Annotated in this window: 45 protein-coding genes and 1 tRNA gene (1 of these 46 running past the window's edge); 20 read left to right on the forward strand and 26 right to left on the reverse strand. The window is 47.8% G+C overall.

The window, feature by feature from the left end:
• From H6F56_RS06180 to H6F56_RS26180, 11 genes are all read right to left on the reverse strand, one after another.
• Positions 1 to 3,223: FG-GAP-like repeat-containing protein (locus tag H6F56_RS06180; RefSeq protein WP_190665994.1), on the reverse strand; the 3,223-nt coding region annotated here is incomplete at its 3' end.
• Positions 3,224 to 3,408: 185 nt separating this feature from the next.
• Entirely contained in the window at positions 3,409 to 3,714 is a 306-nt protein-coding gene (locus H6F56_RS06185; protein WP_309236453.1) for a sulfotransferase, read from the reverse strand.
• Between the two features lie 142 nt (positions 3,715 to 3,856).
• Complete coding sequence (locus tag H6F56_RS06190; protein ID WP_190665995.1) at positions 3,857 to 4,018, reverse strand: hypothetical protein; 162 nt, start codon at positions 4,016 to 4,018, stop codon at positions 3,857 to 3,859.
• A 182-nt stretch (positions 4,019 to 4,200) separates the two neighbouring features.
• The gene (locus tag H6F56_RS26755; protein WP_309236457.1) at positions 4,201 to 5,238 is read right to left on the reverse strand and encodes a calcium-binding protein; all 1,038 of its coding nucleotides are present in this window, start codon (positions 5,236 to 5,238) and stop codon (positions 4,201 to 4,203) included.
• Positions 5,183 to 9,637, reverse strand: a complete 4,455-nt coding sequence (locus H6F56_RS27020; RefSeq protein ID WP_305076115.1) for a DUF4347 domain-containing protein — start codon at positions 9,635 to 9,637, stop codon at positions 5,183 to 5,185. Before H6F56_RS27020 ends, H6F56_RS26755 begins: the two co-directional genes overlap by 56 nt.
• Before the next feature lie 189 nt (positions 9,638 to 9,826).
• On the reverse strand, positions 9,827 to 10,384 hold the full coding sequence (locus H6F56_RS26170) for a sulfotransferase (protein ID WP_309236458.1): 558 nt from the start codon (positions 10,382 to 10,384) through the stop codon (positions 9,827 to 9,829).
• Positions 10,385 to 10,418: 34 nt separating this feature from the next.
• Positions 10,419 to 10,685, reverse strand: a complete 267-nt coding sequence (locus H6F56_RS26175; RefSeq protein WP_242031887.1) for a sulfotransferase — start codon at positions 10,683 to 10,685, stop codon at positions 10,419 to 10,421.
• A 632-nt stretch (positions 10,686 to 11,317) separates the two neighbouring features.
• Positions 11,318 to 11,641: a hypothetical protein gene (locus tag H6F56_RS06215; protein ID WP_190665997.1), complete on the reverse strand. Its 324-nt coding sequence runs from the start codon at positions 11,639 to 11,641 to the stop codon at positions 11,318 to 11,320.
• Between the two features lie 251 nt (positions 11,642 to 11,892).
• Positions 11,893 to 15,054, reverse strand: coding sequence for a DUF4347 domain-containing protein (locus tag H6F56_RS06220; protein WP_190665998.1), 3,162 nt, complete (start codon positions 15,052 to 15,054; stop codon positions 11,893 to 11,895).
• Positions 15,055 to 15,377: 323 nt separating this feature from the next.
• Positions 15,378 to 16,448 carry a TIGR03032 family protein gene (locus tag H6F56_RS06225; RefSeq protein WP_190665999.1) on the reverse strand — a complete coding sequence of 357 codons (1,071 nt, stop codon included), beginning with the start codon at positions 16,446 to 16,448 and terminating at the stop codon, positions 15,378 to 15,380.
• 245 nt (positions 16,449 to 16,693) lie between these two features.
• On the reverse strand, positions 16,694 to 22,393 hold the full coding sequence (locus tag H6F56_RS26180; RefSeq protein WP_190666000.1) for a choice-of-anchor I family protein: 5,700 nt from the start codon (positions 22,391 to 22,393) through the stop codon (positions 16,694 to 16,696).
• 442 nt (positions 22,394 to 22,835) lie between these two features.
• Between H6F56_RS26180 and H6F56_RS06235 the strand changes: the two genes are divergently transcribed.
• Complete coding sequence (locus H6F56_RS06235) at positions 22,836 to 23,075, forward strand: hypothetical protein (protein ID WP_190666001.1); 240 nt, start codon at positions 22,836 to 22,838, stop codon at positions 23,073 to 23,075.
• A 172-nt stretch (positions 23,076 to 23,247) separates the two neighbouring features.
• Positions 23,248 to 24,210, forward strand: coding sequence for a protochlorophyllide reductase (locus H6F56_RS06240; protein WP_190666002.1), 963 nt, complete (start codon positions 23,248 to 23,250; stop codon positions 24,208 to 24,210).
• Positions 24,211 to 24,359: 149 nt separating this feature from the next.
• Here the strand turns inward: H6F56_RS06240 and H6F56_RS06245 are convergent, their stop codons facing one another.
• From H6F56_RS06245 to H6F56_RS06260, 4 genes are all read right to left on the reverse strand, one after another.
• On the reverse strand, positions 24,360 to 24,950 hold the full coding sequence (locus tag H6F56_RS06245; protein ID WP_190666003.1) for a hypothetical protein: 591 nt from the start codon (positions 24,948 to 24,950) through the stop codon (positions 24,360 to 24,362).
• A gap of 34 nt (positions 24,951 to 24,984) precedes the next feature.
• Positions 24,985 to 27,957: an L-glutamate gamma-semialdehyde dehydrogenase gene (gene pruA / locus H6F56_RS06250; RefSeq protein ID WP_190666004.1), complete on the reverse strand. Its 2,973-nt coding sequence runs from the start codon at positions 27,955 to 27,957 to the stop codon at positions 24,985 to 24,987.
• Between the two features lie 249 nt (positions 27,958 to 28,206).
• Positions 28,207 to 28,755, reverse strand: coding sequence for a Uma2 family endonuclease (locus H6F56_RS06255; protein ID WP_190666005.1), 549 nt, complete (start codon positions 28,753 to 28,755; stop codon positions 28,207 to 28,209).
• Between the two features lie 311 nt (positions 28,756 to 29,066).
• Positions 29,067 to 29,660, reverse strand: coding sequence for an SH3 domain-containing protein (locus tag H6F56_RS06260; RefSeq protein WP_190666006.1), 594 nt, complete (start codon positions 29,658 to 29,660; stop codon positions 29,067 to 29,069).
• Between the two features lie 218 nt (positions 29,661 to 29,878).
• Between H6F56_RS06260 and H6F56_RS26760 the strand changes: the two genes are divergently transcribed.
• Both H6F56_RS26760 and H6F56_RS06265 read left to right on the forward strand, forming a co-directional pair.
• A complete protein-coding gene (locus tag H6F56_RS26760; protein WP_255513688.1) occupies positions 29,879 to 30,001 on the forward strand; it encodes a hypothetical protein in 123 nt (40 codons plus the stop codon).
• Positions 30,002 to 30,385: 384 nt separating this feature from the next.
• The gene (locus H6F56_RS06265) at positions 30,386 to 30,727 is read left to right on the forward strand and encodes a hypothetical protein (protein WP_190666007.1); all 342 of its coding nucleotides are present in this window, start codon (positions 30,386 to 30,388) and stop codon (positions 30,725 to 30,727) included.
• A gap of 570 nt (positions 30,728 to 31,297) precedes the next feature.
• On the opposite strand, the gene H6F56_RS06270 is transcribed toward H6F56_RS06265, so the two are convergent.
• From H6F56_RS06270 to H6F56_RS06280, 3 genes are all read right to left on the reverse strand, one after another.
• Positions 31,298 to 32,704, reverse strand: coding sequence for an NAD(P)(+) transhydrogenase (Re/Si-specific) subunit beta (locus H6F56_RS06270; protein ID WP_190666008.1), 1,407 nt, complete (start codon positions 32,702 to 32,704; stop codon positions 31,298 to 31,300).
• Entirely contained in the window at positions 32,701 to 32,994 is a 294-nt protein-coding gene (locus H6F56_RS06275) for an NAD(P) transhydrogenase subunit alpha (protein ID WP_190666009.1), read from the reverse strand. The genes H6F56_RS06270 and H6F56_RS06275 overlap by 4 nt, the downstream gene beginning before the upstream one ends.
• 115 nt (positions 32,995 to 33,109) lie before the next feature.
• Entirely contained in the window at positions 33,110 to 34,264 is a 1,155-nt protein-coding gene (locus H6F56_RS06280; RefSeq protein WP_190666010.1) for a Re/Si-specific NAD(P)(+) transhydrogenase subunit alpha, read from the reverse strand.
• A gap of 1,275 nt (positions 34,265 to 35,539) precedes the next feature.
• Between H6F56_RS06280 and H6F56_RS06285 the strand changes: the two genes are divergently transcribed.
• The 11 genes from H6F56_RS06285 to H6F56_RS06335 all read left to right on the forward strand — a co-directional run bounded on the left by H6F56_RS06285 (position 35,540) and on the right by H6F56_RS06335 (position 43,598).
• A complete protein-coding gene (locus tag H6F56_RS06285) occupies positions 35,540 to 36,073 on the forward strand; it encodes a DUF2808 domain-containing protein (protein ID WP_190666011.1) in 534 nt (177 codons plus the stop codon).
• Between the two features lie 115 nt (positions 36,074 to 36,188).
• A complete protein-coding gene (gene rpmH, locus H6F56_RS06290; protein WP_190666012.1) occupies positions 36,189 to 36,326 on the forward strand; it encodes a 50S ribosomal protein L34 in 138 nt (45 codons plus the stop codon).
• A gap of 44 nt (positions 36,327 to 36,370) precedes the next feature.
• Positions 36,371 to 36,799, forward strand: a complete 429-nt coding sequence (gene rnpA / locus H6F56_RS06295; protein WP_190666013.1) for a ribonuclease P protein component — start codon at positions 36,371 to 36,373, stop codon at positions 36,797 to 36,799.
• Positions 36,771 to 37,163 carry a PH domain-containing protein gene (locus tag H6F56_RS06300; protein WP_190666014.1) on the forward strand — a complete coding sequence of 131 codons (393 nt, stop codon included), beginning with the start codon at positions 36,771 to 36,773 and terminating at the stop codon, positions 37,161 to 37,163. The genes rnpA and H6F56_RS06300 overlap by 29 nt, the downstream gene beginning before the upstream one ends.
• 216 nt (positions 37,164 to 37,379) lie before the next feature.
• A complete protein-coding gene (yidC, locus tag H6F56_RS06305) occupies positions 37,380 to 38,528 on the forward strand; it encodes a membrane protein insertase YidC (protein ID WP_190666015.1) in 1,149 nt (382 codons plus the stop codon).
• Positions 38,529 to 38,536: 8 nt separating this feature from the next.
• On the forward strand, positions 38,537 to 39,031 hold the full coding sequence (locus H6F56_RS06310) for a protein jag (RefSeq protein ID WP_190666016.1): 495 nt from the start codon (positions 38,537 to 38,539) through the stop codon (positions 39,029 to 39,031).
• Between the two features lie 165 nt (positions 39,032 to 39,196).
• The gene (locus tag H6F56_RS06315) at positions 39,197 to 39,715 is read left to right on the forward strand and encodes a YceD family protein (protein WP_190666017.1); all 519 of its coding nucleotides are present in this window, start codon (positions 39,197 to 39,199) and stop codon (positions 39,713 to 39,715) included.
• Positions 39,716 to 39,795: 80 nt separating this feature from the next.
• On the forward strand, positions 39,796 to 41,313 hold the full coding sequence (locus H6F56_RS06320) for an AAA family ATPase (protein WP_190666018.1): 1,518 nt from the start codon (positions 39,796 to 39,798) through the stop codon (positions 41,311 to 41,313).
• A 127-nt stretch (positions 41,314 to 41,440) separates the two neighbouring features.
• Positions 41,441 to 41,914 carry an SH3 domain-containing protein gene (locus H6F56_RS06325; protein WP_190666019.1) on the forward strand — a complete coding sequence of 158 codons (474 nt, stop codon included), beginning with the start codon at positions 41,441 to 41,443 and terminating at the stop codon, positions 41,912 to 41,914.
• 180 nt (positions 41,915 to 42,094) lie between these two features.
• On the forward strand, positions 42,095 to 42,271 hold the full coding sequence (locus H6F56_RS06330; protein WP_190666020.1) for a hypothetical protein: 177 nt from the start codon (positions 42,095 to 42,097) through the stop codon (positions 42,269 to 42,271).
• Positions 42,272 to 42,503: 232 nt separating this feature from the next.
• Positions 42,504 to 43,598, forward strand: coding sequence for a peptidoglycan-binding domain-containing protein (locus H6F56_RS06335; protein WP_190666021.1), 1,095 nt, complete (start codon positions 42,504 to 42,506; stop codon positions 43,596 to 43,598).
• A gap of 170 nt (positions 43,599 to 43,768) precedes the next feature.
• Here H6F56_RS06335 and sigC read toward each other — a convergent pair whose 3' ends face one another.
• The 4 genes from sigC to lipA all read right to left on the reverse strand — a co-directional run bounded on the left by sigC (position 43,769) and on the right by lipA (position 47,366).
• Positions 43,769 to 45,019 carry an RNA polymerase sigma factor SigC gene (gene sigC / locus H6F56_RS06340; protein ID WP_190666043.1) on the reverse strand — a complete coding sequence of 417 codons (1,251 nt, stop codon included), beginning with the start codon at positions 45,017 to 45,019 and terminating at the stop codon, positions 43,769 to 43,771.
• Between the two features lie 62 nt (positions 45,020 to 45,081).
• Entirely contained in the window at positions 45,082 to 45,273 is a 192-nt protein-coding gene (locus tag H6F56_RS06345; RefSeq protein ID WP_190666022.1) for a hypothetical protein, read from the reverse strand.
• 262 nt (positions 45,274 to 45,535) lie between these two features.
• Entirely contained in the window at positions 45,536 to 46,471 is a 936-nt protein-coding gene (locus H6F56_RS06350; RefSeq protein ID WP_190666023.1) for an NAD(P)H-dependent glycerol-3-phosphate dehydrogenase, read from the reverse strand.
• Positions 46,472 to 46,493: 22 nt separating this feature from the next.
• Positions 46,494 to 47,366: a lipoyl synthase gene (lipA, locus tag H6F56_RS06355; protein WP_190666024.1), complete on the reverse strand. Its 873-nt coding sequence runs from the start codon at positions 47,364 to 47,366 to the stop codon at positions 46,494 to 46,496.
• 199 nt (positions 47,367 to 47,565) lie between these two features.
• Between lipA and H6F56_RS06360 the strand changes: the two genes are divergently transcribed.
• Positions 47,566 to 47,639 (forward strand) — tRNA-Pro (locus H6F56_RS06360).
• A 129-nt stretch (positions 47,640 to 47,768) separates the two neighbouring features.
• Here the strand turns inward: H6F56_RS06360 and hetR are convergent.
• The 4 genes from hetR to H6F56_RS06380 form a co-directional block, all read right to left on the reverse strand.
• Positions 47,769 to 48,671 (reverse strand): heterocyst differentiation master regulator HetR, encoded by a 903-nt coding sequence (gene hetR / locus H6F56_RS06365; protein WP_190666044.1) that lies wholly within the window; start codon positions 48,669 to 48,671, stop codon positions 47,769 to 47,771.
• 471 nt (positions 48,672 to 49,142) lie between these two features.
• Complete coding sequence (locus tag H6F56_RS06370; RefSeq protein WP_190666025.1) at positions 49,143 to 49,316, reverse strand: hypothetical protein; 174 nt, start codon at positions 49,314 to 49,316, stop codon at positions 49,143 to 49,145.
• A complete protein-coding gene (gene patX, locus H6F56_RS06375; protein WP_190666026.1) occupies positions 49,309 to 49,491 on the reverse strand; it encodes a heterocyst-inhibiting protein PatX in 183 nt (60 codons plus the stop codon). The genes H6F56_RS06370 and patX overlap by 8 nt, the downstream gene beginning before the upstream one ends.
• A gap of 110 nt (positions 49,492 to 49,601) precedes the next feature.
• Entirely contained in the window at positions 49,602 to 51,437 is a 1,836-nt protein-coding gene (locus H6F56_RS06380) for an FAD-dependent oxidoreductase (RefSeq protein WP_190666027.1), read from the reverse strand.
• A gap of 247 nt (positions 51,438 to 51,684) precedes the next feature.
• Here H6F56_RS06380 and H6F56_RS06385 point away from each other — a divergent pair, with 247 nt between their 5' ends.
• The 4 genes from H6F56_RS06385 to H6F56_RS06400 form a co-directional block, all read left to right on the forward strand.
• Complete coding sequence (locus H6F56_RS06385; RefSeq protein ID WP_190666028.1) at positions 51,685 to 53,766, forward strand: right-handed parallel beta-helix repeat-containing protein; 2,082 nt, start codon at positions 51,685 to 51,687, stop codon at positions 53,764 to 53,766.
• A gap of 69 nt (positions 53,767 to 53,835) precedes the next feature.
• Positions 53,836 to 54,882 carry a zinc-dependent dehydrogenase gene (locus H6F56_RS06390; RefSeq protein WP_190666029.1) on the forward strand — a complete coding sequence of 349 codons (1,047 nt, stop codon included), beginning with the start codon at positions 53,836 to 53,838 and terminating at the stop codon, positions 54,880 to 54,882.
• 343 nt (positions 54,883 to 55,225) lie between these two features.
• Positions 55,226 to 56,560, forward strand: coding sequence for a flippase (locus H6F56_RS06395; RefSeq protein WP_190666030.1), 1,335 nt, complete (start codon positions 55,226 to 55,228; stop codon positions 56,558 to 56,560).
• A gap of 223 nt (positions 56,561 to 56,783) precedes the next feature.
• Positions 56,784 to 57,671: the 5' portion of a Gfo/Idh/MocA family protein gene (locus tag H6F56_RS06400; RefSeq protein WP_199312613.1), read on the forward strand. The gene runs 210 nt beyond the window's last position; only the first 888 of its 1,098 coding nucleotides appear in the window; it begins with the start codon at positions 56,784 to 56,786; its stop codon lies off the right edge, out of view.

Below are 57,671 nucleotides of genomic sequence, written 5' to 3' on the forward strand. Positions count from 1 at the left end.
TATTGCCAATCAGGATATCATCGTCTTTGCCACCGTGGAGGGTATCATTCCCATCACCACCATCGAGGAGATCATTGCCCACATTGCCGTTGAGGTAGTCGTTGCCATCACCGGCAACAATAGTATCGTTGCCGAGATCACCCAGCAGCAGATCCGCCCCTAGGTTTCCAATAATGAGATCGTTATCTTTGCCCCCAAAAATGGTGTCATCACCTAAGCCACCATCCAGGGTGTCATTATCGGCATTGCCATTGATATAGTCATTGCCGGCACCGCCAGTAACCGTGTCATTTCCCTGTTCACCAAACAGTAAATCATCTCCATCTTGTCCTAAGACAACATCATTGTCTTTACCGGCAAAGATTACGTCAATATCATTGCCGCCATCGATATAATCAGTGCCGGCATTTCCAAATAAAATATCAATTCCGTCACCGCCAATGAGATTATCATTAGCGCCACTGCCGAATAGCCAATCATCGCCGGCAAAGCCATCAATTACTTCGGCTGCATTTGTGCCGATGATTGTATCATCCTCTTCACCCCCATTCAGAGTAGATTCAACTTGATTGACATTGGGAATGATGGGGATGCCAAGTGCAAGATTTCCTAGATCTGCAATGCCGAGACTTGGTGTTGCTGTAGGTGCCGGCGTTGGGTTAGGAGCGGGTGCCGGCGTTGGTGTTGGTGTTGGATTAGGTATTGGTGTTGGGTTGGGTGTGGGTGCCGGTGTGGGTGCCGGCGTTGGTGTTGGGTTAGGTGTGGGTGCCGGCGTTGGTGTTGGGTTAGGTGTAGGAGTGGGTGTGGTAGCACTCACCGCCAAGTTAAAGCGCTCACTATTACTCGCACCGGCACTATCTTTAGCCGTTACCAAAATATCAAACGTCGCCGCCGTCCCTTCTGGTGGCGTCCCTGAAATCGTGCGTGTTTGTGCCTCGAAACTTAACCATGCCGGTAAGGGACTACCATCCGCTAGCGTCAACGTATAAGTCAGCGCATTGCCATCCGCATCAACAAACGTATTTTCCGCGAAGGTATAGCTAAAGAGCGTTCCCGCCGTTGCCTGAGTATCTGAAATTGGTGTTGATACTGTTGGGACAGTATTTTCCGTTTCGTTAACGGTTAAAGTAAACACATCGCTGACAGAAGCCTCGGCGTCTGATGCGGTTACTTTAATATTAATTGCGCCTAAATTATCCGCTGCCGGTGTTCCTGAAAACGTGCGCGTTGTTGAGTTAAAGGTTAACCAGCTTGGCAAAATTGAGCCATTTTCTAAGCTAGCGCTGTAAGTTAGGTTATCACCATTAGCATCAATGAAAGTATTGTCTGCAACCGTAAAATTAAAGCCAATATTTTGTGTTGCACTTTGGTCATTAATCACCGTTGATAATGTAGGTGAATCGTTAGTGGCTGGGATATCCGCTATGGTGAGTGTGGCGCTACGATTAGGTGCTGCGCCTAGATTATAAGCAGCACCGTCGGTGAGGGTGACGGTAACGGTTTCGTCTGGATCAATAATCCCATCATCAGTGACAACAACATTAATGGTGGCAGTGGTTTCCCCAGCGGCAAAGGTTACAGTTCCTGGTAAAGCAGTATAATCGGTGCCATTGGTCGCTGTACCCCCTACTGTGTAAGCAACTGTGATGCCACCATCCGTTGCCGGTGAGGTGAGGGTGAGGGTAAAGGTGCCGACGGTTCCCGCTTCTGTTGGAGAAGTGCCGGCACTAATGCTGAGGGTGAGGGCGTCGTTTTGGTAGTAGTGAATTATGCCATCCCCTGCCCCAACAAAGGCGTCTAAATCGCCGTCGCCGTCAATATCGGCAAAGGTGGGGGACGCCAAACCCCCCACATCCGTGAGATTGAAGGGGTTGGTTTGGGGGGCGGCAAAGGCTGGGGCGCTGGCGGTGCCAGTATTCTGGTAGTAGTACGTGTTGCCGTCATCTGCCCCAACAAAGGCGTCTAAATCGCCGTCGCCGTCGATATCGGCAAAGGTCGGGGACGCATAACGCCCCACACTGGTGAGGTTGAAGGGGTTGGTTTGGGGGGCGGCAAAGGCTGGGGCACTGGCGGTGCCGATATTCTGGTAGTAGTACGTGTTGCCGTCACCTGCCCCAACAAAGGCGTCTAAATCGCCGTCGCCGTCAATATCAGCTAAGGTGGGGGACGCATTAGACCCCACAGGGGTGAGGTTGAAGGCGTTGGCTTGAGGGTTCGCAAAGGCTGGGGCGCTGGCAGTGCCGGTATTCTGATAGTAGTACGTGTCGCCGTAAAGTGCCCCAACAAAGGCGTCTAAATCGCCGTCGCCGTCAATATCGCCTAAGGTGGGGGACGCATTAGACCCCACATGGGTGAGGTTGAAGGGGTTGGTTTGGGGGGCGGCAAAAGCTGGGGCGCTGGCGGTGCCGGTATTCTGGTAGTAGTACGTGTTGCCGTCATCTGTCCCAACAAAGGCGTCTAAATCGCCGTCGCCGTCAATATCGGCTAAGGTGGGGGCGGCGTAAAACCCCACATCTGTGAGGTTGAAGGGGTTGGTTAGGTGAGCAGCAAAGGCTGGGGCGCTGGCGGTGCCGATATTCTGAGAGTAGTACGTGTTGCCCTCACGTTCCCCAACAAAGGCATCTAAATCGCCGTCGCCGTCAATATCGGCTAAGGTGGGGGACGCATTAGACCCCACATTGGTGAGGTTGAAGGGGTTGATTTGAGGGTTCGCAAAGGCTGGGGCGCTGGCGGTGCCGATATTCTGAGAGTAGTACGTGTTGCCGTAAGCGTCCCCAACAAAGGCGTCTAAATCGCCGTCACCGTCAATATCGCCTAAGGTGGGGGAAGCCCATTGCCCCACATTGGTGAGGTTGAAGGGGTTGATTTGGGGGTTCGCAAAGGCTGGGGCGCTGGCGGTGCCGGTATTCTGGTAGTAGTACGTGTTGCCGTCACTTGCCCCAACAAAGGCGTCTAAATCGTCGTCGCCGTCAATATCGCCTAAGGTGGGGGACCCACAATACCCCTCATTGGTGAGGTTGAAGGGGTTGATTTGGGGGTTCGCAAAGGCTGGGGCGCTGGCGGTGCCGGTATTCTGGTAGTAGTACGTGTTGCCGTCACTTGCCCCAACAAAGGCGTCTAAATCGTCGTCGCCGTCAATATCGCCTAAGGTGGGGGTGCTCCAATACCCCACATCCGTGAGGTTGAAGGGGTTGGTGAAGGTTTGTTGGGTGAAATTTGCCATTTTTAGTTTCTCCTCATTTTGTTATCAGTCATGGGTCAAGTCTGATTGCAGACTTTCTTTGCTAGACCTCGGCTATTTTTCTGTGCCGGCCTCTCTGTGTTTAAACTTACTTAACTGAGTGCCGAGCTTCACTGCAAAAAGTTAAATAAGGCTCGATTCGGCGTTGGGAAAATTTCCGCATTGCTTCATTCTCCCAAGCAATAGAAAATCAGCGCTTGTTTTTGTTCTGGCGAGATAAAAACAGAATATTCATTGTTTTCGCTTATGGCTTCCAGCATCCGCTCAACTAATGCCTCCACAGGAGAAGTCATGCCGGCGTGAAAACGGGGGTTTTGCCGCAATATTGCCGAGAGTAATGTGGAACCCGAACGCGGTAGTCCAGAAATAAAGTGAATTTGATTCAGCATCATATAAAACAAAAATGAGTAACTTGAACAGATGCGAGCCGCCTCAAGAATCGCTACAGTTAAAGCTTTATGAACTTTCCACACCGGCAAAATTAAGTGTGAAGAATAATTAACAATTTGTCACCCCTGCAATCTAGATACTCGTGTTAAGGCGCTCTGCTGTATCAAAAAGCCTTAATAGCTGGGTGAATATCTGCTCAAATGCAGATAAGTATCTGTTTGGGTTTCATCCCAGTAAAAAGAGTCGGTTAGATTGATGGGTGGTGAAGGCTATGCGAATTCCCTGCCTGTGCAACCCGTAAAGAATAAAATGACGCGAACAAGGCTGGAGAAGTTTCTGAGGTTGAGTTGGGTAGCTGTACCACTGAAGAAAATCTCCATAACGCATGACACCATTTTTGACAGGCCAACAGTCTCTACTCTAACTAACAAAAACCTGGCTGCCTATACTTGATTATTTTTAATAACAGTGCATAAATTTATTTTTGCTTCTATTCTTTTGTGGAGTCGGCGCTCAATATAAAAGGGTGCGTGAGTCACGCACCCGACTCCTGTTGATTTTGATGTCAATTAGATTGTGGCGAAATCACTTGCAGTAATTAAGTTAGGTTGCACACTGGCTAGGGTAGCGAGAAGTTCATCACCGGCACTGATTAAAGTGGTGTTATTACCAGCAATAATGGTGAGGTTCTCGAAGGTTAAACCGACAGTTAAACCCAGCAAATCTTCACCATCCGTGAAATCGGCAATCGTATCACTGCCGGCACCGACTTTCAGGACAAAGAGATCACTGCCGGCACCACCGATTAAGCTGTCATTCCCCAAATCCCCACCGAGGATATCATTACCATCGCCGCCGATGAGCGTATCATCATCCTTACCACCATGGAGGGTATCATTCCCATCACCGCCCTCCAAAAGATCTGCACCTGCGTTGCCGTAGAGTGCATCATTGCCGGCATCCCCGCTTAGCGTATCATTGCCGGTATTTCCTAACAGGATATCATCGTCTTTGCCGCCGTGGAGGGTATCATTCCCATCACCACCATCGAGGATGTCATTGCCCACATTGCCGTTGAGATAGTCGTTACCATCACCGCCAACTATCGTATCGTTGCCGAGATCTCCGAGCAGCAGATCCTCGCCTAGGTTTCCAATAATCAGATCATGATCTTTGCCGCCATTGATTGTGTCATTACCATTACCCCCATCCAGGGTGTCATTATCGGCATTACCATTAATATAGTCATTGCCGGCACCGCCAGTAACCGTGTCTTTTCCCTGTTCACCAAACAGGAAATCATCCCCATCTTGTCCTAAGACAACATCATTGTCTTTACCGGCAAGGATCGTGTCAATATCACTGCCGCCATCGATATAATCAGCGCCGGCATTTCCAAATAAAATATCAATTCCGTCACCGCCGATGAGATTGTCATTAGCGCCACTGCCAAAGATCCAATCATCGCCGGCAAAGCCATAAATGACTTCGGCTGCATTTGTGCCGGTGATTGTATCATTCTCTTCGCCGCCATTAAGGCTAGATTCAACTTCATTGATATTGGGAATGATGGGGATGCCAAGTGCAAGATTTCCTAGATCCGCAATGCCGGGTGTTGCTGTGGGTGCCGGTGTGGGTGTTGGGTGCCGGTGTGGGTGTTGGGTTAGGTGTGGGTGTTGGGTTAGGTGTTGGATCACTCACCGCCAAGTTAAAGCGCTCACCGACACTCGCACCGGCAGTATCTTTAGCCGTCACCAAAATATCAAACGTCGATGCCGTCCCTTCTGGGGGTGTCCCGGAGAGAGTGCGTGTTTGCAGATCGAAACTCAACCATGCCGGCAGTGCAGTGCCATCCGGCAGCGTCACCGTAGAAGTCAGCGCATCGCCATCGGCATCAACAAACGTATTGTCCGCGAAGATATAGCTAAAAAGTGTTCCCGCCGTCGCCTGGGTATCTGAAATTGGCGTTGATACTGTAGGCGCAATATTCTCCGTTTCGTTAACGGTTAAAGTAAACACATCGCTGACACTTGCCACTGCGTCAGATGCGGTTACTTTAATATTAATTGCGCCTAAATCATTGGGTACCGGCTTTCCTGAAAATGTGCGCGTTGTTGAGTTAAAGGTTAACCAACTTGGCAAAGCACCGCCATTTTCCAAACTGGCACTGTAAGTAGTGTCGCCATCAACCTCGATGAAAGTATTCTGAGGAACGGTAAAATTAAAGTCGGCATTTTGCACCGCACTTTGGTCGTTAATGACTGTTGATAACGTTGGTGAATCGTTAACGGCTGCGATATTCAAGCTAACCGTGTAACCTGTCGTTGTATAAGCCGATTCATCTGAACCATTCCAGTTAAAGGTAGCAATTCCATTGAAATTGGCATTCGGTGTAAAGAGCAGGTTATTGAGTTCAGCAAACGCAATTTCTTGGTTAATCGTTACCTCATTGCCGGCTAAACTTAGCGTGCCATTTTGAGGCACCGAGGTGAGCTGAATTTTGGCTAAATTCTCCCCATCTATTTCATCAAAGGTGCTGCTGAAGTCAGTGGCAGAAAATTCAAGATTCGTGTCTTCATCGCCTTGTTTAACCACTGTATTAACAGTGATGAGGCCGAAAACGTCCTCATTATCTGCGGCGACGCCAGAGGTTGTGAGGTCGGTGTTGGCGTTGTTGGCAGCATCATTGCCGCTGAAGTTGGGAAGTCCACCTACGACATTGACGGTGGGAAGGCTAGAAGGCATCCCCTGGTTGTTGCCGTTGGGGTTAGTCGTGGAGTGCAGGGCAAAAATGGACCCACCTTTCCCTTGGCCGGGGTTCGCGCCGGTGCCGCCAGTGGCGGTGTTGTTGGTGAAGATTGTGTTGTTAAGGTTTAACGTGCCGGTGCGAATAAAGATCGCTCCCCCGAAGCCGGCACCGCCGCCGCCAAAGCCACCTTCGGTGTAGCCAACCAAAGTAGGCGGCCATTTGGTATACCATCCGTTAGTACCACCCAAGCCGCCGTCGCCGCCGCCAAAACCCCCCAAGCCGCCAAAACCCCCCAAGCCGCCAAACATACCGCCGCTCCAGCCGCCGGCACCACCGCCACCGCCAAAGCCACCAAAACCGCCAAAACCGCCATCTCCATTAGTGCCGAACCCGTTACCAGCAATCAAAGGGTCGACCCAGCTACCGCCGCCAAAGCCGCTACTACTACCATCGCCGCCACCACCACCAAAGCCGCCAAAGCCGCCACTACCGCCATTACCGCCATCACCTGAAAAGCCTAAATAACCGTTAACGCTACCGCCTTTGCCCCCTTCGCCGCCTATCCCGCCGCCAGCAAACAAGCCACCACTGCCACCAGAACTGCCAGGGCTACCATCGCCGGCAGTGCCGCCATGATCGACACTGATGCCATCGCTGCCGGCGGTGCCGTTGCTGCCGCCGCTGCCACCAAAGAACCCGCCACTGCCGCCCCCATTGCCGTCGCCATTGCCAGCAAAGCCGCCGCCGCCATAGTTACCATAGTTTTTGCTCTCACCGCCATTGCCTCCAAGTGCAGAGTTGTTGGAGAAGCTGACATTACTGAGCGTCACCGTTCCGTCATAAATGAAGAGTCCGCCCCCCATACCGGCAGCACCACCACCGCCATTTCCGCCTTGCGCTCGGCCCCCCGTAATACTCATATTGGAGAAACTGACAACCCCCGACTTGACAAAGAAGGGGCGCACATCACCGGCATCATTCATCCCGTTATTATTGATATCCCCACTAGCAGTGCAATGATTGCCAATAATGTTGATATTGCTGTCAATTGCGATTTGCGGATTGGCCGTGAGTCTGACTTTGTCGTACAGAGTAATTGTGTCATCGCCTGCCGTGTTGTTTGCCTGCAAAATCGCCCAGCTTAAGGTGCCGGCTGTGTTGCCGGTTCCGTCGTCAGTCTCAACTGTGACATCAAAGTCCGTTGCTGAGTTAATCACATCAACGGCTAGATTAACTGTTGCGCCGGCAATGGCATAATCCATGCCATCAAACCCATTCCACCCAAAGCTGATAATGCCTGAGAAATCGGCATTGGGTGTGAAGGCAAGGTTCGCTAAATCAGCGGGATCAATTTCTTGATTTGCCATGACAGCTACCCCGTTTAAGGTCAGACTTCCATTACCGGGAACTGAGGTGATTTTAATCTTGCCCAGAGGTTGGTTCTCTAAATCCTCAAAGGCGCTTTCAAAGTCGGTTGCCGAAAAAGTAATGACGGTGCCGGCACTTCCTGTTTTTCTGACTGTACTAACAATCGGCAACTCATTTGTCGCGTTCATCACCCCGTAAACGTCCTTGTTATCTAGCGCGACGCCAGGGATCGTGGGGTTAACGTTAGCAGTGTCAGCCTTGTCGGCAGCGTCATTACCGCTGAAGTTGGGTAGTCCATCGACTGCCGTGACGATAGGGAGGCTAGACGGCATCCCCTGGTTGTTGCCGTTGGTGTTGGTTGTGGACTGCATGGCAAAAATGGCCCCACCTTTACCTTCGCCAGGAGTTGCCCATGTGCCGGCGATGGCAGTGTTGCTGGTGTTGCCTTCACCCCCGATGGCACTGTTGTTGTTGAAGGTTGTGCCTTTGAGGTTTAATGTGCCGGTGCGAATAAAGATCGCTCCCCCCAAGCCGCCTCCACCGCCGCCCGTGCTGGCTGCTGAGTAGGTGTAGTCACCGCTATTGCCGCCGAAACTGCCTCCATAGCCGTCGCCGCCACCGCCGCTACCGCCGCCACCGTAGCCGCCACCGCCGAAGCCGCCACCGCCGAAGCCGCCGCCGCCGAAGCCGCCGTCGCCCCCCAGGGCGTCATCCCCACCACCGCCGCCGCCGAAGCCTCCATAGCCGAGGAAAAAGCCGCCACCGCCGAAGCCGCCGCTGTAGCTGCCGCTGCCGTAGTGGAAAACGGAAATGCCGGCGTAGCCTCCATAGTTGCCACTGCCGCCGTAGCCACCGCTGTAGCTGATTGCGGAGCCAAACAGACCACCGCCGCCCCCCATGTCGGCAGCATTTCCAAACATCCCTCCACCGCCGCCGACGCCACTGCCGCCGTTGCCACCGATAGCCGTGTTACCACTGAAGGTGATGTTGTTCAGGCTGACACTGCCGGCATAGATGAACAAACCGCCCCCCATGCCGGCACCGCCACCATTGCCATTTCCCCCCTGCGCCCGTCCACCAGAAATGGTTAAGTTGGAGAAGTTGACTGTGCCTGACTTGATGAAGAAGGGACGCACGTCACCGGCATCGTTCGTGTTATTGCCGTTAACATCCCCACTGACGGTGAAATTATTGCCAATAATGTCTATATTGCTATTAATCAGCGTCAGGGGAATTGCTGTAAACCGGACGTTGGTTTGCAGGGTAATTGTGTCATCCCCTGCGATGCTATTCGCTTGCTTAATGGCGTAACTCAACGTGCCGGCGGTGTTGCCAATTCCGTCGTCAGTCGCAACCGTGACATCAAAGTTTGCCAGGACATACTCATAATCTTCAATCGCTTCGGCAGAGAAGGGAGTTGCCGTTTCAATGTTGCCAGATGCGATTTCTAAATCCCAATCTGCCCCAAGTGCGCTGCTGCCGGTTTTGTTATCAGATGCAGCAATATCTGCGCCAGTGATTTCGCTCAGACGTGCAATAAAAGACGGGTCAGCCGCTACATCGCACCCGTACAATAAAATGTCGGCAGTTTCACCCAAATTTATTCGCCACTGCTGCAATAAATTTGAATAGCTTTCTAAGTTTTCACGGTTGAGTTGGGTTGCTCCGAGTTTTAAACTGCCCGGACTCCCGTGTGAAATAATATGAACCGCGCTCAGATTGGAAGTGCCGGTGATAATTTCGTTAATTTGCTCGACGCCATCTTGGGTTCCATCAAGGATGACTACTTGTGTACTTGCGGCAATGCCGGCGAGCAGTTGTTGATAATTTTCAACCGTTGGATCGACAATAATGATTTGCGGCTGTCCCAGGTTTGTTTCGGTATTCATAGTATTGGCTCTTTTCCTTAGAGTTAATTGAATTCCTGCGATGCTTTGCTGTATTAAAAATGGTTTAACTCCAGAAGCGTTAAATTGGCTTGTTTCCTAGCTCAAAAACTGTGCCTCTGGTAGTAAAACTCAGGATTTTTATCTACTATACAAAGCTTTGACAAACTTAATCCGTCTGTGGATTGAAGCTTAGGGAGTTTGGGGTGCATTTGCTTTGAGTTTGGCTACCATAAGATTGGCTTTGCTATAGCTTGGTTCTGCCCAAAATGACAGGTTGTTAAATCGCTCAAATAAGTCAGGCGGTAGAATGGTCTGTCTCGGCTGAAATTCAACTTTTTTGCGGATACTGTGCAGCCCTCGTGTTTTGAGTTTGACATCAAATTCTGCTGCCTCATACTCGACGTTTTCATAATAATGTCCAAAATTTTCTTCCCTAATAAATTGATAAATCAAGGCGATTGTTTTATCGGGTCTTTGAGTAAATAGCTCGTAATCAATCAGCAGCAGCCGATGCGAATGTTCGCTATAAAATGCTTCTTTGAGGGCAGTATAAGCAAAACCTACCAATCTGCCACCTTGAGTTAAGGCTTCAGTTCTGCTATAAACGGTTGCCCGTTCTGTCGCGTTGCAAAATAACCCAGAAACATCAAAAGCATTTTGGCGAATTAATCGCTCAATGCTGTCCATCACCCAAGCGATATTTCTGACGCAGCAAATAATTTTAGCATCAGGAAATAATTCCGCAATTAAGCTTAATTTCGCGCACTAAAGTCGGTTGGTATCAAATGGTATCAAAAATAACGCCTTGCTCTGCTTGGGGTTGGTAGTAAGCTGAAAAAATGCTTAATATTAAGGCTTGTTTTTGTTCTGGCGAGATAAAAACAGAATATTCATTATTTTCACTCATGGCTTCCAGCATCCGTTCAACTAATCCCCCAACGGGAGAAGTCATACCGGCGTGAAACCGGGGATTTTGTCGCAGAATTGCAGAGAGTAATGTGGAACCCGAACGCGGTAGTCCAGAAATAAAGTGAATTTTATTAAGCATAGTATAAAATACGAAAGAGCAACTTAAACACGGCCTTAACAATCGCCAGAGTTAAAGCTTTGTAAACTTTAATCACCAGCAAAATTAAGTGTTAAGAATGAGCAACAATTGCCCACATACGATCTAGGTGATCAGCTTAAGGCGTTCTGCTAGGGCAAAAAGCCTTAATAGCCAGGTGAATATCCGCTCAAATGCAGATAACTATCCGTTTGATTTCATCAAGTAAAAATAGCCCGGCGGATTGATAAGTAGTGAAGGAAGGCTAATTTTCTGGCAACGCAACCCGTCTTGAAAATGACGGAAACAAGTAATTTTCAAGGCTGGAGAGGATTATGAAGCTGAGTTCGGTTCTGTAGCATTGAAAGAATTTCCAGAAGATGTGGCACGATTTTGACACGCCTACAATTTCTACTGTAACTAATAAAAATCTGTCTGTGTAGAGGTAATTATTATTATTAAATAAAATAAATATAAGTTAAAGTTTGTGCTTTTCGTTCTGTTGTAAAGCCGGCACTCAATATTATAGGGTGCGTGAGCCACGCACCCTACTCCACTTGTAGCAGCAAACTTCTCAAGCCCAACCGTCTTATACCTTTTGCCTTACATCTGAGCAAGGCAGAGGAAATGTGCAACTACACTTGAACAAAATCATTGACAGTGATCAAGCTGGGTTGCACGCCGATTAGTGTGACTAAAAGTTCATCACCGGCAAGAATTAAAGTGGCATTATTACCTGCAGTAATCGTGAGATTCTCAAACGTTAAACCGGCACTTAAACCCAGCAAATCTTCCCCATCCGTAAAATCGGCAATAGTATCACTGCCGGCACAAGTGGATATTGTCAGAGATGGGCTAAACGAACTTACCGAGAAATTGAGAGCGGGTGGCCAAAGCGCGTAAATATTTAAAGAGAGCAGCCTGCCGTTAAGCAGACCACTCTCCCACACAAAGGACAAAATAATGACCGACCAAGATCACCTTAAGCCTACCCGAAGCCTAACACCGCGCTCTGCCGGCTGTAAAGACGCTACGCTTCCATTAAAAACGGGGTGCCGGCGAACACCCCGAAATCGCTGAAATGATAGTTTTGAAAATTGCTTTTTGCCCTTCAAAGCTATGCACATAAAAAGCTATGGCATGACTAAAAAATCGCTTTTGAGTATTGGGGAAGGAGCTTAATTACTTTTTGAGCAAAAGGCTAGCGATTCTATGCAATAACCTGGAAGTCGCTGCTAGTTAAGGCTAAGCCTGTTGAGAGGCTGGCAATTTGTACCTGCGCGGCTGCTCCTGTACCATCTGAATCAAAGAAGAGCGCGCCGTTTGATGAGTTGTAGATGACGCGATGATTGGAATTAGTTGCCCCAACGCCAATGACAAGCTGAGAAGAGAGCAGAGATCCAGGTGTGACTCCTGTTGTGGTGGTTAAGCTGCCGCCAAAACCGCTGTCTGAAAGTACAATTCTATCTAGTTGTGCCCGATTAAAGTCGGTAATGGTATCACTACCTTCAGTGGCAGAGTTGAAGGTAAAGTAGTCTGCATCGGCACCTCCAATAAGCGAATCGCTGCCGACACCTCCAGCAAGGGTATCATTTCCTACAGCTCCAGTGAGGGTGTCATTTCCTAATAAACCCGAGAGGTAGTTATTGCCGCTATTACCCCATATTCTGTTATTCAGTGCATTGCCATAGCCATAGTAAGCACTGCCTTGAAGATAGAGATTTTCCACATTAGGGCTTAAGGTGTAGCTGGCAGAAGAGTAGATAATATCTACCCCAGCATTCAGTCCTTCAATAACCACATCAGTGGTACCGTTTACATCGTATCTGTCACTACCTAAGCCGCCTTCCATTGTATCGACGCCAGCAGCTCCCCAGAGGTAGTTATTGCCGCTATTACCCCATATTCGGTTATTCAGTGCATTGCCAAAGCCATAGTAAGCACTGCCTTGGAGATAGAGATTTTCCACATTAGGGCTTAAGGTGTAGCTGGCAGAAGAGTAGATAATATCTGTGCCAGCATTCAGTCCTTCAATAACCACTTCACTGGTGCTGTCTACATCGTATCTGTCACTACCTAAGCCGCCCTCCATTGTATCAATGCCGACAGCTCCCCAGAGGTAGTTATTGCCGCCATTACCCCATATTCTGTTATTCAGTGCATTGCCAAAGCCAGAGTAAGCACTGCCTTGAAGTTGAAGGTTTTCTACATTAGGGCTTAAGGTGTAATTAGCAGAAGAGTAGATAATATCTGTGCCAGCATTCAGTCCTTCAATAACCACTTCACTGGTGCTGTCTACAACATAAGTGTCGTTTCCACCACCACCAATGAGTGTGTCACTACCTGCACCACCGTTGAGTATATTGGCTACAGCATTACCTGTGATAGTGTTATTCAGGGTATTGCCCGTACCGTTGATGGCTGCTATTCCGGTTAAAGTTAGATTCTCTAGGTTATTTGCCAGTGTCCAAGTTATTGAGGATTGAACTGTGTCTGTCCCTTCACTCAGCGCCTCGGTAGTGATGTCGCCAGCGTTGTCTACCACATAAATATCATTGCCCAGTCCCCCAATCATGGTGTCTGCACCAATACCCCCATTGAGGGTGTCATTACCTGCGGTACCGGCGAGTATATTGTTGGCATCAATCGTTGTCGTATTAAGCAGAACAGAGACGGTATTGCCTACCCGGTTTGCCGTCGCCAAGTCGGGCCGGCCATCTCCGTTGAAGTCCCCTGAGATAACGGTTTGAGGATTACCCCCCACCGCAAAACTCGTTCCAGGTGTAAAGTTACCCGCGCCATCTCCCAATAACAAAGAGACGCTACTTGAGTCATAAGCTGACACTGCCAAGTCTAGGTTGCCATCATCGTTAAAGTCTTCCGCAGTGACGGAACGGAGATTGCTCCACGCTCCTGTCAGGGTGCTAACGCTAAAGTTGCCGGTGCCATCCCCCAAGAGGATCGAGACAGTGCTGCTATTAACAAGACCATTAAGGTTGCGGTTCGCTGTTGCCATGTCCAGGTTGTTGTCGCCGTTAAAGTCCGCCACGGCAACAGAATAGGGACGAGAGCCGACGGTAATATTGGGGGCAGCGGTAAAGTTGTTGCCGGTTCCATTGCCTAAACGAACCATGACATTGTTGGTGATTGCGTTGCCAACGCTAATGTCGGGGTTGCCATCGCCGTTGAAGTCCGCTACCGCAACTGGACGGGGACGGGGTTCAACCATTCCCGGAAGGGGAATGGTTGCGGAAGTGGTGAAATTGCCGGTGCCATTTCCTAAAAGCACGGAAAGGTTGTTGCCGACATTATTGCTGCTGACGATATCGAGATTGCCATCGCGGTTTAAATCCCCAACTGCGAGGTTGCGAGGACTATCCCCAACACCTAGGGGGGTGGGGGTGAGGGTGAAGTTGCCGGTGCCATCTCCCAACAGGATAGACAGGTTGTCAGAGGTGCGGTTCGCCGTGGCGATATCGAGGTTGTCGTCGTTGTTGAAATCAGCAACGATAATAGCCGTGGGATTCGCCCCCACAGGCAGGGCGACAGTAGAGAACGTCGTAAAGCTGCCGGTGCCATCCCCCAAAAGTACGGAAACGTTGTTTGAGGCATCATTTGCCACAGTGATGTCTAAGTTGCCGTCGCCGTTGAAGTCTCCTTTGGCGAGGTAGTAGGGTGTTGTCCCCACTGCAAAGTTAGTCGCAGGGCCGAAATTAAACACGCCTGGGTATGTTTGCAGGACTTGTGGTGTAAATGCCAGAGAAGAAGTAATTTTGCCGATTGCAAAGTCTAGTTTCCAGTCACCCCCTTTTGCTGCGCTGCCGGTTGGGTTGGTGGAGGCGGCGATTTTTGCACCTGTTAGCTGGTGCAGCCGGCACAGAAGAGAGGCTGAGGGGGTGAATTTTTTAGAGCGGCTAGATTTCTCGCCGGCTGCCACGTTGCAACCGTAAATCAGGATTTCAGCGTTATCAGTTAAGGCGGTTTTCCACTGCTGCAACAAGCCGGTGTAATTATTAAGCGTTTCCAGGTTTAATTCACTGTTGCCTAAATAAAGGCAGCCGGTAGAACCGTGAGAGACAATATGAAGATGGGAAATGAGTGAGCCTGTGAGCGCTTCAGTGATTTGCTGGATGCCATCACGGAAGGGGTCAAGAATGAGAACCTCGGCCCCTTTCTGAATGCCGGCTGCTAACAGTTCCCAAGCTTCTACTGTGGTATCAATCGCTACCAGCATCCCCCTTGCTAAGATTGCGAAGTTGCTATCGGAGTTTTTCTGAGCTATTTGGATTTCTGTGCCTGGATTGGCTTGATTTTGGCTGCAATTGGGGGTGATGTTACTGTAGCGGTTAACGGTGGCAGTTTCCATTGTCATTATTGCTTTGTTATCAATTGTTAGCGTTGGTTTGTTAGCAGTTAGTCGTAAAGTATTGATTTACCACTTACCTTCGCTAACTCATTTCTTATACAGATATAAAGACGCCTATCCCTGTACAGCTATAAAAACTCAATTCGAGCCGATTATGTTGCCAAATTGGCAGGTTTTTACACAAAAATATGCTGGCTGCTTATCGAATAATTAGTTATGACCAAAATAAAATTCTGTCAATCTAAAAAGAGATTGGCAAAACGGTTGATATTAGGGGATCAGAGGATTAGGGACTGTGCGGTGTTAGGAAAAATTTTGTAGGAAAAAAATTAAATAGATTGGATGGGATCAAGGGTGATTAGCCGGCTGATTTCGTCTGTCTGAAAGCCTAATGCCATTGGTTGCCGCACTTTGGGTAAGATTTGGATGTCATACAGTTCGGCAATCAGTCCTTCAAACCGCAACCAGTGAACAATTGTGCCGGTGTTTAGGTTGATTATTAGGAAGCCGCAGCGAGGTTCTGCATCTTTGGCGATTAATTCTTGATCGAGGGCTAGTCCAGAAAAGGTTTTATCTTCGCTTCTTGGTTTTGACAGCCCAACGATGGCATAATCTTTCCAGAAGGCTAATCCGCGAAGATAGCCGGGACAGAAAGTAATGGGTTCAAATTTTCCGCTTTCTATATCTGCATAACCGAAAAAGCCGGTGCCTGAATTTAATAACCATAATTTATCCCGATACCACCGAGGTGAGTGTGGCATGGATAAGCCGGCTAAAATAATTTCGTTAGATTCTATGTCAATGACGCAGCCACTTGCTTGTCTTCTGTCTCGCCATCCGTCAATAACATCAGATTGACTGACAGTCGTAACAAAACGGGGTTTTCCTTCTACCATTGCCAAGCCGTTGAGATGGCAACGATCTTCATTGACGATTTTGGAAATAAACGGAGGTTTCCACAGAGGCGTGCAACTGTTACGCTCGCTTACGGTGGCTAAGCAATTTAATAGAGTAGAGACAAAAAGTATTCTGCCGGCACTATCTACGGCAATATCATGAATATCTAAGTCGCCGGTTGTATAAGCAATTCGGGGAATATAAAGTTTATCGCGCCCTTCATAAAGTTGGGAGGCGGAAAGTACGTTATCTAACTGCCAAAGTTGATATTTGGTACTCAAATAAAGGCGTTCTGGTGTGGCGTAAAGTCCCATTGCTCGATTAAACAAACGCTCAAATCCAGAAAATTCTCCTTCTGATGTGACGCCAACAAACATCAGGCGTGAGGTTTGGTAGGTTGTGAAGGCAAGGCTGATATGTTCTTCTTGCAACCAATCGAGAAACTGGCGGGAGTAAGTGGTTTCTAAGGATTGAGCGGTTGTTGATGAAATATTTTGATTCACCCTTAAAATTCTCCCATCAGATTTTATTTTAAAAGCTGGAATTAGGGAAATAAGATTTTGCGATTTTTAGGGCGTGTCAGCCGGCAAGCAGGTTGTTCGGTGCGAATTTAGTATACATTATTTTAGTGAATTTGATGAGTTACTGCTAGAGCCAGATATTTAAAATTGTCGTCTGTATAAAACGTAATCGGGTGGATAATGCCTTTGCTTGACTTTATCCACCCGATTATTGATGCTAGGTTTGATTAGATGAGAACGAAATCACCGGCACTAATTGAGTTAGCCGGCAACCCGTTGACTGTGGCGAGAAGTTCGTCCCCAACACGAATCAACGTATTACTGTCTGAAGCCGTGATGGTGAGGTTCTCGAAGGTTAAGCCGGCAGTTAAGACAAAGAAATCTTCACCGGCTGTAAAATCCGTGATGGTATCGCTACCGGCACCTTTGCTCAAAACAAAGCGATCACTGCCGGCACCGCCTGTTAAAGAATCATTGCCTAAATCTCCGTTGAGAATATCATCACCGGCACCGCCTATCAGCGTGTCATCTCCTTTGCCGGCATACAGACTATCATTGCCATCACTGCCATCTAAAAGATCCGCACCCGCGTTGCCATAGAGTACATCGTTGCCGCTATCCCCGCTCAGGGTATCATCTCCCTGTCCGCCACACAGCAGATCTGCGCCGGTATTGCCGATGAGAATATCATCGTCTTTGCCACCGTGAAGGCTATCGTCACCGACACCGCCATCGAGAATATCTTTTCCACTGTTGCCGCTGAGGTAGTCATTTCCCTCACCGCCAAACACGGAGTCATTGCCGTGATCACCCAGCAGCACATCTGCTCCGATATTACCTTTGATTAGGTCATCATCTTGACCGCCATGAATGGTGTCGTCTCCTTCATTGCCATCAAGGGTGTCACTACCGGCATTCCCGTTGAGGTAGTCGTTGCCGGCATTTCCTAAAATCGTGTCATTACCTTGTTCACCAAATAGGAAGTCATCGCCATCTTGTCCGAGAACCGCATCATTTTCTTTACCGCCAAAGATGACATCGGTATCGTTGCCGCCATCGAGATAGTCATTGCCGGCATTGCCAAATAGAATGTCTATGCCGTTACCGCCGATGACATTGTCATTACCGCGATTACCGAAAAGCCAATCACTGCCGGCAAACCCGTAAATACCTTCTGCGGCTTCTGTGCCGGTTAGGCTGTCATTTGACTCCCCACCATTCAGCGTTGTTTGAACTAAATTGACGTTGGGGATAATCGTGATGCCGGTGCCAAGGTTCCCTAGATCCGGAATACCGGGAGTTGGGGTTGGCGTTGGATTTGGGCTTGGTGTTGGCGTTGGGGTCGGATTTGGTGTTGGCGTTGGATTTGGCGTGGGAGTTGGATTTGGTGTTGGCGTTGGCGTTGGGGCAGTTGCCACCTGATAAACTGTCGTTGTGCCGCTAACTTCATTCGCAACCGCCAGCAACGGTTCACCTGTGGGACTGTCTTCGGCTGAAATAAACTTCAACCCTTCCGGAGAAATATCGTTTCCGGGTTCGCCGGTAAAATCATTATTGTTGAGGTATTGAGCGAACTTTGGCGCGGTTGGATCGCTGATATCATAAACCATCACCCCACTGATGCGTTCTAAGGCGATGAAAGCATAAGTGCGTCCCTCAATCACGCCTGTGACAACGCTTTCGGGTTCTGGCCCTTTGTTGTCGCTGCGGGAGTCAAAACTGCCGGTGTCGCCATCAGAATTAAACGCTTCTGGTACTAACTCAGCGGTTAAGCGTTCAAGATCGTTGCCGCTGTCATAGATAAGAGTTCCTTCGGTATCCCAAATTGAGAAGGAACGACCGCCAGAGGCATAAAGTTGGTCGTAGTCGCCATCCCCATCAGTATCGCCATTTGCGGTTGTGACAGTTAGCCGGCCTAAAGCGTCTTCTGCCTGTAGCTGTGCGGCATTCGGGAAAGCAATCGGATCGAGGGTTAAGTCTGCAATTCTTGCTTCTTCACTGAAGCCATCATAATCACGGCTATCCCCTTCGTTGGCAGTGATCAAATACGTTTGACCATTCACTTCAAATGAGCTGATGGCATCCGGTTGATACATCCCAAAAATCGGCCAGTTACGGATATTAATTCCGCCATCTTTATCGCTGGCATCTAACCCGTTATTGAGGGTAATTAATGCCAGTGTTGGATTTTGAGGTTCGGGATTGGGATTTAACGCGCCGGTTAAGGAATCAAAGCCGCCTTCTAATTGGAAATCATTGTCATTGACAACAGCAATGGTGTTTTTGTCAATGAATGCTAATCCTTCTGCTTTGTCTGCAAAGTCGTAGCCGACTTTAACCAAATCGACATACAATTCTTTGCTCACCGGGACAATATTCGATGCGGAAAGTTGATCGGTTGTCAAGCTTTCTAAGGAACCGGCAACGCTAGCATCTAAGGTTGTGAGATTAGTTGCACCGGCTAAATTAATTTTGAATACCTTTTTATCAGTATTCGCGCCAATAGCATCATCTCGCTCAATGACGAGAAATTCTCCATTGCCAACAGCTACTGCATCTCCCAAGCGATCCGCTGCGCCGCCTTCTAAGCGGTACAGATATTCGCCGGTAGTGGTGTTAGTTTCCGTGTCAAATTCTAAAATTCGCAGATTCAGGGATTTTTTTGCATTGCCATCATTCGCAACATCTGGATTATCCAACGCACTTTGAATGAAGGCATAAATTTTGCCATCTTGATAAGCAATCGCTTCAAATCCCCGATTTGCTCGTCGTTGTGCGTAAACTGCCGGCAACGCTTCTGTGCCAGTATTTTCGCCAGATCCTTGAGGAACAAATCGCTCAATTAACTTGCCATTTGCATCAAAATGATAAAGGGAAGGACGATATTCATCTACCATCCAGTAAGTGTTATCATCCGCTTTGACAATGCCTTCAAGATCCGCACCCAAAGGATCGAGTGATAACTGATTTCCGAATAAATCAATGGGAAATTCATCAGAATAAGCCAAGCCATCAGTGCCGGCAAGATTTGGCAAGCCGGTGAGTGCAGTTCCATCTAATTTTGTTAAGCCAACCCGATCACTAATTTCAACGGTGCCAGTTGTTTGATTTAATTCAAAACGAATCCACTCAGGCTGGAAATTTGGCAGCGCGAAAGGACGTTCGTTAATTCCATCCCCATTTGTATCAACCGGCTCTGCATTCGGGCCACGATCCGTGTGAGTGATAAACTGTAAGTTGCCGGTTTCTGGGTTCTTCCCTTCATAGAATAAACCAGAAAAACCACCCAGCAAAATATTATTACCGGCTTCTGTTGTTCCCAGTGTCGGCAAGTTAGTAAAGGTAAACTTTTCTAGCTTGCCGACATGATTCTTGAACCCTAAAGGTAAGATATCAGCAATCTCATTGGTTGTGAGATCAAGCTTTGCAATTGCATTGTTTTCTTGCAGAGTAACCCAGGCAGTGGTTGAATCCTCAGAAACTGTAATGTATTCTGGTTCAACATCTTGAGCGAGGGTGGCATTTGGCCCAAAAAGGCGGAATCCCTCTGCTTTTAATTGATCAATCGGTGTGTTAATCCCTGTAAATGAAGCTGTATTTACGGAGGCATTGTCCACGCCATCAGAAAGGTCAATAATACTGACAGAACCTTCTGGATCGTTCGTGTAATCATCGCTTGGTTCGCCTTCATTTGCCACCAGCACCTTTGTACCATCTGGGGTAAAGGTTACCATATCAGGCAGCGAACCAACGGTTACCGAGTTTAAAAAGGTGCCGTTTGTATCAAAAAAGACAACACTGCCGGCTGCTTGCTTATCCGCATTCTCTACTGCTACCGCAACAACGCCATTGTTGACAGCGACGCTATTGGCAACTGCACCATAAGGCGTGACATCAATTTCAAAATCCTTAACCAAATTTGTCGGATCAGAAGCACTCAAAACATCAATGACGGCAGCTTGCGCGTTTACCACAAATAAGCGCTGTGTGGTTGCGTCATAGGCAACAATTTCAGCCGCACTTTCACCGACAACTCCACTGTCGTAAGTGCCTAGCGGCGTAAAGGTTAAAATGCCTCCCACCGGCACATCATCTTCGCGTGCAGCAAGATTCTGAATGCGCTGATCTTCACTTGCCGGCACATCTGCAAAGTTGAAGTTTCCAATACTTTTCAGGTAATCGGATAAAGCTTTTTGCTGAGTGCCAAAAGTATTAAAATTGGCTGTCGTTTCTGCCGGCACTAAATCGAGCCGGTTTGAGGTTGCCGCAAACTCTGGGAAGGGGTAACTATCACCGCCGCCGGCTAAGAAATTCAGCGTCACAATGCGAAATGTCCGATCTGGATCGCCAATCACTTCCCCATTTTGCACAACCGTATCGATTGGGTTGCCGGCATCATCTTTCACTACCAAAGTTTGCACCCGATTGCCAGCCGGTAAACTCGGATCAAAGCTAAATGCCATCCCCCCAACTTGCGGAAATTGACCGGGAGTGACGCCTTCTGCGGTGGCAGCAACCCCATGTTCAATGGTTTGCAACAACTGTTCGGCTGTCAGCGTTAGCAGGGTGAGTTGGTTGTTAAATCTCAGAGAGTTTTCAATATCAAGCTGAGACACTTCGCCGGCTTCTTTTCCTGCTAGTGGATTGGCAAGCGGAGGAATTTTTTCTCCCGCAGTTGGATCGGTTCCTGGTGCCGCACTCACTGCACCAATAGAGTCACGGATACCCCCGCTATTCTTAATAGAAATGACCGCAGATGGATCAACTTGACGAGCAGCGAATAAGTTGGCATCGGCTGTCAGGTTTCCTAAATTAGTTTCTTGTGTTCTAACATCATTTCTCGCACCGTTGAGAAATACGTCTGTTTCGCCGAAGATATTACTATCTTTCGTAACGATAATTTCTTCCAAGGCATCCGTAATCGCCACAACTTCCGGATCAGGTTCTGGATTGCCCAGATCCGTAACGCCTTGTTCGTCTGTTGCATAAGCGCCACTAATTTCTGGATCAATACTTTCGGGAATTAATACCCCGTTATCGTCAAATTCTGCAACTAATCTGCCGACATATCTGTAATTAGCAGCGGTGTTAATAATGGCAACGGGTTCGCCACTGGCAGAAGTTTCTATGATAGGATAAACACCCTCGACAGCATCTCCAACTCTGAGGCGATCTGTTTCATCTGCCAAGAGTGTATGAGAACCGCCGGCAATAATTACATCGACATTTTGCAAGCGAGAAGCCAGCTCAACTTCGATATTTAACTGCTGCATATGCGCCAGCAGGATAATTTTGTTAATGCCCTGCGCGACTAAGGCATCGATAGCCGGTTGAATCGCAGCGGCAAGTGCATCATAATCTTCTTCATTTTCCGGTAAAACTCCAACGCCACCAGGGGAAGAAATGTCAGGTAAAAGAGGTGTTGTCGCACCAATAATACCGATGGGTTGTCCTTGAACACTAATTACTGTACTTTTGGCGATGCTGTTAGGCAGAGGTGCCTGTCCATCGGTAACGACAAATTTTGCTAAGTTGCTGTCGCTACTAAAATCTAGGTTGGAACTGAGGTAAGGAAAAGCAGTGCCGGTGTAATTGCCACTTTTCCCAATTAAGGAAGCCACCGTTGAAGTGCCGAGATCAAATTCATGGTTGCCAAAAGCAGCAGCTTGAAACCCTATCTCGTTAGCGATGGCAATATCGCCTCGTCCCGCGCCTTCTCCCCCTAATTCGTCGCGCAAACTGCTGTCGCTACTCGCCGCCAGAAACGGCCCCGGTATGTAATTGTCTCCTGAGGATAAAATCAGGGTTTGTTCAGCAAATTCAGCTTTCAGCGCGTTAACAACGGCTGAAAATCGGGGCGCATCTTCCAGCGCAGCGATACCACCTTCTAGATCGGAAGCGTGCAATATCTGTAGTGTAATTGCCATTTTTTATTTCCTTGAACAGGAATGAAAACATTATTTGTTTTGTTCGCTCAGTTGATACGCTCTCATTGGCAGCTAAAGAAATGGTTATGTTTAAGTTAAATCTATTTAAAATTTATATTATAATTAGATACTCTATTTTTTTAATTAAATACGTCTATAAAGCAGTTTTAAATCATTTCTTACAATTTTTCAATAAGATGTTTGAGGCGCTAAGTAAATAGGAATATTGAGCATAGGTGAAAAATTTTAAATTCAAAGCACATAATTACGCTACAAAAAAATCATCATATGGAGCTTGTTATATAAAGTCACTACAAAACTACTAAGTCAAAAAGCTTCTCCTGCCCAAGTTAAGAAACTTTATAAAAACAAAATCTTGTCTTGTAATTAGGTTTGATATTGATATACTATTAACCAAAAACATTAGAATATGGTTTGAAAAATGCATCTACAAATGCGCGGCTATTCAACCATTTATCTAGGGAATGTGATTACTAATTTCATTGATAATCAGGATGTGATTGATTTAATCGAAGCCCTAACTTTTAATCAGCTTAATATTATTCAAGGAACGGGTGAAGCTGCCGGCAATACCGTCATTCAATACCAGGGGACTGGAGAGTATTTAGCTGTTTTACAAAATGTAGCTGCCGGCACAATTACGGCGGCTGATTTTGTTTGAGTGCATTCAAAAATTCACTGAATTTTACCCGCTCAGTGTGGGGCGCGACTCAGGAACCTTAGATTGCCGGCATTGCCAAAACGATCCAAAACATTTTCATCCCCATCTGTCAGGCAGTCCATTGACATGAGATCCTAGAGAAAGTCAACACGGTCAATAGAGTCTGAAGACAATGGAACAGAATCGGAAGTCAACGGTTGTCATCACCGGCGCATCCTCAGGGGTTGGCTTGTATGCCGCGAAAGCGCTTGCTAAACGGGGATGGTACGTTGTGATGGCTTGTCGGGATTTAGAAAAAGCCCAAAAAGCTGCCCAAACGGTGGGAATGTCCCAGGATAGCTACACCATCCAGCACATCGATTTAGGCTCCTTGGATAGCGTTCGGCAATTTATCAGCAATTTTAGAACACTGGGCAGACCGCTGGACGCTTTGGTGTGCAACGCCGCCATTTATATGCCTTTGATCAAAGAACCATTGCGAAGCCCGGAAGGCTATGAGTTGACGGTGACAACCAATCACCTTGGGCATTTCCTCATGTGCAAAATTATGCTGGAGGATATGAAGCGATCACCGGCTGAGGACAAGCGGATGGTTATTTTAGGAACCGTCACCCACAACCCGGATGAATTGGGTGGGAAGATTCCCCCACGTCCAGATTTAGGTAATTTAGACGGTTTTGCCGCCGGATTTAGAGAGCCGGTTTCGATGATTGATGGTAAAAAGTTTGAGCCGGTTAAAGCGTACAAAGATAGCAAAGTTTGTAATGTTTTGACGATGCGAGAACTGCACCGGCGCTATCACGAATCAACTGGCATCACCTTCACTTCCCTCTATCCGGGATGCGTTGCCGACACGCCGCTATTCCGCAACCACTATCCGCTTTTCCAAAAAATCTTCCCTTGGTTCCAAAAAAATATCACCGGGGGATATGTGTCTCAGGAATTAGCCGGCGAACGAGTTGCGGCGGTAGTTGCCGATCCTGAATATAAACAATCTGGTGCCTATTGGAGTTGGGGAAATCGCCAAAAGAAGAATGGCACCTCTTTTGTTCAAAAAGTCTCTCCCCAAGCCCGTGATGATGAAAAAGGCGAACGGATGTGGGATCTAAGCGCCAAGTTAGTTGGACTGGCGTAAGCAGACTTTAATTGAGTGCTGTAGGTAAACGCAATTAAACAAGCCGGTTTCACTCGTTAGCACGGGTGAGCCGGCTTGTTTATTACTTAAAAAGTTTTCAGTGCCGATGATTGCAACCAGTGATGCAGTCCTTAAAATTTTCAGCTAATTTAATTTAAATAATTCACGCTGTCCAGTGCTGTCAAATAAAATTTCCACTCACCGTTATCTTTTCTTAAAGTATGGATAATTACTGTTTTGTTATCTCTAAAAGCTGGGCCTTTTATCTTTGTTGTGGTCTGAATTATTTTGACCTTTGCTTCATTCTGAGCTAGAGTTAGAAATTCCATGTCGGTAATTTCATATTTTAAATCGTACTGCTGAAAAAGTTCAGTCAACACCTCTACTGTTAGGGAATATTGGGGAGAGCTTTGAGAAATTGTTTTCATATAAACATCTATATTTTCTTCATTTAACGCTTTAGCTTGTAAGTCAATAACAGATTTAATTTTTTGCTTTTCTGATTGACTTTGTTGTTTTTGAGCTGTGTAGTTGTCAACTTTTCTCTCTTGCGATAAATGTCTTGTTTCAACCCTTGCGTCTGCCTGGAAAGCAACTGCCAACCCTTGAAGCAGCAGGAATAAAAGAGTGCTAGCAGTTAAATAGAAGGGGTTGCTTTTCTGATAAATCATGTTTTTAGGAGATAGATTGATGTGTATAAAATTTAAACCACAGATAAACACAAATGATATTAAATCCATCTGTGTTTATCTGCGTTTATCTGTGGTTAATAATCTAATCCACACCCTCAATCGGCGCAAACCCTTGACGCTGGATGTTCTCCGTTACCGTTCGAGGTTCGAGGAATTGTAGCAAGTAATCTGGGCCACCGGCTTTGGAACCAACGCCGGAAAGCTTGAACCCACCGAAGGGTTGACGCGAGACAATTGCGCCGGTGATCCCCCGGTTGATATAAAGATTACCCACTTCAAACTCAACTTCTGCCTGTTGAATATGGGAAGGCGTGCGAGAATAAATGCCGCCGGTGAGGGCAAAATTCGTGCCGTTTGCGAGATTGATTGCTTCTTGGAAATTCTTCGCCGGCATCACAGAAAGCACCGGCCCGAAAATTTCTTCTTGGGCGATTTTAGCAGTGGGTGACACGTTCGTGAAAATCACCGGCCCGATAAAATATCCCGTACCGGGTGCCGGCATTTCTAAGGCAACTTCAGCTTCTGTGCGCCCCTTCTCAATATAATCCCGGATGCGCTCATAAGCGTTGGCATCGATCACCGGCCCAACTTGGGTACTTGGTGCTTCTGCTGGGCCAACATTCAGCGAACGGGTTGCTTCAACTAAGCGCTGCACGAAGGTATCATAAATCGGTTCCAGCACAATTACCCGCGAACAAGCTGAGCATTTTTGCCCACTGTAGCCAAATGCCGAATGCACTACACCGGCAACCGCTTGATCCAAGTCCGCACTCTCATCAACAATAATCGCATTCTTGCCGCCCATCTCTGCAATCACCCGTTTCAGGTGTTTTTGTCCCGGTTGCAGAATTGCGGCGTCGGCGTAGATTTGGCAACCCACTTCTTGAGAACCTGTGAAGGTAATCATGTGAACGTCGGGGTGCTTCACCATGTAAGAACCGACGCTAGAACCTTTACCGGGGACGTATTGGAAGACACCTTTGGGGATACCGGCTTCTACAAGAATTTCGGCTAGTTTTGCCGCAATTACCGTTGAAACCTCCGCCGGCTTTAATAAAGTACAGTTGCCGGCAACCAGAGAGGCAACCGTCATGCCGGTGGGAATTGCTAACGGGAAATTCCAGGGAGAAACAATCAGCGAAATGCCGCGCGGCTGGTAATTATAGCGGTTGGTTTCGCCGGCAATATCATAGTGATGACCTTGTTCCAGCCGTTCCATTTCATCCGCATAATACCGGCAGAAGTCAATCGCCTCCGAGACTTCCCCATCACACTCCCGCAGCGGTTTTCCGACTTCAAACAGCATCCAAGCAGACAGTTCATGCCGGCGCTTTTCCATCAATTCTGCCGCCTTTCGCAGTACCCCAGCGCGTTCCCTCACCGGCGTTTTTCGCCAACTGGGAAACGCATCCTTCGCTGCTTGAATCGCTTGCTGTGCCTGTTCCACAGACATCAGCCCGATTTTACCAATCACTTCACTCGGATCGGAAGGATTGATAGAATCCACCATTTGTGCAGTATTTTGATATTCCCCATTAATCAGCGGTAAATAGGTTTTACCCAGCTGCTGACGCACAGTTTGCAGCGCTTGCTGGGCTTCTTGCCGCAATTTGGCATTGGCATAGTCGGTATCCGCGACATTGGGGAAGACTGGGGAACCGCGATGGATTGAGTCTTTGCCATTGGGGGAGGGCGGCGCTAATAATTCCTCAATCGGGCGATCTTCCATGTTTTGCCGCAAGAAAGAACTATTGGCGGTATTTTCCAGCAGCCGGCGAATCAGGTAGGCCATGCCGGGGAGAAGATCGCCGTAAGGACAGTAAACGCGGACGCGATAACCTCGATCTGCTAAGCCTTTCGCCAGTTTATCGCCCATGCCGTAGAGAACTTGCATCTCAAACCGGCGCTTAGGAATATTCAGGGTTTCTGCAATTGCCATCGCCCGCGCTTGGGTTCGCACGTTATGGCTGCCAATCGCGGCATACAGATATTCGTGATTTTCCAGCAAAATTTGGGTTATTTTCTCAAAATTGGCATCCGTTGCCGCTTTATCGTTGTAAACCGGCTGCGGCCAATCTTTTTGCAGGGCTTTAATCGTTTCCTGATCCCAATACGCCCCTTTTACCAAGCGCACGGTAACGGGATTGCCGCGCTGTTTTGCCCACTCAATCAAATCCCGCAAGTCTTTTTCACTGTCGCGCAGATAGCCTTGGATGGTGATGCCGATATCTGTGCGGTTGCGGAATTCCGCTTCCATGAGGATTTGCTTAAGAATTGCCAGGGTTAAATCTTTATAGCAATACTGTTCCATGTCAAAGTGAACCGCCGCACCGGCTTCCTCGGCGTGGCGCAGCAGCGTGCGGATGCGATCACTCACCCGTGCTTCACTTCCTTTGGGATCGAGGGCGTCAAATTGCGAATAAAAGGCGGTTAACTTGACAGATACCTGAACTCGGGAAATATCTTCGCCATCTGCTTGATCAATGGCCGGCACGGTTGACCACTTTTTCGCCACCTCACTGAGCTGGCTGATCAGTTCTAGATAGCGATCTAGGTAAGATTGGGCCTCAATTTCCGTAATCACGGCTTCGCCTAACAAGTCAATCGTGAACGCCATTTTATCCTTACGCAGGCGTTCAATTGTCTTGATCACTTCCTTAATATTTGCGCCGGCAATGTACTTATGCGCTAAAGTTTCGACGGCTGTGGATACGGTTGTTGCCGCCACCTGTCCCGCCATCGAATCGCCCCCGCTAAAATTCATCAAGCCTTTGAGGGCGGCGGGCAGTTCCACTTCTTCAGCGGTTAGGTATTCTTGCAGGTGATGGGCAATTTCCGGTTTGCTGCGGAGTGCCGGCAAGCAGTCAATAAAGCGAAACAGTTGCACACGCAAACCAGGGTTACTCATCGCCCAAGCTAGCAATCTATCATCCGGGCGCATTTGGTCGCGGATCTGGGCAAAAAAGGAACGATTTTCTTTCGTTGCGGCTAATAGTTGTTTCGCAATTTCTTGGGTTTTAGCTTCGTAGGTGCTATTGGATATTTGTACGACCACAGCGGGAAGACTCCTAGTTCTGGGTGAGGCGTTTGTTTAAAACTTTCTCTTCTCTTCCATTGTGGCGTTGCACAGCCCAATTCAGCCACTCAATATTTATTAATTTATATAAAAACCAAAGATAAAATGAGACGTAATAAATGAGTGATGAAAAATTTGCTGTAGCTTTAACTACACTCGAATTATGATAAAGCTCACCAGGGAAAAAGCAATATTTAAAATATCTTCTTAAAGATTCGAGCAAGTCTTTCAACCGAGTAACTGTTGAACCGGCACCTTAATATCTGGAAAAGCCACCGGCACAATCTCTCCGGCTGTCAACGTTACCGTTTCAACATAGTCACCATTAACAGGTTGGCGAAATACATTAAGCTGCCGGTGTTTCAAATCCACAACCCAATATTCTGGAATTTCTGCGGCGGCGTAGGTTTTTCGCTTAACATCCAAATCTTTAACAAGGCTGATATTAGAAAACTCAATCAACCAAAAGATATCTTCGGGATAAGGATGATGTTGGCGATAGATTTGCCCAAATGGTTTAACAATTGCGAGATCGGGTTCCGGTTCTGAGTTGTTAGGCAAAGTGATGGGACGAGCTTCTCGAACTCTGGCACTCTTACCAAGAAGATTACTGAGATATTTGCCAACTTCGTCTCCAAGATAAGCGTGTTCTAAACCCTCTGGGGGCATTTCAATAATTTCTCCATTCAATAGTTCAACGTGCCGGCTTTCTAAAAGACCGACTTCTATCATACGGTGATAGTCATCCACCGTCCATTTAGCGATGGTTACAGTCATTTTGAATCTCCAATTAGAGGATGATTGCAACCGGCACATTGATCACAAGCAGAGTAGCCGGTTGGTTGTACAACTATTTTATCCTTTGCCTTTGCTACCGGTTAAGTTGGCGTGTCAATACCTGCCGGTTCTCTCAATGCTGGAATGTTAAACACCTTGCCTATTTAAAGCGATAGTCCGGCAGTTCGGCAGCAGTTTAAACACCGGCAATCACCAACATTCACAATTAGCCTGGGGTTTGAACCCCAGGCACGTTTCTCTGAGGGAATCTCCAAAGATTACCAGCTCAAAAAGACGTTTCTAACAACCGCTTACCGGCAGAAAATCAGCGTATTAGCCGGAATAAAACCCGTTACCGGCGCGGAAATGGGCACCCAGCCGCTTGCACCGCGATTCACAATCGTCACACGCTGAAGATTGGCTAAATTACCGAGAATAGGGCTGTTTGTCGAAGGAGACTGCCGCACACTCACCGCCTCAGCCGATGTGATTTGCCGACAATTGTCACCAGTTGTTGAAGTTTGGTTGGGCGGTACAGGTTGATCGCAAGTGCCGAGAAATTGGCCAAACACATAACCTTTTTGGGGAGATGAAATCAACACCCAGCCATCATTGCCAACACTATCGACAGTCAGCAGCGTTCCTTTCGCAACTGAGCCGGTGATCGGGCCATTTGGGCTGGAACGAACGTTGAGATCACTGGCATTTGTATTCACCCGCCGGCAGTTGGCTTGGGCGATCAGTTGATTTGTACCCTGATTCTGAAGTGCTGCTTGTCCGGAGGCAGAAGACTGGCTGCCTTGTGGCTGCGTGATGCCGGCAGATGCGGGAACGGAAAAAGTGCTGACAGACAGGGACAGCGAGGCAGTTACCGCGAGGGAAGTTTGCCAAAGATTCATTTTCATAAGAGAAAACTCCAAATCACACCAAAAGGATCTTGCCTTGTATTTTATAGCTCCTGAGGGGTGACAGGCAGAGGTGCGCGGGATTAGAGCAATTCCTGGGGCCGGTGATAATAGATGCAGGGGAGAGGGAGACGGAGAGAATTGCCCTCTATGCCCCATGCCCATACCTTTAGGTTGGCGAAGCCTTGCCCCATGCTCAATTCCCAATCCAATTTGCTATGAATGAACAGCGTTTGCAAGCTTACTCCGATCTCATCAACGCCCTGCTGACTTGTGAGAATGGCGAGGAAGGGGCAATTTTGAACAACCATATAGATTTGGTGGATGCGGAGTTAGTGTAGGAAGAAAAAATGAATCAAAGTAATTCTGCAAATGTTTATAACAACAGAACTTAGGAAAAAAGGCAGGAAGATTTATAACCAGCAATTGCTGCTTATCAGTAAGCTTTATGGCTGGAAACTTATACGACTATCGGCAAAAAAGTTGGTAGAATAACCTTGTCGGCAGGCCCCCTTTCTTCTCACAAAAATTTCGCCTCGATTCAATTCTTGCCAAAAGTCTCCAAGCTGCAACCAACTGATTTTAACTTCTTACTGTTCAAAATATTTAGCTTTGGCCGGCAGCGGCAAGCGATAAACCTTTCAGCGATCCTCAATCCTGAGCAGCTTTCTATGCCATTGGCAAATAAGTTTGAACAAAATCCTTAAAATTTGGAGAATAACTTAATGGAACCCACTAAGGTCATTGCTGAATTTCAAGACTGGCTGCAAAACCATCCTGAATACTTTCTACCGGCAGCTTGGCAAGATTTGCCTCAACTCGATGAAAATCTTGCAGAAGCAGACGATGATGAGTTGTTTCCCATTGCCATGACAATCAGTAAATGGTGCAGCCGACACAATCTCGGAGAAAAGCTAAGACAGAAGGCAAGTCAGGGCAAAGATATTGATGATCCGCAGGCGATGGATAACACGTTTACAGAAATCGAAAATATCACTCAAACCCTGCGTCAGAGCGTCCAAACTTGCTATGAGCAACTGAAGAAAAAAGCTCAAGAAGAACAATAATGACAATAGAAATATTTGATAAAATTTACAGAAATAGCTATATCAAATATTTGCTTGTTGCGTTCATAAAGTTTTAGTTGTTGAGAAAAATTTAATTAAAAAATCAAAATGATTACGGAACAAAACTTAAATGATTTTTGTAACAGAATGGAAATACGGCAACACTGGTTGTTACCAGCTCTCATCGCCTTTCTCAAACTAAATTCGGTTAAAATGAAGGGCATTTGAGCGAGTGTGTCTCACGCACCCGACAGGATTTTGCTTCGCAAAAAATAGGTCTCAGTTAACCGGATTTGCTATTAGATGGATTAGGGACAGCCATTTGAGTAGTAGCAAAGCATTCGGGCAGAGCAATTAAAAGGCATCGCCTGATTTTTGTCCCCAAATGCTAGCGCTAACGCGTCGCGGAGCAAATGCCCAGACTCCCTCACTTCAATCGGAGTTGCTATAGCTTTACAAGTGCTTCTGCTTGTTAACCAGAGTCTGCCGGCATAAAAAAATAGCTTGCCTCTCACAGAAAACCTAGGAAGCAAGCTATTTCTTCTTCGGACAAATTACCGGCTTGTTGCCTTACAGGTGCTTCACTTCAGACACCAACTTAGCAACCGCATCTTTCGCGCTGCCAAATAGCATCATTGTCTTTTCCTTGTAAAACAGCTCATTCTCAATGCCGGCAAACCCAGCACTCATGCCGCGCTTAATCACGATCGTATGCTTCGCCTTATCCACTTCCAAGATAGGCATCCCATAGATCGGACTGCCGGCATCGTGACGCGCCGCCGGGTTCACCACATCATTCGCCCCAATCACCAGCGCCACATCCGTCTCATCAAACTGGGGATTGATGTCATCCATATCATAAAGCTGCGGATAAGGCACATTCGCCTCAGCCAGCAACACATTCATGTGTCCCGGCATCCGACCGGCAACGGGGTGAATGGCATACTTGACTTCCACACCCAGCCGTTCCAACTGATCGGCCAATTCCCGAACCGTGTGCTGTGCCTGGGCGACTGCCATCCCGTATCCCGGTACAATCACCACAGAGCGCGCATAGCCCAACATCATCGCCGCTTCTTCGGGATCGACGCTGCGAACCGTCTTGTCCCCAACATCCCCACTGGCACCGCCAGCAGCAGCGGAACCGCCCCCGCCAAATGCACCAAATAGCACACTTGTCAAGGAACGGTTCATTGCCTTACACATAATCTGGGTCAGAATTAATCCCGACGCCCCAACCAGTGCACCGGCGATGATCAGCATATTGTTCATCACGATAAAGCCGGCCACACTTGCCGCAACCCCAGAATAAGAGTTGAGCAGTGAAATCACCACCGGCATATCGCCCCCACCAATCGGCAGGACAAACATCACACCCAGCACCAGCGAAACTGCTGTCAGTCCCAGCAACACCGTAGTATTAGCCGGTGTCACACACAGATAAATACTGCCGGCAAGTAACGCCACCAACAGCAGCGCATTCACAGGTTGCTGCAAGGGGAACGTAATCGGCGCACCCTTAAGGATGCCTTGCAATTTCGCAAATGCAATCAAACTGCCGGTGAACGTAATTCCGCCGATCAACACGCCCAAAATGATCGTGATGTTGGCATCAAGCGGCACCACATCCGAATGACTGCTAACGCGCCAGTATTCACCAACCGCCACCAAAGCCGAAGCAGCGCCGCCCAAACCGTTCAACACGCCCACCATCTGGGGCATATCTGTCATCGCCACGCTCTTGGCCATGATCACGCCCAAAATCGAACCGATGATGATTCCAACCAGAATCATCTCGTAGTTCAATACCGAACGCTCTAGCAGGGTTCCGACGATCGCGATCAACATCCCAACTGCTGCCAGCACATTGCCCTGACGCGCCGTTGCCGGTGAACCCAACTGTTTCAAACCAACAATAAATAAAGATGCTGCAACTAAATAGCTCAGCTGAATGCCTGAGGGAAGAAAATCGCTCATGCTTTCACCTCTTTTTTCTTAAACATTTGCAACATCCGATCAGTCACTAAAAAGCCACCAACCACGTTAATGGTGGCCAAAATAATCGCAATCAAGCCCAAAATCACTGTGACATTCCACTCGCGATCGCCGGCAATCAGCAGCGCCCCGATCACCGCAATCCCTGAAATCGCATTCGATCCAGACATCAAAGGCGTGTGCAGCGTCGGAGGCACTTTATTAATCACCTCAAATCCCACAAACGACGCCAAAACAAATACAACTAAACCGGCAATCAATCCTTCTGCCATATTTCTCCAAATTCTTTTCCATCAAATCGCTGTGTCTGTAGGGGCGGGTTTAGAAACAAATGTTCAGACAACAGCTTCACGAACAAAACCCGCCCTGACTTGTCAAATTTCCCGTTTAGCTAACCGACGAATGCTGAGGGCTAGACGCCAAAGCGTCCCGCACCCGCTGATTGCGAATCTCGCCGGCGTGCGTCACACAAGTGCCGCCGGTGATGTCATCCTCAAAATTCAGCTGCATTTGGCCATCCTTAATCAGGTATTGCAGCAACGTCAAAATATTTTTGGAATACATCTGAGACGCGTTCACCGGCATCGACGCTGGCAAATTGATCGGACAAATAATCATCACACCATTGTGATTGACATCTTTCCCGGCTTCTGTATAAGCGCAGTTACCGCCCTGCTCGGCAGCCAAATCGACAATCACAGAACCGGGGTGCATTTGGTCGATCATTTCTTCCGTCACCAACCGGGGCGCTTTCCGCCCAGGAACCTGTGCCGTTGTAATCACCACATCGGCATTGCGAACGTGTTCGCCAATGGTTTCCTGGGTGCGCTGCTTGGACGCTTCAGAAATTTCTTTGGCATAACCGCCGGCAGCTACGGTTTCCTCGTTTAGCTGCACTTCGACGAATTTCGCCCCCAAGCTTTGCACTTCTTCCTTCACTGCCGGTCGAATGTCAAACGCTTCCACCATAGCACCCAAGCGGCGGGCGGTTGCAATCGCTTGCAAGCCTGCAACACCGGCACCGATGATAAATACTTTGGCCGGTTTAATTGTGCCGGCAGCCGTGGTCAGCATCGGGAAAAACTTGGGCGAAGCTGCTGCCGCCAGCAATACTGCCTTATAGCCGGCGACCCCAGCTTGGGAAGACAAAGCATCCATGCTTTGCGCCCGGCTGGTACGGGGAATCATCTCCATACTGAACGCCGTCACTCCCCGGTTCGCTAGCTGCTGCACCATAAACGGATCTCCCAAGGGATTGAGAAACCCTATTGATACAGCGCCTTCTCGGAGGCTGTTCACTTCGCGCTCTTTTGGGGGACCCACCTTAACCAGCACGTCTGCTTCACCCCACAGCGCCCCGGTATCCGAGATAATCTTTGCCCCCGCCTCTTCATAAGCAGAATCGGGGAAAAACGACCCTTCACCCGCGCCGGCTTCCACCCAAACCTCTAAACCCTGTTTCACCAACCGGGCTACAGCGTCTGGAACCAAGGCGACACGGTTTTCACCCACTTCAATTTCTTTTGCAACGACTATTTTCATAAGCTCTCCAAATCTCTTTACGCTTGGGCAGTTATTGCCATAAAAACTTTGACTCGATAGGATGATGCGTCTCGCTTTTTTTAGCCGAGTCAACAAACTTTCCCAACTCTGTCAATTTCTGTATCGCCGCTGGCGTTGCGTGTCTTCTTGGAAAAGCTCGCTCGATTTCCCGCACGGCATTCAGACACACTATAAAACATTCATTTGTTTTCTACCTCACCTTGCACCTGCGCCCATCCACCCGCAATTTGAGGTGGCTCTCAAGTTAATCACAAAGCGAGCGATCATTACAGTTGGGCACCTTTGCCTGATAATTTCTCTAAACAATTCTCTTTCCCTTACTCATTCCGCAAACTGCTCTAGATGCTGCAATAAGCCTTTGTCTGGGAATATGCGCGTGATTCATTCCTCGCTTTGATTTTCAGATTGTTAACTGAGTTTCTCAACTGTAAAGCTACGGGCATCGGCTTAAAGAGATACTTGACCGCTGCCGGTTGAATTACAGCTATATTACTAATATTTTACAAAGCGCGTCTAAAACAAGAGTGACTTTTTGCATACTATTTTGATCCCCAAATAATCCGCAGAATTTTTAACTTATCTTAATAGACTGACTTCTATACAAGCTTTGGTTCTTTTTCTGGTATTACCACATGACCTTGATCGCTATCAAGCTGCTTTCCCGCCGATTGAATTTTTCAAATGCTTAGCAAATCAGGGGTGACAGCCACTTTTCTTTTTTTTACCCTCGTGTGATTGATCTGCCGGTCTGCCCATGACTGTCTTAATTTTCCTAATAATAAAAAATTCATTAAATTTCTGAAATTGTATTAAGAAGCCTTAAGCTATTTCACACACTGCTGAGCGGAACCACTTCTGAGGGTTTGACAGGTTTGATTACACACGGTATCTTCAATTAGTTTTCGTGGAAATATTTTTATGGAAATTTAGGAAGAAATGCCATACCTTATAACCCTTAATATCCGGTCATGCTAGCGGACGGAATGGAAGTTATGGAACTTGTGGCAGTGGTAGCTCGTCAGGGGTGAAGAATCTCACCATTTTTCAAGGGATTTACGCACAATTGACAAAAATCAGGGCATCGAGGCAGATTTCGGATTTAGAGTATCTGTTAAATACCGAATTTATCCTCTAAACCCGTCGATCTTTCAGAATCGGTGGAGTAAGTCCTGTCTCATCGATTCAGAAACAGTAAAGTTTAGTAAACTATTTACCAACTCTTTCACGAGTCCCTGCAAGTCAGGGATCAAGCCTATGGTCTTTAAAGTAGCCTCTACGCGACGTTTCTTGTCGGCAATCGCCATCACCGGCTGTCTGTTTACCGGATTGCCTCACCTCAGCAGCTTAGCGCAAGGTTTACCCGGACTGACTTTGTTCGGCGGCCCTAAGCAGGAAAACCAGCTAAACTTCCGGTTAGACTATGGCGCAGCCGGCGCGTGGGATCGCTATCGGCTGAGGATTGGGGCGAAGAAACTCGACTTGGCTGTGTCGCAGTTCGCCATTAATTATCCCGATCACTACGAAGGTTCATTTGATAAAAAAGCCGTTAAGGTGATTGTCGATAAAAAGGAAATACCGCTGCAAGATGTGGTCTGGGATAAAGAGAATTACTTGATTGAAATTTTTCCCCAAGATCCGATTCCCGCCGGCAACAATGTTGAAATCGTCCTCTCAAATGTCCAAAACCCAACCAGGCGTGGGATGTACTATTTCAATTGCCGGATCATCTCCCCAGGGGATGTTCCACTCCTGCGCTACCTAGGCACCTGGGTTTTGACCATTAGCTAATCAACACTTTCCAAAATAAACTCCACGCTTTGTGGGGTTTATTTTGACATTTAGGTGTAATATTAGAGATTGTGACTTTTTTATGCGTAGATAGGCAGGCTCGGAGTAAAATTCTATGACTCAGCGCACCTTGGGCGGGACAAGCCGCAAAAGAAAGAGAGTATCAGGTTTTCGAGTGCGGATGCGGACTAAAAACGGGCAGGCGGTGATTAAAGCTCGCCGAACCAAAGGACGCTATCGTTTGGCAGTGTAGCGGGTTGTTAGCTGCTTAAATGAGGGAGCGAAACAACAAGCACGGTGTTACCCAAAGAGAACCGACTCAAACACCGGCAAGACTTTAACGCCGTATACCGAGGTGGGCTTCGCCGCACAGGCGGAAATCTCACGCTCAGAGCGTTGCGGCGTCAGCATGCTTGCCAAAAAAATGCTAAGAATTCTCGTCAAGCAGCCCTGCCGGCGGCACCAACCGCTGACAAACCCACTCGCATTGGCATAACTATCAGCCAAAAAGTAAGCAAAAAAGCCGTGATCCGCAACCGGATTAAGCGGCAAATTCGGGCAGCCTTACGCGAGCTTTTACCCCACCTATCATCAGGTTGGGATTTTGTAATCGTTGTTGGGCCGGCAGCAATAAAGTGCAATTACGGTCAATTTCTGCAAGAATTAGAGCAGTTGTTGGCACAAGCAGAGGTACTAAATGGGCATTCGAGAGGAAGTCTACTTTGAGGGTGGCCCTCATATTGGAGATTTGATCGTGAATATCCTGTTGGGGTTAACAATTATCTGCTTGCCCCTAACCATTGGAGCGACTGTGCGGGCGCTTTGGCTGCGCTACCGCATCACCAACCGCCGAATTTCTGTAACCGGCGGTTGGATGGGACGAGATCGCACCGACATTATCTATTCAGACATCGCAAAAGTGGTGACAGTGCCCCGTGGCATCGGTATTTGGGGAGATATGGTCATCACGCTAAAAGATGGCAGCCGCTTAGAACTCAGAGCAGTTCCCAAGTTCCGAGACATTTATGCCTACATCAACGAACGGTTATCTCCCAAGGCACAGCAAGTAAGTGGGGCAATCGGTCGTTAAAATAGTTGAGTGAGTTTCGCGTTGAGCCGCCAACACCCAGTAAAGGTCAGCACAAAGTTGTTACCCTTTACTAAACCAACTAAAAACCTTAGCAGCACACAACGAATACTAAAAAACGCAGGCGTTGTAATTGTGCTGATTTGCTTTTAGGCTGGCTAATATTGAAGCTAAGTTAAATTCTGAAAACTTCAGAGCGCACAGGTTGACATAGAACGAATGGACTTTGGTGTCGGGTTTCTTTCCAATAACGTTATGCTGCCGATCCTGGATTTTTTCTACGGGATCGTGCCCAGCTATGGTTTAGCCATCGTGGCTCTGACGTTAGTTATTCGCTTGGCCCTCTTTCCCCTGAATGCCGGATCTATTCGCAATATGCGACGGATGAAGGTAGCTCAGCCGGTGATGCAAAAGCGGGTCAAAGAATTACAAGAGCGTTACAAAGACAATCCTGCCAAACAGCAGGAAGAAATGCAAAAGGTCTATCAAGAATTTGGCAACCCGCTAGCCGGCTGCCTGCCTTTGCTGATACAAATGCCGGTGTTATTTGCCCTGTTTGCGACCTTAAGAGGGTCGCCATTTTCTAACGTAAATTACACCGTCAATTTGGAAATCTTCCCTCAAGAACAGATTGAAAGGATTGTCCCCCAAGCCTTTACAACGCCTCCCCAAAATATTTATGTAGCAGATGGCGTACACGCGCCGGTGAGTGCGCTGCTTCCCGGGGGAAATAAGCTCACGGTTGGTGAAAAAACCAAGCTAGAGTTTCAGACAGTCGAAGGCAAACCCCTAAAGGCGCTGCTGACAGATTATCCTGAAACCAAACTCGCTCCCACCTGGCAAGTCACCAAAGGCGAAGAGCGGGTACAAATTGGTGAAGATGGAACTCTTCAAGCCGTAGAGCCTGGGGAAGTGACGATTCAAGGCACTCTTCCAGGTCTGGCCGCTGACAAAGGCTTTCTATTTATCGAAGCCTTGGGCCGCGTGGGCGCTTGGGACGAAGATGGAACCCTCCACTGGGATATTCTGGTGATGGTGCTGGGATTTGGGGTTAGCTTGTATATTAACCAGCTACTCTCAGGACAAGGCCAATCTTCTGGTGGCAACCCTCAGCAAGAAACGGTAAACAAACTCACCCCGATACTTTTTTCAGGGATGTTTCTGTTCTTTCCGCTGCCGGCTGGGGTGCTGATGTATATGCTCATTGCCAATATCTTTCAGACTGTCCAGACGTTTATTCTGTCACGAGAGCCTCTGCCGGAGAACCTGCAAAAGCTTGTAGAGGCTGAAGCAACGGCTGCTGAGAGCGGTGGCAAGGAACGGGAATCACTTCCCTTTGAACCGGGCCGTCCTAAGAAGAAAGCTTAATGGAAGCTATGAGCGATCAGACAAAGATGATACGGGGTCAGGAGTGGTTGGAAAAACTCCTGAAGCTAGCTGCTATCCCCTCAACCGTAACAGCCGAGCCAAGTCCAGAAGGTTTGGCAGAACCGGGTAGCTACTGGTTAACGGTTGAAGAAAAGCACCTAACGCCCCAACAAATCGAACTTTTGATTGGGCCTGATGGTGCGGTGATAGACGCCATTCAGTACCTGGCCAACAGCATCCTGAACATCGGTCAAGAGGAGGATCAACAAGCCTCCTATACGATAGAGTTGCAGGGCTATCGAGTTCGCCGGCAAGCTGAACTCCGTGAAATGGCAGATCGGGCAGCCCAACAGGTGCGCCAAACCGGCCAAGAATTTGAGATGAGCGCCCTTTCTGCCGCCGAAAGGCGGCAGGTTCATACCTTTTTGAAGGAGTGTGAGGATTTAGAAACCTACAGTCGAGGGCAAGAACCCGATCGGCGTCTCGTTGTGCGTCTGCGCTGAATTCAGCAAACAGGCAGCAGCGTTAATACCGTCTGCCGGTGGAGACAAACTTATTGCCCGCTCTAGAGTGTAGGAACCAGCGAGTCACAAAGCTGGCTGGTGTGGGTGGGTTGAAAAGGGCACTCCTACACCGTTGACTGCTTGTTCGGAGGATTGCACTCAATCATGGAAGCGATTTACATTCCGCAGCTCATTAGAACCCGCGAACACACAGAAGTCGTTCAGTTTGAAGAATTTCTGCCCGATTTAGAAACGCTGACACCCCTACGAGGGCAGATGAAAGTGACGCACAACGGAAACTATCTTGAAGTTTGCGCCCAAGCAGAAACGATCATCACCCTCACTTGTCATCGGTGCTTACAACAGTACAATCACCGGCTCAAGATAAAACCGTCTGAGTTAATTTGGCTGGAAGAATCCACTAATGGGCCGGATACTGGCCCTCAAGAGCGGGAAACGGCTCTCGAAGATTTAGTCGAAACCCTTCCCCCACAAGGCTATTTTGAACCCAGTGAGTGGTTGTACCAACAGGTTTGTCTGGCAATTCCCCACCGGCAGCTCTGCGATTCTCAGTGTAAGGGAATTCAACTGGCTGAAGATGAGGGGGGTAATGTTAGCGAAGAACCAGCCGCAGATCAGCGCTGGTCGGCTTTGGAAGCACTAAAACGACAGCTCCCTAAATAGTATTGAGTCATTTAGAGTTTAGAGTTTAAATCAATCTAAACTCTAAACTCTAAAAATTTAAAATAAAAATTTAAAATTCTATGGCCTTCAGTGATGAATTTGAACTGCTGCTGCGAGCTCGCTATCCCTTAATTTACATTCCGACTCGTGAAGAAGAACGAGTCGAAGCCGCGATCTCACAGTGCGCTCATCGGCAAGGAAACAGAGCCGTTTATATCTGGGATTTTGTAGATGGCTACCAGAGCAACCCCAATGACAGTGGGTTTGGACGCCGTAATCCCGTGCAAGCTTTGGAATTTGTGGAAAAATTGCCGGCAAGTGCAGCGGCCATCTTCATCCTGCGAGACTTTCACCGCTTTTTAGAAGATGTCTCGGTGTCAAGAAAACTCCGCAATTTGGCAAGACTGCTGAAATCCCAACCAAAAAATGTGGTGATCGTTTCACCCCAGCTAGCCATTCCAGAGGATCTCAGCGAAGTTCTGACAGTCGTAGAGTTTGCTCTGCCGAACCCTAGTGACATCCACGCCGAAGTTGAGCGCCTATTAAACGCTACAGGTCACTCATTAGAAAGTAGGGTTTTAGATGAAATCGTGCGTTCCTGTCAAGGTCTTTCGATTGACCGAATTCGCCGGGTTCTCGCAAAAGCCATCGCCACACACGGCCAACTCGCACCCGATGATGTCGAGCTGATTTTAGAAGAAAAGCGCCAAATTATCCGCCAAACCCAAATTTTAGAGTTTTACCCCACCAGCGAGCGAATTTCTGACATTGGCGGGTTGGATAATCTTAAAGACTGGTTACTGCGCCGGGGTAGCGCCTTTTCAGAACGAGCAAGGCAATACGGGCTGCCTTTCCCCAGAGGCTTATTACTGGTGGGTATCCAAGGCACTGGCAAATCTTTGACTGCTAAAGCGATTTCCCACCACTGGCACTTACCTTTGTTGCGTTTAGATGTTGGGCGCTTGTTTGGGGGATTGGTGGGCGAATCAGAATCGCGCACTCGACAAATGATCCAGCTGGCAGAAGCCTTGGCTCCTTGTGTACTATGGATTGACGAAATTGACAAAGCCTTTGCCGGCTTTAACAGTAAAGGTGATGCCGGCACCACCAGCCGCGTCTTTGGCACCTTTATTACTTGGTTGGCTGAAAAAACTTCGCCGGTATTTGTGGTTGCTACCGCCAATAACATCCAGTCGCTGCCAGCAGAAATCCTGCGGAAAGGCCGGTTTGATGAAATATTCTTTGTTGGTTTACCCAACCAGGAAGAACGTCGTGCCATCTTTGGTGTGCATTTGTCTCGTTTGCGGCCTCACAACTTGAAAAACTACGATTTAGACCGGCTAGCCTATGAAACGCCAGATTTTTCTGGGGCAGAAATCGAGCAATCCCTGATTGAGGCAATGCATATTGGCTTTAGTCAAAATCGAGACTTCACCACAGATGATATTTTAGAATCGGCCAGTCAGATTGTGCCCCTCGCTCGCACCGCTCAAGAGCAAATTCAGTTTCTCCAAGATTGGGCAGATGCCGGTAAAGCTCGTCTGGCTTCTAGACACAGTAGTTTAAGCAGACGCCGGTCAAACTTAAAACTTGAGTGAGGTTTCCGCATACCCCCGACTCGCTAAAATGTTTTCAATTTGACCGGCAACCGCCTCTAACCGCAGGCCGGTCTAACACAGAAACGACAAACCCGAGTGAACGCAGTAACAGTTGGATGGAGTAGCCTTGAAAAAGTTGTCCGGATTCCTACAATTTACCATCGGTTTACTGTTGGCCATTGCCTTCCTTCTCGGTGGGGGCATTGCCGCAGCCTTATACCTAGCGGCTAAGCACTCTACACAGCCTGAAAGACCCGTTTTCGATGAAGAGCGTGTGGCAACTCAACCGGCAGCCGGCAATGCCAAAAGTGCCTCAACCCAGCCGAAGGCAGCAACCTTAGCCGCATCCACTTCCACACCCGCCAACACATCCAAGCCTCTAGAACCAGGCGCTTACCGCGCGCGGGTTATATGGCCTCAAGGCTTACTGCTGCGGGACAGTCCCGGCTTTAACGCCAATAGTCTAGGAGGTGTCCCCTTCAACGCACAGGTTGTGGTTCTCGAAGAAAGCTCAGATAAAGAATGGCAGCAAGTGCGCTTGGAAAATAGCGATCAAAAAGGCTGGATTAAAGGTGGCAATATTGAGCGAATTAACGAATAATCAACTTTTCTTTCCAACTGAAGTCGCATAGTCTCTAAGAATAGAGGGCGAGCTGTGAAGTATTAAGAAACTTAGCAAAGTTTAAATCTTCATTGCAAAATCTCAGCAACTTTAAAGTTGGGAAAACCAGGGTGGTACGATAACTCATCAACATCAAAAAACACCCCCTGGATAAAAAAGATGTATCACAAAAATTCTAATAAAGATTTGGTTGGCTCTGCTGTTATTGCCGCTTTAGGAGCCGGGATCGTCACGTCCTTTGCCGTTAGTCAGGGCCAAAATCCGCTTGTAGGTTTAGGAATTACAGGGTTCGCCGCAGTCGTTGCCTTATTATTTGATCGGGCAGGTTTAGTTTAAGAGCCGGCGCTGGAGCGATGTGCGGCTATTGTGTCCATTGTTAAAAAATTTTAACAGCCCTAACAATCCTTTGTGATTTGTTAATGATTATCCGCCTAAAAAGCTTGTCGTGCGGGCATCTTGCCCGCTAGAAATCTGACAAGCGATTAAAGATGGCTATAGAACTCGCGTCGAGCGCGATCCATGTCCGTAATGAGTATAAACTAGGTGGTAAGAATTCAGCTGGAATATAATGGAAACCCTTGCCTATCTTCATCTAGCTGTCGCCTACGAGGAACCAACAAACCCCCGGCCTCTTAAAGCCTTTGGGGGTTTAAAAAACTTTGAAGGGCGGAGATGGAAAAAGCTTTCTAGCCGGCCTTTGGTGCGAGTGCTATCCCTAGCCCTCGCCTCAGCCACTTTGAGTTTGACGAGCAACGCCCTAGCTGTCGTCGAGCGAGGAGATAGCGGTTCCGAAGTGACGGCTATCCAAGAAAATTTAACAGCTCTAGGCTACTTTGATGGGCCGATCACAGGATATTTTGGCTCCTTAACCGAGTCGTCTGTGATGCAATTTCAACAAGCCAACGCATTACCCGCTGATGGCATTGTAGGTTCTGAGACGCAAGCAGCACTGCAACAACAAACGACAACAGCTTCAAGTCAAAGCTTTGACCCAACTTCCAGTAGTAACATCCTACAGCGGGGCGCTAGCGGTTCAGAAGTGGAAGCGCTGCAAAGCTCGTTGCAAGCTGCCGGCTATTATGATGGCCCAATCACGGGAACTTTTGGTTCTTTAACAGAAGCCGGTGTGATCCGCTGGCAGCAAGCGAAGGGAGTGAAAGCTAATGGTATGGTTGATTCATCTACCCTAGCCGTCCTCACAAATAAGCAAGGACGCACTACACCAGCACTGGCAGCGCCTAGCAGTACCAGCGAAGACATCCTGTTACGAGGCGACACAGGGCCGGCAGTGAGTGACCTGCAAAGGCTGTTGAGTGAAGCCGGCTACTTTGACGGCAAGATTGATGGTTACTTTGATACCAAAACTGAAGCAGCCGCCATCCGCTTTCAGCGAGATGCCCGATTGAGAGCCGATGGGGTGGTTGGCTCCGAAACCCTAGCAGCACTTTCAGGAGGACGAGGGCAGGAGGAGCGCAGACCGACCGGCAGCAGCTTGAACATCCCCAAATATAGTGTGCTTGACTTACAAAAGCGGCTAAAAGAACGCGGCTTTTATAATGGGGATCTAGATGGTCAGTTGGGCCTTGAAACCCAAACAGCAATTGACGCAGCCCAACGTTATTACGGGATTAGCAGTAATGACATTTTAGTTGGACGATTTTAGTTTCTCATAATGTGCGTTGCAGGCACCCTGACCAGGCCATGTGCGGGGGCTTTTTTGCCCCCGTTTTAAGAGCGGTACACATGAGAGTGCCGGTGAAAGCAATTAGAAAAGCTGCCTTGAAACTTTAAAGGCTAATGGCTCAAAACAATCAACCATTAGCCCTTAATAAACTAGCTCAGCGACTCCAAATAGTCCCTTACCCGGTTGCGACGCTTCGGTTGCCGCAGCTTTTGCAGAGCTTTAGCTTCAATCTGGCGCACCCGTTCCCGCGACAAATCTAAAGCGCGACCGATTTCTGCCAAAGAGTAAGGGTGGCCATCTCCCAAACCAAACCGCATTTGAATTACATCTCGCTCGCGCGACGTTAGATCCGCCAGCAGTTGTTGCAAATCCCGATGCAGCGCTTCTCGCATCAGCATTTCTTCGGGAGAAACGTCATCGGTTTCTAACAAGTCTCCGAGTTCAGTATCTTTCTCATTCCCGACTTTCGTTTCTAATGACACCGCACGGGGCACCCGTAATAAAACTTCCCGCACTTGAGCCGGCGTCATCTCTAACTCGCCGGCAATATCTTCAATCGTTGGGGTGCGACCTTTTTCTTGAGAGATTTTGCGCTGTGCTTTTTTAATTTTATTAAGCTTTTCAGTGATGTGCACCGGCAGACGAATGGTGCGGCTTTGTGTGGCAATGGCGCGAGTAATTCCCTGACGAATCCACCAATAGGCATAGGTGCTAAACCTGTAACCCCGCGTGGGATCGAATTTCTCGACTGCACGCTCTAAACCCAGGGTGCCTTCTTGGATCAAATCCAATAATTCCAAACCGCGATTTTGATACTTTTTAGCGACAGACACGACCAGGCGCAAATTGGCCTTAATCATGTGATCCTTCGCCCGGATGCCTTCAGCTTGGACTTGCTCCAACTCCTCCACGGTCAGATCGGCAACTTCCGCCCAGCGGCGTTTGCCGGCAGCCAAAGTAGGCTTGAGGTCACTGACCATAATCCCAGCTTCAGCAGCCCATCGCTCCAAAGAAGGACGCATCCCTAGATGAGCAGCTAACCGATCACGAGCCTCAATTAGTTGGCTGTAGCGCTTAATCAACCCATCCTCCGAGGATGCCGCTTGATCTCGCAACTCTTGCACCCGCATATAGCGCTGGACATTTTGAGCTTCCGAGACTTCTTCATCGCGCCCTAATAAACGGACACGACCGATTTCTTGAAGGTACAAACGCACTAGATCAGTGGTACGGCGGCTGGCGGTTGGCCCAAAACTCACTGCGTCTGCACCCTCTATTTCCAGCTCAATAAATACATCTCCGATTGCTTCTGCATCACCGGCGATTTTTTCGGGCTGAACACCAGAGGCATTCAGTTGTTCGTCATAGCCTGCATTCGTGTACAAGAAAGTTCCTGGCATCATAGCGTTGGTCTCAGTTGCTCTGGGTGACAATGAGGCTCAGTTAGCGGTCGATCACTTTGTTATTGTTCCCGCCCTTGGGGACTAACAAACATCGCTGGTAGTTCCATTGCGGACTGGGCTAACATGGCGACACTGGGTGGGACTCCGGCTCTGGGTAAGCCTGAAGGGGCTGCGGTGGTAATGGCAGCTACTCCAGCAGATAGATACGTCTCTCGGTATCTAACTGCTAAAGTGGAGGCGAGAAACAACACGATTGCTCGTGTGTAGGTAGTATAGAAGTGAAGGCAACGAGAAGGTTGTGACCTCTGTTAGCTTCAGCTTTAATCTTCATCACCGCTGATCGGTTATCCCGATCACTACGAAGATTTATTTAAAATGTTTCCTTCGGGATAAACCCTCCATCAAAAGAGTTACAACCCAAGCCCTGAATGCTTGCGCCTCCTGTACTCTGCGCCTAGAGGGCGAGAGATTTTAAACTTTAAAATTTTGGTTGCCGGCATAGCCGATTCAACTTTAATCGGCTAGTGGCTTTGATTCTGGCTTAACATCTCGTAACATCAGGGCTTCAACTGCTGATTGCGGCGTAATTTCGCCCTGAAGTAACCGATTTACTAGATAGGAAATTGGCACGTAAATCCCTTGCTGATCGGCTCGCTGAATCAATACCGGCGTCGTACTCACGCCCTCAGCCGTTCCTTCAAGTTGGGCCAGGATTGCCTGTAGTGTTTGGCCTTTTGCTAACTGGTAGCCAACTTGATAATTGCGGCTAAGAGCGCTGTTGCAGGTCGCCAGCAAATCCCCTAGCCCTGACAAACCATAGAACGTTTCGGTTTGGGCACCCCAATTTGTGCCAATTCGGATAATTTCTGCCAAACCGCGAGTCAGCAGTGCCGCCTTAGCATTCGTACCCAGATCCAGCCCATCACACACACCGGCTGCGATCGCCATCACATTTTTTAAAGTTCCGCCCAATTCTACGCCTAGGGGGTCGGAATTCGTGTAAACCCGAAAGCTGCTAGAAGAAAATACGGCTTGCACGGTTGCCGCGGCCGCAAGGTCTTTACTCGCTACCACCGTCGCCGCCGGCAAACCCTGCTCAATTTCCTTAGACAGGTTAGGGCCGGCAAGTACCACAACCGGCGCAACAGGAAATGCCGCCTGCCACATCTGCGAAGGCGTGCGGGTTGTCTGTGGATCTAAACCCTTGGTTACGGTTACAAAAATGGTGTTTGAGCTTACTGGCAGAGATTGCACCTGGGAAATCACTGCGCCAACGCCTCTCATGGAAACAGCAGACAGCACGATCTCAGCGCCGGCTACCACATCTTCCAGGGTTTCTGAACAGCGACGAGACCAAACACGCACTCGATGGCCATTACCCGCTGCCAGGTTTGCCAATGCTGTCCCCCAAACACCCGCTCCAATAATTGCCAGGGTCTTTTTTTGCATCAAATCAAGTTTTAGATTGCCTTTATCTTCGAGGATAACGTTCCATCAGCGCTCTTACTTGCTCTGCATGATAAGAAGACCGTGTCAAGGGCGAGGCAACAACTTGTAAGAAACCTAAAGATTCACCGAAATGTTGCCACTGATTAAAATGTGCCGGTGTCACCCAGTTGGCAACCGGCAAGTGCTTGGGAGTTGGCTGGAGGTATTGGCCAATGGTTAAAATATCGCAATCTGCCTCTCGCAGATCCCGCATCACCTGGCGAATCTCTTCATCCGTTTCCCCCAATCCCACCATAATGCCTGACTTGGTATAGACTTCAGGAGCCAAATCACGGGAACGCCGCAGCAGTTCCAACGTACGCGGGTAGTTACCTTGGGGGCGTACCCGTCGGTAGAGACGGGGAATCGTTTCGGTATTGTGGTTAAGTACCTCTGGATGAGCGGCAAGAATCGCTTCTAGTGCCGGCCAGTTGCCACATAAGTCAGGAATCAGTACCTCAATAGTCGTTTGGGGCGATAAGGCTCGAACCGCTTGAATACATTGCATAAATTGTGATGCTCCGCCGTCCGGCAGATCGTCCCGATTTACGGAAGTAATCACCACATGGTTTAACTTCAGGCGATGAACCGCTTGAGCCAATCGTTCTGGCTCAGTTGAATCGAGCGGTTTGGGTTTTTTCTCAAAATCGATATCGCAATAGGGACAAGCCCGCGTGCAGGCTGGACCCATAATCAAAAAGGTAGCAGTGCCGGCTTGGAAGCACTCGCCAATATTGGGGCAAGACGCTTCTTCACAAACGGTATTCAGGGATAAATCCCGCAAAATTTCTTTAACGTTGCCGACGCGCTCCCATTGAGGGGCTTTGACTCGCAACCAGTCTGGCTTGACAGTCACGCGCTTATTTGAACCATTTTAGTTACACCGCTTTACATCGTAGCCTATGTTTATTCAATTACCCAAACTGGGATACACAAGCCGATGACAACCCATAAGCTGGATATTGCAAGTGGACATCTTGCGTTTAGTTTAAACCGGCATGGGCTTGTCCCCGCCGCAGTTAACGTGATAATGTAGAAATATAGATTACACGCTTCGGGATGTAGCGCAGCTTGGTAGCGCACCTCGTTCGGGACGAGGGGGTCGCAGGTTCAAATCCTGTCATCCCGATTTTTTAACAAAGAGCAAAACTTAAAGTTGTGCCGGCAGGATGGATGAGTTGCCTAGGCGGATTCCGGAACCCGGACTCCGCGATCGGCACTTACTCAACTCCAGCATGGAAAACGCTCCACGTCCTGCTTAATCCTCCTTCGGGCCAAAAACCATTTGCAGAATCATCGTATTCTCACCCTGCTGATGGTATCTATCGGCCCAGGCACGGATAATTTCATCCAACTCTTCCATCGCTTGATCGATGCGATCAGCTGGGATATCGAGTTCTTCTAAAATCCGCATCACCTTCTTTGGCTGCCGTTCCGCCCAATCCTTCATCAGCCGGAAATACCGGGCGGTATCCTCCACCATGATGAAAGTCCGCTCCTCTTCACCCGAAGGCGAGTAAGAAGCACGGGTGAGAGCATAGAAAGGCATTCCCCAAGGAGAATCAATTTTTGCGACAGTGCCGGCACAAATTAAGCGTCGCTTAATATGTTCTGCTAACGCTTCACTCAAGGGCAGACGCCGCTCTGGGGGATAATCTTCCTGATGGCGAGCGTAAAGGAATTCAATCATTTCCATGAACTGGAAAGAGTTGATCAGTTGCGCGTCAGGCAGGTTAGGCGGCAGTTTTTGTTCAATCTGTCGCTTTTCTTCAGAAGTGAGACTGGTGCCAGGAATGCGCGGGCGTCCCGGCATCCAGGAATACTGTTCCAGCCACACATAGGGAAACTCAATTAGATAGCGCGGCTCTTGAGAGCCAAGCATCTTCATGAGTTTGCCGTGCGTCAGTGCCTCTTTGACTTCCTCCACTATCGCCTTAACCCGCTTAGGTTCAATGTGGTGGAGGTGCCCCGTCATCCGCAGATTCTGATCCTGCTCCAGATAGGTCTGGTAAATGGCACACTTGGCCGCCGTAGCGGCTGCATCTAGAAACGCTCCGTGCCGGTGCCCACTGGTTCTCATGGCACTGAATGCAAGATAAAACATGATCTGATCCATTGCACTGGGGCTAAGGCGTTTGATCAGATCGAGGTCGTTGGTCATCACAATCCTTAAGACGGATACATTAGGAGGAGTCAAATGCTCCTCAGTTGATTGTTGCGTATGATGGTTGCGACACAACCAGATTCGGTCATGTCGATTTTGGCGCTTTGAGTCAGCAGCCTTCAGATGCGCCCATTCCTTGAGAGGAAGTGAGGCATCCGTAAAGTTATGTAGCTTGCTACCCATTAAAATTACTGACAGCGGAAGCCTCTACCTTTCAAGACTGAGTAACTATTTACCCAGTTCTTATGCCTCAGTACGAAGATAGGGCTGAGACTGGTTAACGTCAAGCTTGCTCTACCCTGATGAGAGCGTCCGGCTCGGCTTCAGTAGACCCCGCCTTTCAGCATAGAGTTGCTGACATTTACTTTATAGCCTTCAATGATTTAATTGTGACACTTCCTTTGACAATAGGGGGTAAAGCTTTTCGCTAAATCTGGCAGTGGGTTCAGAACCCAAAAGAAAACCGAATTAGCCGGCATCTGGCTGACCGAGCGATCGGCAGCCAGATGCCGGTATTGAAGGGGCTTCGGCATCTGTTCCAGGCGAACGCTTGATTATTACCTTTGCCGGCTCTGCCTTGCCAACCCCCATAAGTTGGCTGCATTCTAATTTGAGGGAAAGCGATATTAGAAATTCAGCCACCCACTCGCCCACTACCCCGATGAGGAGAAATCTCCTCCTCGTTTTCCGCTTGTGTTGCGTGGCGAAAAGAAGTGGCTTGAAGCAACTCAGTCGAATCGGAACCTATCCCTAGGGAATCAACGACAAAGCCAACCAACAGCAAACTTGATAAGACGATAAAGGCGCAAGTCCGCATGGGAAATGTCCGTATCAGAGTTTTCTACCCCTAATACGCGCTTGCCAATGGCTTATCCGGATATTTTGTTCAACTTTGAGCGGACTTGACCAGTGAGGTGGCTGAGGTTTTTAGGAAATTGCTTCGACAAGTAACCAGTTGCCGGCTTGATTGAGATGCCCCCAAACAGTGAGCGGTTGTCCTGTCAGACAAGTTTGTAACTTTCGATCTACCTCAGGCTGAAGGGTAACGAGTGTCCAGCTTTGAGGGGAAATTTCAGTAGGGGTGGTGAGGGTGATGGTGTAATCCTGCGGGGCGTGCCAGTGGAAGATGCCGGTGAAGGTAGTCTGTCTTGGGCTACTGGCAGATGAGTGATGAGTGACGACTGATGGGAGAGGACAGTCGCCGTCGGCAGGATAGGCATCTGGGCGATCTAAGTAGTAGCGCTGCCAGTGCAGCCATTCTGGGTGATCGGGTGTCAAATTAAACAGAGGAATGATCGCAGCCGGTGCCGTTGGTTCTGTTAATAGCGCCTCTTGGAGAATTCTCACCGGCAAGTCTCGCGGTTGGCAGCCTCGTTCAACACACAGTGCTGCTGCCATCCCCGCTGCTTGACCGATACCCATGACAACCGGCTGCAAACGCGTAGCACCGTTGGCAATATGGGATACAGAAATATTTTTTTCACAGACAAGAAGGCCATCAGTTTGGGCGGGGATCAGGCTCCCGTAGGGAATGGTAAAGGGTGTGCCGGTGTATCGCCCTCCCCAGCGTAGAGATTTCGGTTGCAGTGGCAGAGAGGCCATGTCTGGCTCCCCTGTATCGGTGTAATGGTGGTCGTTGGCATAGTTACCCAGGGCGATCGCGGTTACTTGGCCGGCTGAATCTGTCTGCAAGCTGGCCACTCGCCCTGCCACCATCGGTAAAATATCTTGCTCTCGCACTGTCACAAGTCCTTGTAGCCGTCTGCTTTCTCGGTAGTAAGGATGTAGGGCATAAGCCGTGCTTTGATTTTGAATTGCCCTGTTGCCTGTTAAACTTTCTGGAAAGATGTGTTCAGCTAGGCCATACCGGCCGCCTAGTTGCATTTGGATAAAGCGGGCAAAACTTTGGGTGTGCCCGCTGGCTTCTTGGAGAAATTCATCCCGTGCGGTTTCCGATTCAATCAGGCGATCAAGCCGATTGCCATAGTCATTACCCCGCAGCGGCCAGTTAATCATAAAGCGATTAAACGGTAATCGTCCGTAGTTCAGAAACCGCTCTGGGCCATAATTGTCCCAAGCACCGGCAAACTGAGCGGGATTATCTAGAGGTGGGGCGGGAATTTCGGGGGCTACGGCATCGGCACCGTAATCCTGCATAATCACAACCCAAGTGGGTGCCTGTACAGGGTAGCGTTGTGTAAAAGTATTGGGTCCAATTGGGGCGCTGGGTTCACCCCACTCCCTTTGAAATTCCCAACTCCAGCGATGGGGCACTTCGGCTAGGGCGATTACGTCTCCGAGTTCTGTCGCATCTAGGGTTAAATGGGCACGGACGGTGAAATCTGCAAAACGGATGCCGGTGACCCGGTTCCCCTGCTGCAAGACTTCCAAGGGTACTTGACCACTAATCCACTGCAAGTTTGGCAGATGCTGCACCCAGTCGGTAAAGATTTGGTTGCCGATGCGCGGGTCGTAAGTAAAAAAGCTGACCCAACCGTTGTCTAACCCACCCTTTTGTCGCTGGTGGAGAGAGCGCAAGAAAGCACCCCAAATGCCGGTTTGAAAGGCTGCTAGTTCGTTGCCATCTGGGGCTGAAACGCCCGCTGAGGTTAGCATTCCTCCTAACCAGGGAAATTCACTGACTAAGATGGTTTTGGCCCCTCGGCGGGCTGCTTGCAGGGCAGCTGCGGTGCCGCCGGTGCCGGCACCAACGACTAAGACATCAGCGCTCAATTCATCCACCACGTTGGGTTTTAGGTGCATTAATACTTGAGTCCTGCTAAATTTTAGGATGGGTTTGTCGCAAATGCGAGCTGTTAGGGAACTACGGGTTTCTGCCGATGCGTTCTCAGAATTCGTTGTTCTATATTGACTTTTACTTCGCTTGCATTTATTTTTTAATGCTTGTCCTGACTTTTAAAATCACCGCTAGGGAGTAGCCATCTGTATGGATCGTCGGACTTTTTTAACTTGGGTCTGGTTAGGTTGCTTGACTAGCGTTTCGCCTGCGATGGTTAAGGCCGGCACTGCTGGGGTTAAGGGTGAGCTAGCCGATGATTTAGTTTCTCAACGATTAGAACCTGTTGTATTTTATGTAGCGCTTAACGGCAATGATGCTTGGTCTGGTCAACAAGCAGATCCCAATACAGCAAAGACAGATGGCCCATTCGCTACGATCCAGAAGGCACGAGATGCTATTCGCAAGCTTAAGCGTGAGCAAGGAGACACACTCAAGCAACCTGTCAGTGTTTTATTGCGCGGTGGCACTTACTTTTTGAGTGAGCCGATAGTATTTACCCCTGAAGATTCTGGCACTGCTAAATTTCCCATAACCTACGAAGCATATCGTGATGAGAAGCCGGTGATCAGCGGTGGACAGCGCGTTACAGGTTGGCAGCAAGAGGGGAATGTTTGGAAAGCTACTCTGCCGACACTGGAGAAAGGAAGTTGGGATTTCCTTACGTTAAGAGTAGGTAATGAGTGGGCAACTCGCGCCCGGTATCCTAACTTTGAACCCCAAAATCCATATAAAGGTGGATGGTTGTTTGCTAAGAATACCTCGCCCAGTAAAACTGAAGTAGTTGTTGATCCCGCAAAGTTTCCCTCATGGTCAGACTGGAGCAACGCAGAAATCAACACTTATACGAATACAGGATATTGGAATGCTATTCTTCCTATCGAACGTGTAGACAAAGATAAACACACACTACATATTAAGTTGCCCGAAGAAAAAATTGAACAGGGAAATCGTTTCTATATTGCGAATGTTCGGGAAGCTTTAGACAGTCCTGGTGAGTGGTGTTTAAATAAAAAAACTGGCGACGTTTATTACTGGCCTTTACAGCAAGATTTTAAAAAATTAGAAATAGTTGTTCCAAAATTAGCTGTAGTAATTTATTTAGAAGGAAACATAAAAACCAAGAAATATGTAGAAAGCATTAATTTTAAAAAGCTTATTTTTACTGACACCACTTCGCCTGGTCGGGGTTATGCTTGGCGAATGCATGCTGGGATTTGGTTGACAGGCGCACGAAAATGTAAAATAGAAGATTGTACCTTTACTCGCCTGGTTGGCTATGGAATCTTAATCAAAGAAGGTTCTTCTGATAATCAAATTTTAAGCAATAAGATGGAGAAATTAGGGCAAGGTGGCGTATTACTGGCAACAAGTAATCTTGAAGGGCAAGAATTACCTTCCCCATCTTCTAACCTAATTGCCAACAATTATATTTATGAATGTGGACTAATTTATAAAGGGGTTGCCGGTGTATCTATATTAAAAGGTCAGAAAAATCGAATCGCTTACAATCAAATTAGTCGAATGCCAAGATGGGGAGTTTGCATAGCCTACGATTCTCAAAATAATGTTATAGAATACAACGAAGTTATCGATACAAACTTAGAAAGTGTTGACACAGGGGCGATTTATACATACGGAAAAACCAAAAAATTATCTGACAACATCATTCGATTCAACCTTATCCGCAACTCAGTAGGGTTGGGGACTACCCCTGAAGGGCGCATCCTTAGTCCTCACTACACTTGGGGTATCTACCTTGACGCTTTTAGCATTAGGACAATGGTTTATGGAAACATTGTTGTGGGGACAGTGCGGGGAGGTCTCTGTATCCTTGGGGGCAAGAGCAATGTTGTGGAAAACAACATTTTCGTTAATGGTATAGAGGCTCAAATAACTGTGCTGGCACTTGACGAATTCATGAGAGAAAATGTTTTTCGGCACAACATTGTTTTGTTTGAAAACATAAATGCCAATCTTTGGGTTAGCAATCCAGCCTTATGGAAACCTGAGCGGTTGGCTGAGGTTAACAACAACCTTTACTGGAACACAGGGGCTTTAGACTTAGCTAATACAGCCAGGGGAATTACGCCGGAGGGGAACTTTGCCAAATGGCAAGCAGCTGGCTTCGACCGCAACTCACTCATTGCGCCACCGCTGTTTGTTGCGCCTGAAAAAGGAGACTTTCGCCTGAAACCGGAATCACCGGCCCTTAAATTAGGTTTTCAGCCTATCCCAATCGAACGTATCGGCCCTAAAGGATTCAATCGTAGCAAAGAGACCACAGTAAGGTAATGTAAAGAAAAGTTTCGGGCTGTGCGGCAAGCAGACGTGCCTTAGTATGAATGGGTAAAAGGGGTAAATATGAAAGCACAAGTTTTTAGAGGTGTCAACCAACTGAGCTACGAAGAGGTGCCGGTGCCGGCAATTGCATCTGATGAAGTGCTGGTAAAGGTTCAAGTCGTTGGGTTGTGCCAGTCTGATATCAAAAAAATTCGCTATCCCCTCTACGAACCCCCACGAATCTTTGGTCATGAAACAGCAGGGGTGATTGCGGCAGTTGGAGATGCAGTGACAAATTGGCAAGTGGGGCAGAGAGTTGTGGTGATGCACCATATTCCCTGTATGCACTGTATATACTGCCTGAATGAAAACTTTTCCATGTGCGAAACCTACAAAAACATCACCACAACAGCGGGGTTTACACCCAGCGGTGGCGGTTTTGCAGAGTGTGTCAAAGTTCCGGGGCATATTGTTCGTAACGGCGGGTTGATTCCAATTCCTCATGAAGTGAGTTTTGAGCAAGCCAGTTTTGTCGAACCCACTAACTGTTGTCTCAAGGCAGTAAAGAAGGCCCAGATCGCTCCAGGACAAACCGTTTTAGTGACGGGGGCAGGGCCGATCGGGCTGATGTTTATTATGTTAGTAAAATATTTTGGAGCCAGAGCGCTCGCTACCGATTTGTTACCCTCTCGCATAGAGAAAGCCTTGCAAGTAGGGGCAGATGCTGCTTTTGACGCCCGCAATGCCGAGTTGTCGGCTAAGGTGCAGGCGGTTACTAATGGCTTAGGAGTGGATACGACTTTACTGGCAGTCCCCAGTGAAAAAGCTTTTTTTCAAGCTCTTGATTGCACCCGCAAAGGTGGAAAAATCCTGTTTTTTGCCGAGTTTCCTGACGAGGTAGAAATTCCGATTAATCCCAACATTCTCTACCGGCGGGAAATTGACCTGATGGGCAGTTACAGTTCTTCCTATCGATTGCAAGCACTCTCTGCTGATCTTGTGTTCAATAAGCGAATAGATGTGGAAGCGCTAATTAGCGATCACTATCCGTTGCAAGATTTAGCAGCAGCAGTGGATCGGGCTGTGCAGCCGGCGGCAGAAACCTATAAGATTCTCATTTATCCCTGATATCAGGAAAAAGCGAAGGAATGTAGATTAGTGGGGCTGAGGTGTACAGGCTTAAGAGATGCCGATTGTACGACCTCAACTTTAAAGTTAAAAAATAGGGTTCGCTTCCCTTTAAGACAGTTAGGATGAAAATATCTAACGGATTAGCATTGACAATTTATCCTAGGAACATTGACAGCCCAACGTCGTCTTTTTAATGGCATAGAAGACTATGAGGAGAGTTCAATCGACTGATAGGCACAATGACAAGGGCAGGGAGATGTGTGGAGTTTACAGATTGGAAAAGGAAGCATATTAGTAAAATGTTTTACTCTCCCTTATTTGCAAGATTTATGGAGTGCCAATGCTGAGCAAGTTAGCTACAGCTATTAAAAAAATTAGCCCTGGACAGCGTCAAATTATCGGCAACACAGGTTGGTTATTTGCCAGTCGTATTCTCCGATTGGGTCTGGGGCTAGTTGTTGGAGTTCTGCTAGCCCGGTATCTGGGTCCAGAACAGTTTGGCCTCTACAACTACGCGATTTCTTTCGTAGTATTATTTAGTCCCCTATTCACGCTTGGGTTAGATAGTATTGTAATCCGTGATATTGTACGCGATCCCTCATCTAAGCTAGAAACGTTAGGGACAGCGTTTGTTTTAAAGCTTATAGGTAGCTTCCTAACTTTCTGCCTAGCAACAGGCGGAATTTTATTTTTGCGTTTTGATGATAACTTAGCTCACTGGCTTGTAGGACTTGCCGCAGTCGCAAGTATTTTTCACGCTTTTGATGTTATTGAATTTTGGTTTAACTCGCAAATTCAATCAAAATATGGAATATACGCTAAATACTCAGCTTTTATTTTAATTAACATTTCGAGAATCTTTTTAATACAATTGAGCGCACCCCTGATTGCATTCGCATGGCTGGTCTTGATAGAAAGTTTATTAAGTGCTGTAGGCCTACTAATCGTTTATCAAGCATCTAGAGATAATGTCTTGGCTTGGAAAGTTAGTATAAAACGTGCTAAACAATTATTGAAAGACAGCTGGCCTTTGCTTTTTTCTAGTTTAAGCATAGTTATATATATGCGTATTGACCAAGTTATGCTGGGACAGCTAGCATCTATTAGTGACATTGGAAACTACTCAGTAGCAGTGCGCTTAGTAGAAGTTTGGTATATAATACCTATGACTCTTAACGAGGCTCTATTTCCAGCAATCGTGAATTTAAAAAAGGTTGATCCAGAAATTTATGCGTTCCGAATCCAGCGCCTTTACACGCTGATGATTTGGATGGCAATTATTGCTGCTATTATAATTTCTTGCACCTCAAACCAGTTGGTTAAACTAATTTATGGAAAGCAATATATTGAGGCAGCTCCTATTCTTTCAATCCACGCTTGGATGGCAACTTCCGTGTTTTTTGGAGTTGCGAGATCTTCATGGTTGACGACGGAAGGATATTTGGTAGATGGAATGTATGTGAACATCCTAGGCTGTATTATGAATATTAGCGCCAATCTTCTTTTGATTCCAAGACATGGAGCTATTGGCGCTACAATGGCTTCTTTGCTCAGTGCAGTTGGATCGAACTTGATCATTGCAGTTTACTCAAAACCGATTAGGATTAGCTTGAGAATGTATGCAATGAGCCTGTTGGTCCCTATGAAGTTTTTTAAAAAAAGTAGATCATATTAGTATTTAGTATTATGTGGTATAATTATTTACCTCAACTTGCAACTTTAAAGCCCAAAGAAAGGTATTTAGGATAAACTATTTGTCCAGAGGACTTAAAGACTCGTATTGTACAGGAAACTTAAAACCTCGTACTTCATGCAACCTTGCTAACTAAATGTTGCCAACTCAGTAAAAATATTTTTTTGCTTCCGATTAAGTGTGTTGAAGCTTGAAAAATTTGAGTGTGCTTAAAGGTGATGAGTTTAACGAAAAATATGGAGAAGGGAATGTGAAAATTACTGTTGCACAGCTAGGCTGTGGATACTGGGGGCCAAACTTACTGCGTAATTTCTCGGCCCAGTCTGATTGCTGGGTGAAATGGCTAGCAGACCTAAGTCCTGAACGACGGAGTTACGTTGAAGCAAATTATCCCAAAACCAAGACAACACCCAATTGGGAAGATGTCCTGGCTGATCCAGAGGTGGATGCTGTTGTTGTCGCTACACCGGCATCGACTCATTACAAGTTAGCGAAGGTGGCCCTTGAAGCCGGCAAGCACGTGCTGGTAGAGAAACCCTTAGCCATGTGTACACCAGAGGCGGATGAATTAGTTGCCCTCGCTAAGGCAGCAGGGCGGACCTTGATGGTAGGCCATACCTTTCTCTATAACGCTGCTGTACGGCACCTAAAGCAACTGCTGGACAAAGGTGAACTAGGAGAACTTTACTACATCTACAGCCAGCGGCTAAATCTTGGTCAGGTTCGTTCAGATGTGAATGCTTGGTGGAATCTAGCACCCCACGATGTTAGCATTTTGCTTTATTTAATGAATGACGAACTTCCTGTTTCAGTCAGTGCTTATGGGATGGATTATATACAAGCCGACATTGAGGATGTAGTGTTTGCCACTTTAACTTGGGCCAATCGGGTAACTGCCCACATTCAAGTCAGTTGGCTTGATCCGGGTAAGGTGCGAAAAATGACCCTGGTAGGTAGCCGAAAGATGCTTGTTTACGATGATGTTAGTGATGACAAAGTAACAATTTTAGATAAAGGAATTGATCGAATTCCTAAGGCTGGCGAAAGCATGGATTATGATAACTTTAATAATTATCAGCTTTTTCATCGAGCC

Source organism: Microcoleus sp. FACHB-672 (genome assembly GCF_014695725.1).
In the GTDB taxonomy this organism is placed as follows: domain Bacteria; phylum Cyanobacteriota; class Cyanobacteriia; order Cyanobacteriales; family Oscillatoriaceae; genus FACHB-68.

What these genes read in the sequence shown, in the direction of transcription:
- H6F56_RS06390 (WP_190666029.1), top strand. Translation starts at nt 53,836, where the DNA reads ATGAAAGCACAAGTTTTTAGAGGTGTCAACCAACTGAGCTACGAAGAG.
- H6F56_RS06240 (WP_190666002.1), top strand. Translation starts at nt 23,248, where the DNA reads ATGGAACAGAATCGGAAGTCAACGGTTGTCATCACCGGCGCATCCTCA.
- H6F56_RS27020 (WP_305076115.1), bottom strand. Translation starts at nt 9,637, where the DNA reads ATGAATACCGAAACAAACCTGGGACAGCCGCAAATCATTATTGTCGAT.
- H6F56_RS26180 (WP_190666000.1), bottom strand. Translation starts at nt 22,393, where the DNA reads ATGGCAATTACACTACAGATATTGCACGCTTCCGATCTAGAAGGTGGT.
- H6F56_RS06300 (WP_190666014.1), top strand. Translation starts at nt 36,771, where the DNA reads ATGGGCATTCGAGAGGAAGTCTACTTTGAGGGTGGCCCTCATATTGGA.
- H6F56_RS06235 (WP_190666001.1), top strand. Translation starts at nt 22,836, where the DNA reads ATGCATCTACAAATGCGCGGCTATTCAACCATTTATCTAGGGAATGTG.
- patX (WP_190666026.1), bottom strand. Translation starts at nt 49,491, where the DNA reads ATGCGGACTTGCGCCTTTATCGTCTTATCAAGTTTGCTGTTGGTTGGC.
- H6F56_RS06330 (WP_190666020.1), top strand. Translation starts at nt 42,095, where the DNA reads ATGTATCACAAAAATTCTAATAAAGATTTGGTTGGCTCTGCTGTTATT.
- H6F56_RS06395 (WP_190666030.1), top strand. Translation starts at nt 55,226, where the DNA reads ATGCTGAGCAAGTTAGCTACAGCTATTAAAAAAATTAGCCCTGGACAG.
- H6F56_RS06270 (WP_190666008.1), bottom strand. Translation starts at nt 32,704, where the DNA reads ATGAGCGATTTTCTTCCCTCAGGCATTCAGCTGAGCTATTTAGTTGCA.
- H6F56_RS06245 (WP_190666003.1), bottom strand. Translation starts at nt 24,950, where the DNA reads ATGGATTTAATATCATTTGTGTTTATCTGTGGTTTAAATTTTATACAC.
- rpmH (WP_190666012.1), top strand. Translation starts at nt 36,189, where the DNA reads ATGACTCAGCGCACCTTGGGCGGGACAAGCCGCAAAAGAAAGAGAGTA.
- H6F56_RS06320 (WP_190666018.1), top strand. Translation starts at nt 39,796, where the DNA reads ATGGCCTTCAGTGATGAATTTGAACTGCTGCTGCGAGCTCGCTATCCC.
- H6F56_RS06380 (WP_190666027.1), bottom strand. Translation starts at nt 51,437, where the DNA reads ATGCACCTAAAACCCAACGTGGTGGATGAATTGAGCGCTGATGTCTTA.
- H6F56_RS06285 (WP_190666011.1), top strand. Translation starts at nt 35,540, where the DNA reads ATGGTCTTTAAAGTAGCCTCTACGCGACGTTTCTTGTCGGCAATCGCC.
- H6F56_RS06220 (WP_190665998.1), bottom strand. Translation starts at nt 15,054, where the DNA reads ATGACAATGGAAACTGCCACCGTTAACCGCTACAGTAACATCACCCCC.
- H6F56_RS06275 (WP_190666009.1), bottom strand. Translation starts at nt 32,994, where the DNA reads ATGGCAGAAGGATTGATTGCCGGTTTAGTTGTATTTGTTTTGGCGTCG.
- H6F56_RS06310 (WP_190666016.1), top strand. Translation starts at nt 38,537, where the DNA reads ATGAGCGATCAGACAAAGATGATACGGGGTCAGGAGTGGTTGGAAAAA.
- sigC (WP_190666043.1), bottom strand. Translation starts at nt 45,019, where the DNA reads ATGCCAGGAACTTTCTTGTACACGAATGCAGGCTATGACGAACAACTG.
- hetR (WP_190666044.1), bottom strand. Translation starts at nt 48,671, where the DNA reads ATGACCAACGACCTCGATCTGATCAAACGCCTTAGCCCCAGTGCAATG.
- H6F56_RS06280 (WP_190666010.1), bottom strand. Translation starts at nt 34,264, where the DNA reads ATGAAAATAGTCGTTGCAAAAGAAATTGAAGTGGGTGAAAACCGTGTC.
- H6F56_RS06190 (WP_190665995.1), bottom strand. Translation starts at nt 4,018, where the DNA reads ATGCGTTATGGAGATTTTCTTCAGTGGTACAGCTACCCAACTCAACCT.
- H6F56_RS06315 (WP_190666017.1), top strand. Translation starts at nt 39,197, where the DNA reads ATGGAAGCGATTTACATTCCGCAGCTCATTAGAACCCGCGAACACACA.
- yidC (WP_190666015.1), top strand. Translation starts at nt 37,380, where the DNA reads ATGGACTTTGGTGTCGGGTTTCTTTCCAATAACGTTATGCTGCCGATC.
- H6F56_RS06335 (WP_190666021.1), top strand. Translation starts at nt 42,504, where the DNA reads ATGGAAACCCTTGCCTATCTTCATCTAGCTGTCGCCTACGAGGAACCA.
- H6F56_RS06385 (WP_190666028.1), top strand. Translation starts at nt 51,685, where the DNA reads ATGGTTAAGGCCGGCACTGCTGGGGTTAAGGGTGAGCTAGCCGATGAT.
- H6F56_RS06350 (WP_190666023.1), bottom strand. Translation starts at nt 46,471, where the DNA reads ATGCAAAAAAAGACCCTGGCAATTATTGGAGCGGGTGTTTGGGGGACA.
- H6F56_RS26760 (WP_255513688.1), top strand. Translation starts at nt 29,879, where the DNA reads ATGAATGAACAGCGTTTGCAAGCTTACTCCGATCTCATCAACGCCCTG.
- H6F56_RS06260 (WP_190666006.1), bottom strand. Translation starts at nt 29,660, where the DNA reads ATGAAAATGAATCTTTGGCAAACTTCCCTCGCGGTAACTGCCTCGCTG.
- H6F56_RS06265 (WP_190666007.1), top strand. Translation starts at nt 30,386, where the DNA reads ATGGAACCCACTAAGGTCATTGCTGAATTTCAAGACTGGCTGCAAAAC.
- H6F56_RS06255 (WP_190666005.1), bottom strand. Translation starts at nt 28,755, where the DNA reads ATGACTGTAACCATCGCTAAATGGACGGTGGATGACTATCACCGTATG.
- H6F56_RS26175 (WP_242031887.1), bottom strand. Translation starts at nt 10,685, where the DNA reads ATGCTTAATAAAATTCACTTTATTTCTGGACTACCGCGTTCGGGTTCC.